General features: G+C 53.8%; 53 protein-coding genes, 3 tRNA genes and 1 pseudogene (2 of these 57 only partly in view). 28 read left to right on the top strand and 29 right to left on the bottom strand.

Going from position 1 to position 57,671, the window contains the following annotated elements:
- On the bottom strand, positions 1–1,184 hold the 5' portion of the coding sequence (locus GFR01_RS06225) for a DUF6311 domain-containing protein (protein ID WP_099181739.1). Its footprint begins 406 nt before the window's first position; 1,184 of the gene's 1,590 nt are visible here — the first part of the coding sequence; its start codon is at positions 1,182–1,184; the stop codon falls past the left edge of the window.
- A gap of 264 nt (positions 1,185–1,448) precedes the next feature.
- Between GFR01_RS06225 and infA the strand changes: the two genes are divergently transcribed.
- The 5 genes from infA to GFR01_RS06200 all read left to right on the top strand — a co-directional run bounded on the left by infA (position 1,449) and on the right by GFR01_RS06200 (position 3,681).
- Positions 1,449–1,667, top strand: coding sequence for a translation initiation factor IF-1 (gene infA, locus GFR01_RS06220; RefSeq protein WP_007282896.1), 219 nt, complete (start codon positions 1,449–1,451; stop codon positions 1,665–1,667).
- Positions 1,668–1,680: 13 nt separating this feature from the next.
- Entirely contained in the window at positions 1,681–2,328 is a 648-nt protein-coding gene (locus GFR01_RS06215) for a Maf family protein (protein WP_099181738.1), read from the top strand.
- Positions 2,325–3,371 carry a ribonuclease E/G gene (locus GFR01_RS06210; protein ID WP_099181737.1) on the top strand — a complete coding sequence of 349 codons (1,047 nt, stop codon included), beginning with the start codon at positions 2,325–2,327 and terminating at the stop codon, positions 3,369–3,371. The genes GFR01_RS06215 and GFR01_RS06210 overlap by 4 nt, the downstream gene beginning before the upstream one ends.
- Positions 3,368–3,544, top strand: a complete 177-nt coding sequence (locus tag GFR01_RS06205; RefSeq protein WP_063905047.1) for a DNA gyrase inhibitor YacG — start codon at positions 3,368–3,370, stop codon at positions 3,542–3,544. Before GFR01_RS06210 ends, GFR01_RS06205 begins: the two co-directional genes overlap by 4 nt.
- Positions 3,545–3,605: 61 nt before the next feature.
- Positions 3,606–3,681: transfer RNA gene (locus GFR01_RS06200), tRNA-Phe, on the top strand.
- A gap of 40 nt (positions 3,682–3,721) precedes the next feature.
- Here GFR01_RS06200 and GFR01_RS06195 read toward each other — a convergent pair.
- From GFR01_RS06195 to GFR01_RS06185, 3 genes are read right to left on the bottom strand one after another with little or no spacing between them, the layout of a single operon-like run.
- Positions 3,722–5,176 carry a glycoside hydrolase family 32 protein gene (locus GFR01_RS06195; protein ID WP_167384223.1) on the bottom strand — a complete coding sequence of 485 codons (1,455 nt, stop codon included), beginning with the start codon at positions 5,174–5,176 and terminating at the stop codon, positions 3,722–3,724.
- Positions 5,177–5,198: 22 nt separating this feature from the next.
- The gene (locus GFR01_RS06190; RefSeq protein WP_063905130.1) at positions 5,199–5,669 is read right to left on the bottom strand and encodes an MgtC/SapB family protein; all 471 of its coding nucleotides are present in this window, start codon (positions 5,667–5,669) and stop codon (positions 5,199–5,201) included.
- A gap of 41 nt (positions 5,670–5,710) precedes the next feature.
- Positions 5,711–7,657, bottom strand: a complete 1,947-nt coding sequence (locus tag GFR01_RS06185) for a glycoside hydrolase family 32 protein (RefSeq protein WP_099181735.1) — start codon at positions 7,655–7,657, stop codon at positions 5,711–5,713.
- Positions 7,658–7,757: 100 nt separating this feature from the next.
- On the opposite strand from GFR01_RS06185, the gene GFR01_RS06180 reads away from it, so the two are divergent.
- From GFR01_RS06180 to GFR01_RS06160, 5 genes are all read left to right on the top strand, one after another.
- Positions 7,758–8,753, top strand: a complete 996-nt coding sequence (locus GFR01_RS06180) for a bile acid:sodium symporter family protein (RefSeq protein ID WP_063905044.1) — start codon at positions 7,758–7,760, stop codon at positions 8,751–8,753.
- A gap of 135 nt (positions 8,754–8,888) precedes the next feature.
- On the top strand, positions 8,889–9,635 hold the full coding sequence (locus tag GFR01_RS06175) for a sulfotransferase family 2 domain-containing protein (protein ID WP_099181734.1): 747 nt from the start codon (positions 8,889–8,891) through the stop codon (positions 9,633–9,635).
- 216 nt (positions 9,636–9,851) lie between these two features.
- Complete coding sequence (locus GFR01_RS06170; protein WP_099181733.1) at positions 9,852–12,341, top strand: TonB-dependent receptor; 2,490 nt, start codon at positions 9,852–9,854, stop codon at positions 12,339–12,341.
- 155 nt (positions 12,342–12,496) lie between these two features.
- On the top strand, positions 12,497–13,006 hold the full coding sequence (locus GFR01_RS06165) for a DUF892 family protein (RefSeq protein ID WP_099181732.1): 510 nt from the start codon (positions 12,497–12,499) through the stop codon (positions 13,004–13,006).
- Positions 13,007–13,291: 285 nt separating this feature from the next.
- A complete protein-coding gene (locus tag GFR01_RS06160) occupies positions 13,292–14,158 on the top strand; it encodes a helix-turn-helix domain-containing protein (RefSeq protein ID WP_099181731.1) in 867 nt (288 codons plus the stop codon).
- Between the two features lie 12 nt (positions 14,159–14,170).
- On the opposite strand, the gene rfaE1 is transcribed toward GFR01_RS06160, so the two are convergent.
- From rfaE1 to flgE, 5 genes are all read right to left on the bottom strand, one after another.
- Positions 14,171–15,613, bottom strand: coding sequence for a D-glycero-beta-D-manno-heptose-7-phosphate kinase (gene rfaE1, locus GFR01_RS06155; RefSeq protein ID WP_099181730.1), 1,443 nt, complete (start codon positions 15,611–15,613; stop codon positions 14,171–14,173).
- A gap of 123 nt (positions 15,614–15,736) precedes the next feature.
- The gene (gene htpG, locus GFR01_RS06150; RefSeq protein WP_099181729.1) at positions 15,737–17,602 is read right to left on the bottom strand and encodes a molecular chaperone HtpG; all 1,866 of its coding nucleotides are present in this window, start codon (positions 17,600–17,602) and stop codon (positions 15,737–15,739) included.
- A 67-nt stretch (positions 17,603–17,669) separates the two neighbouring features.
- On the bottom strand, positions 17,670–18,737 hold the full coding sequence (locus GFR01_RS06145) for a flagellin (RefSeq protein ID WP_099181728.1): 1,068 nt from the start codon (positions 18,735–18,737) through the stop codon (positions 17,670–17,672).
- A gap of 2 nt (positions 18,738–18,739) precedes the next feature.
- A complete protein-coding gene (flgK, locus tag GFR01_RS06140) occupies positions 18,740–20,263 on the bottom strand; it encodes a flagellar hook-associated protein FlgK (RefSeq protein ID WP_099181727.1) in 1,524 nt (507 codons plus the stop codon).
- A 25-nt stretch (positions 20,264–20,288) separates the two neighbouring features.
- Positions 20,289–21,548, bottom strand: coding sequence for a flagellar hook protein FlgE (flgE, locus tag GFR01_RS06135; RefSeq protein ID WP_063905036.1), 1,260 nt, complete (start codon positions 21,546–21,548; stop codon positions 20,289–20,291).
- A gap of 300 nt (positions 21,549–21,848) precedes the next feature.
- On the opposite strand from flgE, the gene GFR01_RS06130 reads away from it, so the two are divergent.
- Positions 21,849–23,147 (top strand): MATE family efflux transporter, encoded by a 1,299-nt coding sequence (locus tag GFR01_RS06130; RefSeq protein ID WP_240284920.1) that lies wholly within the window; start codon positions 21,849–21,851, stop codon positions 23,145–23,147.
- Between the two features lie 39 nt (positions 23,148–23,186).
- Here the strand turns inward: GFR01_RS06130 and GFR01_RS06125 are convergent, their stop codons facing one another.
- The 3 genes from GFR01_RS06125 to GFR01_RS06115 all read right to left on the bottom strand — a co-directional run bounded on the left by GFR01_RS06125 (position 23,187) and on the right by GFR01_RS06115 (position 27,782).
- Complete coding sequence (locus GFR01_RS06125; RefSeq protein WP_099181725.1) at positions 23,187–24,233, bottom strand: aldo/keto reductase; 1,047 nt, start codon at positions 24,231–24,233, stop codon at positions 23,187–23,189.
- 81 nt (positions 24,234–24,314) lie between these two features.
- Positions 24,315–25,775, bottom strand: coding sequence for a hypothetical protein (locus GFR01_RS06120; RefSeq protein ID WP_099181724.1), 1,461 nt, complete (start codon positions 25,773–25,775; stop codon positions 24,315–24,317).
- Positions 25,776–25,874: 99 nt separating this feature from the next.
- Entirely contained in the window at positions 25,875–27,782 is a 1,908-nt protein-coding gene (locus GFR01_RS06115; RefSeq protein WP_099181723.1) for a S9 family peptidase, read from the bottom strand.
- A 150-nt stretch (positions 27,783–27,932) separates the two neighbouring features.
- Between GFR01_RS06115 and GFR01_RS06110 the strand changes: the two genes are divergently transcribed.
- Positions 27,933–28,535, top strand: a complete 603-nt coding sequence (locus GFR01_RS06110) for a DedA family protein (protein ID WP_174694691.1) — start codon at positions 27,933–27,935, stop codon at positions 28,533–28,535.
- Positions 28,535–29,506, top strand: coding sequence for an SDR family oxidoreductase (locus GFR01_RS06105; protein ID WP_099181721.1), 972 nt, complete (start codon positions 28,535–28,537; stop codon positions 29,504–29,506). Before GFR01_RS06110 ends, GFR01_RS06105 begins: the two co-directional genes overlap by 1 nt.
- A gap of 16 nt (positions 29,507–29,522) precedes the next feature.
- Here the strand turns inward: GFR01_RS06105 and galE are convergent, their stop codons facing one another.
- From galE to hemE, 5 genes are all read right to left on the bottom strand, one after another.
- Positions 29,523–30,509 carry a UDP-glucose 4-epimerase GalE gene (gene galE, locus GFR01_RS06100; RefSeq protein WP_063905129.1) on the bottom strand — a complete coding sequence of 329 codons (987 nt, stop codon included), beginning with the start codon at positions 30,507–30,509 and terminating at the stop codon, positions 29,523–29,525.
- 124 nt (positions 30,510–30,633) lie between these two features.
- Positions 30,634–32,154, bottom strand: a complete 1,521-nt coding sequence (locus GFR01_RS06095; RefSeq protein ID WP_099181720.1) for a glycosyltransferase family 2 protein — start codon at positions 32,152–32,154, stop codon at positions 30,634–30,636.
- A 156-nt stretch (positions 32,155–32,310) separates the two neighbouring features.
- The gene (gene hemJ, locus GFR01_RS06090) at positions 32,311–32,757 is read right to left on the bottom strand and encodes a protoporphyrinogen oxidase HemJ (RefSeq protein WP_099181719.1); all 447 of its coding nucleotides are present in this window, start codon (positions 32,755–32,757) and stop codon (positions 32,311–32,313) included.
- Positions 32,754–33,458: an HAD family hydrolase gene (locus tag GFR01_RS06085; protein WP_063905027.1), complete on the bottom strand. Its 705-nt coding sequence runs from the start codon at positions 33,456–33,458 to the stop codon at positions 32,754–32,756. The genes hemJ and GFR01_RS06085 overlap by 4 nt, the downstream gene beginning before the upstream one ends.
- Positions 33,455–34,504, bottom strand: coding sequence for a uroporphyrinogen decarboxylase (hemE, locus tag GFR01_RS06080; RefSeq protein ID WP_167384222.1), 1,050 nt, complete (start codon positions 34,502–34,504; stop codon positions 33,455–33,457). Before hemE ends, GFR01_RS06085 begins: the two co-directional genes overlap by 4 nt.
- A 354-nt stretch (positions 34,505–34,858) precedes the next feature.
- Here hemE and GFR01_RS06075 point away from each other — a divergent pair, with 354 nt between their 5' ends.
- The 7 genes and pseudogenes from GFR01_RS06075 (at position 34,859) to GFR01_RS06050 (ending at position 41,027) form a co-directional block, all read left to right on the top strand.
- Positions 34,859–35,470, top strand: a complete 612-nt coding sequence (locus GFR01_RS06075; RefSeq protein ID WP_099181717.1) for a Maf family protein — start codon at positions 34,859–34,861, stop codon at positions 35,468–35,470.
- An 89-nt stretch (positions 35,471–35,559) separates the two neighbouring features.
- Positions 35,560–35,635: transfer RNA gene (locus GFR01_RS06070), tRNA-Ala, on the top strand.
- Positions 35,636–36,031: 396 nt separating this feature from the next.
- Complete coding sequence (locus tag GFR01_RS06065; RefSeq protein ID WP_063905024.1) at positions 36,032–36,514, top strand: RNA polymerase sigma factor; 483 nt, start codon at positions 36,032–36,034, stop codon at positions 36,512–36,514.
- Positions 36,515–36,519: 5 nt separating this feature from the next.
- Positions 36,520–36,645, top strand: a pseudogene (locus GFR01_RS16110) (FecR/PupR family sigma factor regulator); the annotation flags it as partial.
- A 453-nt stretch (positions 36,646–37,098) separates the two neighbouring features.
- Positions 37,099–37,422, top strand: a complete 324-nt coding sequence (locus tag GFR01_RS15930; protein ID WP_244902187.1) for a FecR family protein — start codon at positions 37,099–37,101, stop codon at positions 37,420–37,422.
- A gap of 91 nt (positions 37,423–37,513) precedes the next feature.
- Positions 37,514–40,051: a TonB-dependent receptor domain-containing protein gene (locus GFR01_RS06055; protein ID WP_099181715.1), complete on the top strand. Its 2,538-nt coding sequence runs from the start codon at positions 37,514–37,516 to the stop codon at positions 40,049–40,051.
- A gap of 37 nt (positions 40,052–40,088) precedes the next feature.
- The gene (locus GFR01_RS06050) at positions 40,089–41,027 is read left to right on the top strand and encodes a metallophosphoesterase family protein (protein ID WP_099181714.1); all 939 of its coding nucleotides are present in this window, start codon (positions 40,089–40,091) and stop codon (positions 41,025–41,027) included.
- Between the two features lie 51 nt (positions 41,028–41,078).
- Here the strand turns inward: GFR01_RS06050 and GFR01_RS06045 are convergent, their stop codons facing one another.
- Positions 41,079–41,567, bottom strand: a complete 489-nt coding sequence (locus GFR01_RS06045) for a YbaK/EbsC family protein (RefSeq protein ID WP_099181713.1) — start codon at positions 41,565–41,567, stop codon at positions 41,079–41,081.
- 98 nt (positions 41,568–41,665) lie between these two features.
- On the opposite strand from GFR01_RS06045, the gene GFR01_RS06040 reads away from it, so the two are divergent.
- The 4 genes from GFR01_RS06040 to GFR01_RS06025 are packed head-to-tail and all read left to right on the top strand — an operon-like array spanning position 41,666 to position 44,424.
- Complete coding sequence (locus tag GFR01_RS06040; RefSeq protein ID WP_174694672.1) at positions 41,666–42,082, top strand: lytic transglycosylase domain-containing protein; 417 nt, start codon at positions 41,666–41,668, stop codon at positions 42,080–42,082.
- Positions 42,083–42,139: 57 nt separating this feature from the next.
- Positions 42,140–42,994 carry a metal ABC transporter solute-binding protein, Zn/Mn family gene (locus GFR01_RS06035; protein ID WP_099181712.1) on the top strand — a complete coding sequence of 285 codons (855 nt, stop codon included), beginning with the start codon at positions 42,140–42,142 and terminating at the stop codon, positions 42,992–42,994.
- The gene (locus GFR01_RS06030) at positions 42,978–43,637 is read left to right on the top strand and encodes a metal ABC transporter ATP-binding protein (protein ID WP_099181711.1); all 660 of its coding nucleotides are present in this window, start codon (positions 42,978–42,980) and stop codon (positions 43,635–43,637) included. The genes GFR01_RS06035 and GFR01_RS06030 overlap by 17 nt, the downstream gene beginning before the upstream one ends.
- Positions 43,630–44,424 (top strand): metal ABC transporter permease, encoded by a 795-nt coding sequence (locus GFR01_RS06025; protein ID WP_099182115.1) that lies wholly within the window; start codon positions 43,630–43,632, stop codon positions 44,422–44,424. Before GFR01_RS06030 ends, GFR01_RS06025 begins: the two co-directional genes overlap by 8 nt.
- Here GFR01_RS06025 and GFR01_RS16105 read toward each other — a convergent pair.
- Entirely contained in the window at positions 44,421–44,555 is a 135-nt protein-coding gene (locus tag GFR01_RS16105; protein ID WP_264780555.1) for a hypothetical protein, read from the bottom strand. The two genes, GFR01_RS06025 and GFR01_RS16105, sit on opposite strands and share 4 nt — an antisense overlap.
- 134 nt (positions 44,556–44,689) lie before the next feature.
- Here GFR01_RS16105 and GFR01_RS06015 point away from each other — a divergent pair, with 134 nt between their 5' ends.
- Positions 44,690–46,177: a sugar porter family MFS transporter gene (locus GFR01_RS06015; protein WP_174694671.1), complete on the top strand. Its 1,488-nt coding sequence runs from the start codon at positions 44,690–44,692 to the stop codon at positions 46,175–46,177.
- 32 nt (positions 46,178–46,209) lie between these two features.
- Positions 46,210–46,650 carry an HIT family protein gene (locus GFR01_RS06010; RefSeq protein WP_099181710.1) on the top strand — a complete coding sequence of 147 codons (441 nt, stop codon included), beginning with the start codon at positions 46,210–46,212 and terminating at the stop codon, positions 46,648–46,650.
- Here the strand turns inward: GFR01_RS06010 and GFR01_RS06005 are convergent.
- The 5 genes from GFR01_RS06005 to rfbB form a co-directional block, all read right to left on the bottom strand.
- Entirely contained in the window at positions 46,647–47,648 is a 1,002-nt protein-coding gene (locus GFR01_RS06005) for a glycosyltransferase (RefSeq protein WP_099182113.1), read from the bottom strand. The two genes, GFR01_RS06010 and GFR01_RS06005, sit on opposite strands and share 4 nt — an antisense overlap.
- 73 nt (positions 47,649–47,721) lie before the next feature.
- Positions 47,722–48,612 (bottom strand): dTDP-4-dehydrorhamnose reductase, encoded by an 891-nt coding sequence (gene rfbD / locus GFR01_RS06000; RefSeq protein WP_167384221.1) that lies wholly within the window; start codon positions 48,610–48,612, stop codon positions 47,722–47,724.
- 8 nt (positions 48,613–48,620) lie between these two features.
- Complete coding sequence (gene rfbC, locus GFR01_RS05995; RefSeq protein ID WP_063904979.1) at positions 48,621–49,184, bottom strand: dTDP-4-dehydrorhamnose 3,5-epimerase; 564 nt, start codon at positions 49,182–49,184, stop codon at positions 48,621–48,623.
- Between the two features lie 96 nt (positions 49,185–49,280).
- Positions 49,281–50,153, bottom strand: coding sequence for a glucose-1-phosphate thymidylyltransferase RfbA (rfbA, locus tag GFR01_RS05990; RefSeq protein WP_174694690.1), 873 nt, complete (start codon positions 50,151–50,153; stop codon positions 49,281–49,283).
- Between the two features lie 20 nt (positions 50,154–50,173).
- Positions 50,174–51,229 (bottom strand): dTDP-glucose 4,6-dehydratase, encoded by a 1,056-nt coding sequence (rfbB, locus tag GFR01_RS05985; protein WP_016738479.1) that lies wholly within the window; start codon positions 51,227–51,229, stop codon positions 50,174–50,176.
- A gap of 190 nt (positions 51,230–51,419) precedes the next feature.
- Between rfbB and GFR01_RS05980 the strand changes: the two genes are divergently transcribed.
- Both GFR01_RS05980 and GFR01_RS05975 read left to right on the top strand, forming a co-directional pair.
- Positions 51,420–53,468: a hypothetical protein gene (locus GFR01_RS05980; RefSeq protein WP_099181708.1), complete on the top strand. Its 2,049-nt coding sequence runs from the start codon at positions 51,420–51,422 to the stop codon at positions 53,466–53,468.
- The gene (locus tag GFR01_RS05975; protein ID WP_099181707.1) at positions 53,465–54,154 is read left to right on the top strand and encodes a histidine phosphatase family protein; all 690 of its coding nucleotides are present in this window, start codon (positions 53,465–53,467) and stop codon (positions 54,152–54,154) included. Before GFR01_RS05980 ends, GFR01_RS05975 begins: the two co-directional genes overlap by 4 nt.
- A gap of 184 nt (positions 54,155–54,338) precedes the next feature.
- Here GFR01_RS05975 and GFR01_RS05970 read toward each other — a convergent pair.
- The 5 genes from GFR01_RS05970 to mnmG form a co-directional block, all read right to left on the bottom strand.
- Positions 54,339–54,414, bottom strand: a tRNA-Lys gene (locus GFR01_RS05970).
- A 109-nt stretch (positions 54,415–54,523) separates the two neighbouring features.
- Positions 54,524–55,402: a ParB/RepB/Spo0J family partition protein gene (locus tag GFR01_RS05965; RefSeq protein ID WP_099181706.1), complete on the bottom strand. Its 879-nt coding sequence runs from the start codon at positions 55,400–55,402 to the stop codon at positions 54,524–54,526.
- A gap of 6 nt (positions 55,403–55,408) precedes the next feature.
- A complete protein-coding gene (locus tag GFR01_RS05960; protein ID WP_063904991.1) occupies positions 55,409–56,209 on the bottom strand; it encodes a ParA family protein in 801 nt (266 codons plus the stop codon).
- Positions 56,199–56,780 (bottom strand): 16S rRNA (guanine(527)-N(7))-methyltransferase RsmG, encoded by a 582-nt coding sequence (gene rsmG, locus GFR01_RS05955; RefSeq protein WP_099181705.1) that lies wholly within the window; start codon positions 56,778–56,780, stop codon positions 56,199–56,201. Before rsmG ends, GFR01_RS05960 begins: the two co-directional genes overlap by 11 nt.
- Positions 56,777–57,671, bottom strand: partial view of a tRNA uridine-5-carboxymethylaminomethyl(34) synthesis enzyme MnmG gene (gene mnmG / locus GFR01_RS05950; protein ID WP_099181704.1) — the 3' end only. 962 nt of this gene lie beyond the right edge of the window; 895 of the gene's 1,857 nt are visible here — the last part of the coding sequence; the start codon falls outside the window, past its right edge — the gene reads right to left on this strand; the stop codon is at positions 56,777–56,779. The genes rsmG and mnmG overlap by 4 nt, the downstream gene beginning before the upstream one ends.

Here is a 57,671-nt window from a genome sequence, read left to right as displayed (position 1 = left end):
AACATTCCGTTTCCTACGGGCCATGAGAGAGAACGGGATGAACGGATTCCCGCAATCAACAAGCCATAACCGACTGGCCAGAAACACCGCCCACTTGCTCGTAAAACATCCGAGAAAGGGGGCGACAGGGAGATATGCCAAAGCCTGTAGGCTCCCGCATATCCTGTATTGGAGGCTGCGTAGAGTATCAGAAGGCCCAGAAAGATAGACATCCCGGCATGGCGTCGTGCAGCATTCAGCAGTGCGCGTCTGCAAAACACCATATCGCAAGCCAGAAGAACCAGAAGCCCGGTTCCCAAGTAGGCATACCCTTCAAAGGACTGCGTCTGCACACCGTAATGCAGCTCAGGAAAATGGCCCAACAGATCCGAGTGCATCGGCCAGATCGGTGACAGCAGGTTCATGGAAAACAACCCATATCCCCCAGCACCCTGTGCATAACGGAAATATCCCAGCGCTCCACTGACAGTCAGGACCATTGCCACACCTGCTGCACATGAACAGGCAATACCGCGCCATTCCTTCTGCCGCCCACACAGAAGCGTCAAAGAAGCGGACGCAATGATCCCAAAAGAAAGCAGCATCAGGATAGGATGGATCAGCAGACAGACCACAAGAAAAGGTGGCGTCAGAATTAAAGCCCACGTCCTGATCCGTACGAGCGAGAAATAAAGCGCAAAAGCCAACAGAAGCAGGAACTGCCCCATCAGGCTGAGGTGAATGATGCGACCCAGGAAAAATGGCATGCAAAGGGCAAGAAGCGCCCCGGAAATCAAAGCTGGAAAACGACGCTCTCCGGCGGAGGCAAGGGCCAGAACAGCTGATATGGGCTGCATAATAAAACAGAATACCAACCAGAGCCTATAAGGTACAAAGCCCGCAGGAAGCAGAGATACAAAAGGTTTGAACAACAAAAGCAGCAACGGGGTGCTGTCTGTCATGGCAACACTGGCCCCATTGGGAGCAAAAAGAAATCGGGTATCCAGCAACGGCCAGCGCCAGGCATCGCTAAGGAAGTAACGCTGCCCGGCAACAGCCTGTATTCCGTCCTGAAACACGGGAAAGCGGCTGAGACTATCCAATGAAACCAGATGAATGCCTTCTGCGCCCCCCAGAACAAGAGCGACCATAACAGCCCAAACCAGTGAAGGCGCCTTGATTACCTTGTCACGAAACGTTTTCATGCTTTCCTTTGCGAGATGGAGCCGCTCTGCAGATGATTGTCCTGCTCTAGCTTTCTTCACAAGAGACCACCCGCCTGAGAAACAGCGACAAACAACATATCAGAGAAGAGTGACAGGATCTTTTCAGCCAAAAATACCAGAAAATCCGCGTCAAGCTTGACGTTTGGCCCGACAGTCCGCACATAGCGGAACTGGATTTTCAGGCTTCCATCGAAGCCGCTGCCCTGCGCAGACCTCTACCTCGTCTCTGTACCAAGGATTCTCATGTCAAAAGAAGACCTCATCGAGTTCACCGGCACCGTCATGGAACTGCTGCCGAACGCCATGTTCCGCGTCACGCTCGACAATGAGCACACCATTCTCGCTCATACGAGCGGCAAGATGCGCAAGAACCGTATTCGTGTTCTGGCGGGTGACCGCGTGAACGTTGAAATGACGCCATACGATCTCTCCAAGGGCCGGATCACCTTCCGCTTCAAGTAAGAGACTGCGGCGCATGGCCCCCTTCCAGCCTTCGCTGTCGGACTCTGACAGTCTGAAGCGCCCGGCGCTTGTCCTGGCCTCGGCCTCTCCCCGCCGTCTCGCCCTTCTGGGCCAGATCGGCATCGTGCCAGATGACGTCGTCAGCACGGACGTGGATGAAGAACCCCGCCCAGGTGAACTGCCCCGTGCGCTGGCGCAGCGTCTGGCCCGCGCGAAGGCAGACCATGCAGCATCGCAGCGTCAGGATGCTGCTCTCATCATCGGGGCTGATACCGTTGTGGCTGTAGGACGGCGGATTCTTCCCAAGGCGGAAGACGAAAAGACAGCCCGCGCCTGTCTCCGCCTCCTGTCTGGCCGGAACCACAAGGTTCTGACGGCTGTTGCCCTTCGCCCGACCGCGGGTTGGGTGGACGGCGTGGCCAACGAGCGTCTGGTGGAAACGTCCGTTACGTTCCATCGCCTGACAGACACTCAGATTGATGCCCTGATCGCTAATGGTGACTGGCAAGGCAAAGCTGGCGGTTACGCCATTCAGGGTGCCGCTGCTGCGCATATCCGGCAGATTGGCGGAAGCTACTCCGCCGTGGTCGGGCTTCCGCTGTTTGAGACGGCACAGCTTCTCCGCGGGCAGCCCCGTCGTCAGGGTGGGTGGATCACGTGATTGAAATCCGCGCCGCCTGTTCCCCGGGCGAGGTACGGATTGCTGTCACGGATCAGGATACACTTCTCGATGTCGGCCTCTGGCGCCCGGGGCGTCCCGATGGCCTCGACGACTGGCATATCGCACGCGTTCAGACTGTAGCGTCGGCGCTGGGCGGGGCCTTCGTCACGCTCCATGACGGGGAAAGCGGCTTTCTTTCCTGCCGCGATACGCTGGTGCAGGGACAATCTGTCTCGGTCCGTGTCAGCCGCTCTGCGCAAAACGGGAAAGGCCTGCGTTTTCGCAAGGCAGAAGCGCCTCCTCAAGACAGCGACAATACGCCACGGCTCATCGCCCGAGGCCCTACCCCTCTGGAAGAGCTGGCGGACCGGTATCCTGATGCGCCGCTCCACATTGATGACCCCGGCATCGCAGCGCGACTATCTGCGCGACTGCACCCAAGACTCCAACGATGCCACCAGGCCTTTGACAGCACCCTGGAAAGCGAGTTCGAGGAACTGGGTTCTGAAACGGCTGACCTGGGCCTGTTGACCGCCAGCTTTTTCCCCACACCAGCGCTGATTGCGATTGATCTCGATAGTAACGCCAACCCGGATTTCAAAGGGAATGTCGCCAGCTTCCCTGCACTGAGCCAGCAGATTCAGCTCAGAAATCTCTCCGGCACGCTGCTTATCGACCCCGCAGGCGTCAAAACGCGCAAAAGACCTGCGCTGGTCAGCTTCCTGCGAGACGCCATGGCGCTGGACCCGCTCAAGCCGCAGGCTCTGGGCGCAACACCGTCGGGCCTGTTGGAAGTCACCCGTCCACGCAAACGTCCGCCCTTGCATGAACTGCTGTCCTCCCCACATGGCAGGGCGCTGGCAGCGTTACGCACCATTTTGCGGGAAGAGCGGAAAGGCCGCGTGCTGACAGCATCCATCCCCCTCATCCGGGCGCTGGAAAGTGACCCGGATGCCCTGAACGATTTCATATCCCGCCGCGCCGCGCCCTTAGAGCTGGCCCTGAACCCGAACGCGGCGCCTGAAAGCTGGAGCCTGTCATGAGTGCAACCTGCCCCATCTGTCACCGCCCCACGGAAGCCGCCTTCCGGCCATTCTGTTCGCGCCACTGCGCGGACGTGGATCTGGGCCGCTGGTTCAACGGCAACTACCGCGTTCCTTCCTTCAGACAGGACAATGAAGAAGAGCTGGACGATAATCCTGAATCGAAGGGTTGATCCCGAACGAATCATGAGCTACACCCCGTTTCCGCAGCGGGTGTTTCACCTTAAGCCCGGTGCCCAAGTAGCTCAGTTGGTAGAGCATGCGACTGAAAATCGCAGTGTCACTGGTTCGATCCCGGTCTTGGGCACCATTTATCCCCTAAAATTCGACGAAACGCCTCTTCAGACGTCTTACCGTCTGGTTCGCATCACGAAATCCGTCACGCGGATTTCCCCTGTGCCTACTCTCAGGCCAAGACCTGTTTCCTGCGCAGCGGGAAAAGCCAGCATCGTGAAGGCCAGACGGCCGTCTCCAAGAAATACCTCAATGCCAAACGGCTCCACGATTACGGTGATCTGTAGTCTGTCTCCATAATCCACGCGTCCCCAGCGTTCCGCACGCCAGAGATCCGCCCCCTCCTTCGGCGTATAGCCCAGCGCGGAACGGCGCACCGTGGCGCTATTCCCTGCCCCGGACAGGAACAGTTGAGCATGGTGCGATCCATGTTCCATCAGGCTCAGGAAAATGTCGTAAGGCCAATGCTCGCCAACGCGATGGAGCGTGAAATCCAGCCGATAGACGTTCTCAGAAGGCTGAAGTGGCAGATGATAAGAGGCCCCATCTTTCAACTGCTGGTCTGGCCCGTTGAGAACACGCGCATACTGGCGTTCCTGTCCTGAAACAGGATGGCTTACCAGCCGGGAGTAGCCCCCCTCATTCCGTAGGGTCAGGGTTCGGACAGTCGTCAGATTTCCGTAATAGCCGTGTTTTGGCAGATCCTTGGCATAGCCCCAGTTGTTCATCCACCCCATCGCATAACGATGGCTCTTCCGATCTGGGGACAACGGATCTTCCCATGCCGTCGCGGCATAGAAATCCGGGCCGCTATCCAGCCAGGAATAGCCCTGTCTGTCAGGAACAAAGGCTTTTCCATCGAACGTTCCAACGGCATACAGCGTGCCGGTCGTCATACCGCCTTTGAAGCCATTACCCCCGAACATCAGAACCCAGCGACTGCCAGTCGTCTTTCCACCCGCATCCTGAATATTGAGTTCAAACAGGTTAGGACATTCCAGAACACCATAATCAGGAATGGGAGGCGTAGAGCCTGTGTATTCCCAGACTTTCAGGTCAGAGGAGGCGTAGAATCCGAATTTCTCCGGCTCGGCCAATACCATCACCCACTTGTGGGACGGTGCGTGCCAGAAGACGCAGGGATCCCTGAACGCCTTGTCTTTCAGATCGTGCCGGGCCGCATAAGGGTTCTGCATGACAATGCTATGAAAACTGTAACGGTGCCCTCGGTCTGTCGAATACCATAAGGCCGTTGTCTGCATATGATGCGGGGCCGCAGGCATGGTCATCAGGGCGATCCATGCACCTTTTCCAAACCCGGCCGTATTCCCCTCATCAATGACGACAGAGCCGGTCCAGGGATCACCATTTTCCGTTGTGTATTTCGGAATGGCTACATGCTGCGCCGTCCAGATCACCAGATCCGGCGAGGTCATGAGGAACCATTCGGTACCGTTCTTTGAGGCTGCCGGATTGGGCGAGAACTGGGAATTATAGAGAAAATACAGGCACCACAGGCCGCTCTCCCGGTCATAGACGGCACGCTGCGGATCATTCAGCCAATTCGGCATCAAGGATATTCCGTTCTCTGATTTATTCCCGGTCCACAGGTTCAATCTGCGGCGGCAGGCGGCCATCAATCCATTTGACCAGCACACGCAAAACCGTATTCGCGCCAAGAATGAAGACAGTCAGCAACGCTGCCTCTGCTATCATGTCGCAGCCCGTGCAGGCTCCGATCGCTGCCGAGCACCAAAGCGTGGCTGCCGTATTCAGACCGCGGACATTCTGGCCATCCTTCATGATGACCCCTGCCCCCAGAAACCCGACCCCGGACACGACATAGGCAATCACGCGGATGGCGGACACATCCCCGCCAATCCGCTCTGCCAGATCAACGAACGCCGCGGCTCCGATCGCCACAAGAGCGTTCGTCCGCAGACCTGCGGTGCGCTGTCGGAACTGCCGCTCCGCGCCAATCATTGCTCCAAAAACGAAGGCTGCGAGATAGCTCCCGAACGTATCCAGAAAGGAATGAGCATCAAATGTATGCGTGAAATGCACTGATCTTTTTCCCTCTACGTTCAGGACGCAATCACCGCCCTTCACATCGCCGTAGGACGATCCATGGTCTTGCGGAGCGGGTACAGGCTGAGATTTTCTACCGTTGCGCCCGCATTGGTCGCCTGAAGGCTCAACGTATCCAGCGGACTTGATGGGAACACAAGCGCCGTCCCAACAGACAAACCATCATTAACGAAGATTTCCAGCGCACAGGCATCCAGAACAATCTTCATGGAAAACCGTCGGCTGTTTGCAGTCAGAGGTGTAGAAAACCGCTCGGTGAAAAAGGGCTGCGAAAAGCCATGAAGATCGCCACGGTCCAGCCAGAGCTGCGCCGAAAAGGCATCAAACCCTATTGAAAGGGACTCTCCCTGCCCGTTTGAAAAAACAATCAGAAAGCGCCCGGCGCGCCCCTTGTTGCCATCAGGCTGCGGGTTTTTCCGTTCATCCACCGTGACGGTCAGGGACAGTTCGATCGCCTGCCCGGTTGGAATGGACACCTGAACGCCGCTCTGCGCTCCGATACGCCCTACCTTGAACGGGATCGGCTCACCCCGAAGCTGCTCCAGTCCTTTGGGGCGCTGTACAAGGCGAAGCCAGTTCATGTCATCCCGGCGCAGGGAGAGCGTGCGAGGAACGGTCATGAGACCGCGCCAGCTCCGGTTCGGGACTTCTTCACAATATTGCCAGTTTCCGAACCAGGCAAAATATAGAGCCTCGCTGGCAGGCAGGTTCTCGTAGACCTGCATCGCATAGCTGTCCTTGGCGAAATCGGTCAGGCCAATGACAGTATTTTCTGGAATGAAGCGCTCGCCGTCAAAGTCTCCCACAAAATACTGGGTGACACTTCCCCCCTGTGGGGCGCCCGGGTTGACCGACACGAACAGCACCCAGCGGGTGGACTTCCCTTCCTCTTCTACTGGCAGTTCAATCAGGTTAGGGCATTCGTAATCCACACCGAACAGGCCGGCAGGCCCAAAATCGCTAAGATGCATCCAGTGCTTCAGGTCGATCGACCCATAAAACGCGACTTTATGGGCCCGCGACTTCACGACGACCATCACCCATTTGCCACTCGGCTCATGCCAGAACACCTTCGGGTCCCGGAAAGAGTTCAGGCCGATATCGAGAACGGGGTTATGCTCGTAATCAATGAAGCGTTTTCCGCCGTCCGGGCTCCAGGCCAGATACTGCGTCTGCTTCTGAGGCGTTGCGCGCGTGTAGAGTGCTACAAGACCACCAGCCATCGGCGGCAACGTGGGCGTAGGCGGCGTGACCGGCGGCAGGTCATTGGTTGTCGGCGGATCGAAGACATGCCCGAAAGGTGCACTGTTACTCGGCCCCAACGCGTCCATATTTTCTGGAGACAGCGGAACGTCGGACGACGTCTTGCCCAAACTGGGTTTCAAGGCGTCAATAGCAGCCTGGGTTGCGGTAACAGGGCCTTGCGCATGCGTTTCTGACGGCCCACCAGCCTTCTGGGCAGGAAAGAGACCGGACACATTGTCCCGATCCAGCACAACACAGCCCGAGTAGGCTTCCCCTGCGGCAGTCTGATCAATTGCGATCGGCTGATCCTGCCAGCTATAAAGATCCGTACTCGTCGCATGGCCCCAGTGCACCTGACCCGCATACGGTGCGAAGGGGTCATACTGGTAATAGAGATGATAGGTCTGGCCATCGAAAATCAAACCGTTCGGGTCATTCATGAACCCGGTTGGTGGCGAGAAATGAATGGTGGGCCGATACAGATAGTCGCTCTGCGTCCTGACGACGGGCTGGCTCGCCACGCCAGGATGATTTCCCGGCTCCTGATGCGAATTGCTTGGCTCATCGTGATGAGACGTCATTGCTGACACGGGCGTCTCCTCGGCCGCACGAGCGACGCGGGCAGCCCCCACTGAGGCCCCAGCTGCCAGAATTGAAGCCAGAGCACTGCGTCGGCCCAGTGAAGGCCTGTCGTTCTGATCCGTCATATCTGGCAGCATACAGGACCGCAGCACATGCGGAACCCTCTCACGAAAATGTCCACCTTCAATACACGAGGGCAGATTGCATGTTCATTGCGAATACAGACATATGTGTTCCATGAAGCGCTTTGACCCTTTCCTCATGGCTCTGATCTGCGCGATCATCCTAGCCTCTGTTCTGCCCTGCCGCGGGCAGATGCAGCATCTTCTCCAGCAGGTCGTGACCGTCCTGATCACCCTGATGTTCTTCTTTCAGGGTGCCAAGCTCCAGCGTCATGCGATTATTGAGAGCGTGCGAGACTGGCGACTTCAGGGGACAGTGCTTCTCTGCACCTTTGCGCTGTTTCCCGTTCTGGGCATCGGGCTGCACCTGCTGTTCAAAAGCATTTTTCCGGATGCTCTTTTTGGAGAGGATCTTTGGTCCGGTATTCTCTTTCTCTGCTGCCTGCCTTCCACAGTCCAATCCTCTATTGCACTCACATCCATCGCGCGCGGCAATGTCCCGGCGGCGATCTGTGCAGCCACTGTTTCGAACATTGCCGGTATCGCACTGACCCCTCTCCTGACTGGTCTCGTTCTCGGGCATGTCGGTGCCGGACACTCACCGCTGGAGAGTGTTCTGGATGTTGCCAAGGAGCTGCTGCTTCCTTTTCTTTTGGGTCAGATCCTGCAGACATGGGTTGGGCCGATCGTTCGGCGGCACAAATTCCTGATCTCCTTCACCGATCGCGGCTCTATTGTTGTCGTCGTTTACACGGCCTTCAGCTCTGCCGTGGTTGAAGGAATCTGGCACCGTGTTTCGCTGGCCCATCTGCTTGAAGTTGCTCTTCTGGACAGCTTTCTGCTCGCGCTTGTTCTGTTTCTTTCACACGCCACGGGCAAGGGTATGAAACAGTCTGTTGAGAGCAGCATTACCTTGCAGTTCTGTGGTTCAAAAAAGTCTCTGGCCTCTGGCGTGCCAATGGCCAGTGTCATTTTCCCGGCAGGATCTGTGGGAATTATCGTGCTTCCCCTCATGATTTATCATCAGATTCAACTTTTTACCTGTACGCTGCTCGCAAGACATTATGCACGACGCCCTGCAATAGAAGAGAATGCCTCTTCTCATTCCTGATATTCTGTTTTTGGAAAATTGGTAACTTTATAACAGGATTGTCAAAAACGTTTCTTTTCGTCACGAGGCGGTCTTTGACTGCCTTGGACGCGTCCCTCAGTGTCCCCCCAGTTTCAGAACTGGGGCCTTCACAGAATGCTATCAAATTCCTCGCTGATCGAGATGCCTGTCTCAGAAAAGAAAGGCTCTCGGTCTGCACCGGATGGCTTTCCCCAGTCTCTTCTCTGCCAGCTCTTTCGTGTCAAACAGTTCAATGACATTCACGAACGCGCCGCAGAACTCCGGCTCCACCTTCCGCTCGGAAAAAAACGCCTGAACCGTATCGAGCGCATTCGGAAAGCCGGAGCACTCTTTATTCATGTTCCCAAAAACGGCGGCACGTCTGTCTGCAATCAGCTTTATGGATGTTCCATGATGCATCAGACACTCCGGTATTACCAACACGTCACGCCAGATCTCTGTCGAGACTTGCCAAGCTTCGCCATCTGGCGCGACCCGGTGGAACGCTTTGTTTCCGCCTGGGCCTTCGCCAGAAAGGGCGGCACATCAACCGTTAAAATTCACCCATCCGTCAACGACCTCTACAAATCGTTCCACACACTCGATGATGCCATTTCGCATGTGGAAAGCCAGTCATCTCCATATGCTGTAGATCACGTCTTTCGTCCCCAATCCTGGTATGTGTGTCGGAAGGACGGAACCCTCGCTGTTGATACTCTTTTCCCGATGGAGAAAATCTCACAGCTGCCTGATCTGGTTCCTGCCATGGCCGGACAAACCATCCCGCACCTGAACCAGAATCCACATCCTCAGGACGTCACAGCCGAACAGATCCGCAGAATCCGCAGACTGTATGAGCAGGACGAGGCGTTACGCCCCTGACAAGCAAAAAATCGAAATATTCCGGTATTTCTCTGAACTGTCACAAAACGTACGCGTATCGCCCTATAAATGGCCGTTCTCAGCCGGGTTTGTGGCGAAATTACCATATACCCGATGTGTCGTAATGTGACTTGCATCATCTAATTGATACCGTTTGTAAACCATGGTTTTCCTCTGCCGAACCAACTTGTCTGGCCGAGAAAGACCCAACAGACGATGCGCCTTACACGCCTCCTCTCGACCTCTGCGCTGATCGCATTCGGTACGATGCCAGCGCTTGCAGCTCCCGCTTCAGATGTTTCTGATACGAAACATCATAAAGCCAAGCCGAAGACGGAAATTGCTGCTCCATCCATGATGGGCAACACGGCTCCAACAGACGTGCATGAAGAGCATGTTGCCGTGAGCGGTCACCATGCGTTCGACGGTGTAACCCGTCGTGCTGTCGGTGGTGGCCTGATGGAGAAGCAGGACAGCGCCAAGTCTGTCTCGGCCGTATCCCGCGACTTCATCGAGAAGCAGGTTCCGGGCGCTGATCCGATGCAGCTGATTTCGCTGCTTCCGGGTGCAAACGTGTCGTCCGGTGACCCAGCCGGTCTGACAGGCAGCTCCATGAGCATGCGTGGTCTGGATCAGTCCCAGATCGGCTTCACGCTTGAAGGCTTCCCGATCAACGACATCGGAAACTTCGCGGTCTACTCCCAGGAAATCGTGGACTCAGAAAACCTGCGGACGGTTCGCGTGGCCCAGGGGTCAGCTGACCTCGACAGCCCGCATATCAGTTCAACGGGCGGTGTGGTCGACATGTACATGATCGATCCTCAGATGAAAGCAGGCGGCCGCCTCGGCGTCAGCTATGGTTCCTACGATTACACCCGTGGCTTTCTGCGCCTCGACACAGGCAAGATTGGCAACACCAATCTGCGCGCCTATTTCTCTGGCTCCTATGCCACGGAAGGCGTGAATAACAGCGATGCGACTAACCGCAAGCTGCACGCAGAAACCAAGATCGTGAACGACTGGGGCGACGGCAACCGCGTCTCTCTCGCGATCGTTGGCAACCGTCTCTACAACTATCTGACACCTAATGTGAGCGAAGCGTCCTGGGACGCCTATGGCCGAGGCGTGAAGGATCGTTATGTTGCGCCCGGCAAGAATGCTGCCGGTCAGAACATTTCCAACACGGTCTGGAATTCCACTTATAACCCCAGCGCTTCTGATGGGGGCACATCCTACTACAAGCTGCACCAGAACCCGTTCACCAATATCTATGCCAGCGCTCCGTCGACCTTCAAGCTGACAGACCACCTGACCATGACGGAAACACCGTATTTCTGGTACGGCGATGGCAGCGGTGGTGGTGCATACGTCACGGACATGACGAAACTGTCTTATGGCGCACAGACCATGACAGGCAGCCTGAACGGCCAGACCAGCAAGTCGCGCGTCCTGTATAACCCTTCCATCACCAAGACCTATCGTCCGGGTGCCGTCACTAAGTTGACACTGACAACCGGAAACAACCGTCTGATGGTTGGTTACTGGTTCGAATACGCCAAGCAGGCTCAGCAGGGCCCGTACACAGGCGTGGGTGCCGACGGAAATCCGTGGGATCTCTGGGGCAGCGCAGCAAATGTCGTCTTGGCAAACGGCCAAACCTACCAGTACCGCAACACACTGACCCAGACGCGCGTCCATACCATGTTCATTGGTGACACTCTGTCCCTGCTGAACAACAAGCTGACAATCGACGCCGGCTTCAAATACGCTATCGTTCTTCGTAGCGGCACCAATATGCTGCCGGATACACTGACGGGACGTAATATTAGCCAGACATACAAAGAGCCTCTGCCAACGGTTGCGATCCGATACCAGATCAACCCGGAAAACCAGATCTTTGTCTCTGGCGCGACCAACTTCCGTATGCCGACCAACTACGCACTGTATGACGCAGGAACTTACAGAAATGGCTACTATTCAACACAGGCGAACCTGAACCAAAAGCCGGAAATTTCGATTTCTGAAGAAGTAGGTTACCGTTACACCGGCAAGACCTTCATGGGGTCGATCACCTACTTCCATTACGACTTCACAAACCGCCTGATGTCTTCCAGCCAGTGCTTGAATGATCTTTGCACGATCTATGGCTCTACCAATATCAATGCCGGCGGTCAGACGACAAACGGTGTCGATGCAGAATTCGGTACCCGTCCGATTTTCCGTTATTTCCGCCCATATGTGTCATTTGAATATGTTGATGCCCGCCTTGGCAGCAATCTGCAGGCAGGAAGCGGCACTGGAATTGACTATCTTCGTACCAAGGGCAAGTTCGCTCCAGAAACACCGAAGTTTCAGGTCGGCTTCAACCTTGACTACGACGACGGTCACCTCTTTGGGGGGTATAACCTGAAGTATGTGTCGCGCCAGTACTCCACGTTCATGAACGACCAGTCCATTCCGGGTTACGTCCTGATGAACGCGAACATTGGCTACCGCTTCGGTAACCTTGGCTTCCTTCAGGCGCCTAACGTCCGCATCAACTTCTCCAACCTGACGGACAGAGCCTATCTGGGTTTCGTGAAGGGCATCCAGACCAACGCAACAGAACAGACCGGTATCTACGGCAAAAAGGTCAGTGGTTCTACGCCGACTTACGCCATTGCTGCTCCGTTCGCAGCAATCGCAAGCGTCAGCGCTGGCTTCTAACCCTATAGAAAACAGCCAGTCTCGATCCCCATGTCAGTTCTCTGGCATGGGGATTTTTTATAAGGCACCCACAACTCGCCACCCACCGTTGACAGATCCCTTCTCCTGCACGGATATAGGGCGAAACCCCGTCGTCACGACGTTAGAGGACTCCCATGGCCAGCAGAACTAAGTCCGCAGAGCAAACCGCACTAGATGTCTATCTTGAGCGACTGCTGGACCATCTGGCAATTGAAACCAAGACCATTGAAACTGTGCTTTCCGAGCTTCCCGGCTGCGCGCGCTATGAAAACCTTAGCGTCCAGATGAAGCAGGATCTCACCATGCGGCGCGCCCATGCGGATGAAATCAGAATGCTGCTTGGCCGCCATGGTCACCCTGCTCCAGCAGCTCATGAAACAGTGTCTTCAATTCTGAACACAGTTTCCAGCCTGCTTCACAGTGGAGAAGAGAACAGTCTTCTCAAAAGCATTCTTACAGATATCAGTTATCGCTCCTACCAGATCGCCTCTTTGGATATTCTCATTCTCCTGGCTAACCGTCTGGGCTTCACAAGCGACCTCTCGACACTTGACCGCCTGCGTACCGAAGAAAATACTTCAATAGGCCTTATTCAAAAAAATCTTCCCAACATTCTTACAGAATATCTATCGAATATGAGGTGATATTTTAGGTATACCTTATTTAGGTAATAATTCTTTAATTAAGATTATGATTAAAATAAAAAAAATTTTGAATTTTGACGGATTAATTTAACCATATATTCAAGAAATTTTGTCTATTATTCAAAAATATTTTAATGTTGAGATTCTTGTTTCTTTTCAGCGAGAAAGGCCTCAGATGCCTTATCGTGAAACAACAAGGGCCGCCGGCCTGCATTTATCTGGCGTACGAGTTCATTTATAGAGGATCTCCCCTGTTACACCGGGAGCTTCCTTAGAGTTTTTGCCATGTCCAAAGATGGGCGTTCATCAGAGCAGCCCGCTCGCGTTATTCCGCTTGCTACTCTTCCCGTGCCTTCACGCGGCTTCGAGCCCGTTGTACAGCGGAGGTCATCTTCCTGGTTTCAGAATCCGGAGGTATTTGCGAGATGCTTTGCAGGAGAAAGAATAATTTTCCTTCTCACTCAGCAGGATGGCGGAATTCTCTATCTAAATGCTGCGCAACTTGCCCTCCCTCCTGAGGATGGGGGCACCCTGTTTTCACTACGTGAGCATCCGCAAAGCGATACGCTAGTGCTCTCTGTCCGGAAAGAGGCTCTTCTTGCTCAGCTTCCAGTCTTGTCTGGCTTACCTCCTGTCGCATTCTCAACTCGATCTGGTCCTGGGCGCTTTCTGTTTGTGACCTGTGACCTGATTGTGCAGGATGCGCTGTCTCCCTCCTCTTCTCAGACTCAAGCACGTCTTCTCAAACATCTGACGGATCTGCTCCTGACCACCCTCTTAGACGCCTTGGATTTAGATCTCTCAGCGGCTGGTCGTCGGCGATACCGGCAGAAGCATATCCGCACCTATATCGAAACGCGTTTGCATGAACCTGATCTCACTCCCCAGGTCATTGCCGCGGCCTACGGCATTTCAGCCCGAGCACTGTATCTTTTATTCGACGGAGAGCCGGGTGCCGTCGCCGGATGGATTCTGAACCGACGCCTTGAACGCATCTACAAGGATCTTCAGTCTTCAGAACTAATCTCACTGAATATTGCCGAGATTGCGCTCAAGCACGGCTTCAGAAACGCCGCACATTTCTCACGGCGTTTTCGCCAGAAATTTGGTGTCTCTCCCAGAGACGTTCGACCAAAAAGACTGATCGGTTAAAGTCACGCGTCGTCAATCATAACTCTTCTTGTGGATGCCCTGAACCAGACGTGTCGTTGATTGGCCTCCAACAAGATCAACCAGTGCAACACGCCCTCCACACGATTTTACGAAATCACCGCCTACGACCTGGTCTTCGGTGTAGTCTGAACCCTTGACCAGAACATCTGGTTTAATTGCACGAATGGCCTCCAAAGGCGTCTCTTCATCAAACAGGATAACAAGATCCACCGCTCGCAACGCTCCAATCACTGTGGCCCGTGCATCCTCTTTCTGAATGGGTCGACTTGGCCCTTTCAGAGCAGAAACCGAACGATCCGTATTCAAGGCAACAATCAGTTTGTCCCCTTCCCGCGCAGCAGCCTGTAAAAGAGAAATATGGCCGGGATGGACGAGATCAAAGCATCCGTTTGTAAAGACCACACGCGCACCATGACGGCGCCAGTTTTCAGCAATACGCGCAGCATCCTCTAGGGCAACAAGCGCTCCGTTTTCCGGAATCTCTTCCCCCAGTTCTCGGGAAAGTTCTTCCTTCGACACAGTGGCTGTCCCGAGCTTTCCGACCGAAATGGAGGCCGCCGCTGTTGCTATGACCACGGCTGTTTCAAGATCCTGTCCGGCGGAAAGAACAGACGCAACGGTCGCAACAACTGTGTCGCCCGCTCCCGACACGTCGAAGACCTCTGATTTCCGTGCAGCCACATGATTATACGTGCCATTACGCCGCCACAGCGTCATGCCATCCTCTGAACGGGTAATCAGAACATCTCCGCCAAACTGGCTCGATAATGTCTTTGCAACATTCAGAACTTCTTCGTCTGTCCGTGCCGAAAGACCCGTGGCCTGTTCTGCTTCAAGTCTGTTAGGTGTCACCAGAGTAGCGCCAGCATACGCTTCTAACGTGCGCCGCTTGGGATCAACAAGAACCGGAATCCCCTTCGCTCGCCCCACCGCAATAACAGCCTTCAGAACCGCATCATCCAGAACGCCTTTCGCATAGTCCGAGCAAACAACGACGTCCGTATCTTCAGTGGCTTTTTCAGCAGCCTGAATCAGGCGCTGGCGGACATCTTCATTCAGAGGAACGATTTTTTCCACGTCGATGCGAACAATCTGCTGAAGACCACTAACAACCCGCGTTTTTGTAATCGTTGTCCAATCAGGTGACGAAACAATTCCTTCCTGATTGACCAACGGCCATTCACACAAAGCCTCTTTAAGTTGCTCGGCAGCCTGGTCATGGCCCACCAGTCCAACCAGCCGTACTTCGACCCCCAACGCAGCCGCGTTGACTGCCACATTCGCAGCCCCGCCCGGCACACGTCTAATTCCGTCATTCAGCAAAACCGGGACAGGTGCCTCTGGAGAAATTCGACTGACATTACCCGAGACATACTGATCCAGGAGGAGATCCCCAATGACCGTAATGCGCCCAAAGCGAAAATCATCAATCAAGGCCTGTCTCTCCAAAGCATGGAATGGTTAAGCCCAGCAGTCTCACAGGGCCTTACAAAAGAAAAGAGCGGAGGATTACTCCCCCGCTCCTATTCAGTCTCTCGATACAGCCACACAAGGCTGTCAGGCGCTTGCCGAACCTGCAAGGAGCCCCGCCAGAAGGCGTGCAAAGCCGGTTGGATCAGGAAGAGGCTCACCTTCCTGAACACGCGCAAGATCCAGCAACACACGGGCAAGATCCTTGATGCTCTCGCCCTTGGAAACACGCTCGGAGAGCGCCTTGATCAGAGGATGCCGCGGATTGATTTCCAGGATAGGCGGCGCTTCTGGAAGAGCCTGGCCGGACCGACGCATCAGACGCTGCATGGCCAGATCCGGCCCTCCCTCCGACGTGATGACAACAGCACTATCGGTCAGGCGCACAGTCCCACGCACATCTTTGACGGCGTCGCCCAGCGCATCCTTCAGGGCTGGTACCAGCTTTTCCAGATCGGCCGGTTCGACTGTCTCATCAGTATCTGTCGGGAATTTTTCCAGATCACCGTGTGAATACACGACAGACCGCAGTATCTTGTCGTTGTACGAATGGAGACGCTCCGGCCAGAATCCATCCACTGGATCCGACAGAAGAAGAACCTCAAGTCCCCGCGCCCGGAAACCTTCAAGCTGGGCAGATGCCTTCAACGCATCAAGATTATCTCCTGTCAGGAAGTAAATCACCTCCTGGCCGTCCTTCATGCGCGAGATATAATCATCAAGCGTAGTCAGATCATCACTATGGGTTGTGTGGAAACGGGCAAAACCTGCAATTTCCTGACGGTGCTCGCTATCTTCCCAGAGGCCTTCCTTGATAACCGCGCCGAAATTCTCCCAGAACGCATTGAAGCCATCGTCTGCTTCTTTGGCGCGATTCTTGATTTCCGTCAGAACACGCTTGGTAACAGCTTTACGAATACGGGCCAGAACAGGCGTTGCCTGAAGCATCTCACGAGAGACATTCAGCGGCAGGTCTTCCGTGTCTACGACACCCTGGACAAAGCGCATCCAGTTAGGGAGAAGATCGGCCTCGTCCGTAATAAACATGCGACGAACATGGAGGTGGATCCGGCTTTCCCGGGACTGCTCCATGAAATCAAATGGTCGCGCACTTGGCAGAAACAGAAGGGCCGTAAATTCCGTCGTGCCTTCCGCATGCCAATGCATGGTCGCATACGGCTCATCAAATGCACGAGCAATATGACGATAGAATTCCGTATACTGCTCAGGCGTTATTTCAGACTTCTGCTTACGCCATAGAGCGGTGCCTTCATTGGCAGCCTTATCTTCCGTCGTTCCGTCTTCCTTGGCTTCACGCAGAGTAATTGGCCAGGAGATATGGTCCGCCCATTTACGGATAATCGATCGCAGACGCCAGCTATCCAGAAACTCATCCGCATCGTCCTTCATATGAAGGACGATATCTGTCCCCGGTGTAGAACGGGTTGAAGGCATCAGAGTAAAAGACCCCTTTCCGTCCGAAGACCACGTCCAGGCCTCATCAGAACCAGCCTTCCGGGATGTGACATCCACACTGTCAGCAACCATGAATGCAGCATAAAATCCTACGCCGAACTGCCCGATCAGACTTGGCCGGTCTTCTGCTTTTGCAGAACTCAGCTTTTCGCCAAAAGCACGTGTCCCGGACCGTGCAATCGTACCAAGGTTCTGAGCCAGTTCATCGTGCGTCATACCAACGCCATCATCAGAAATGATCAGCTCTTTCTTGTCTTTCTCCGGCGCGATGCGGATACCCGCATTTTCCGGCAAAGCAAGAGATGCATCCGTCAGTGCTTCAAAGCGCCGCTTGTCGGTCGCATCTGCAGCATTTGCGACGAGCTCGCGAAGGAATATCTCACGATCCGAATAGAGAGCATGAACAACGAGGTCGAGCAGACGCCCAACTTCGGCACTGAATTCATGCTTTTCGGCCTGACCCTGGGTTGCATTCATGGTTACAAATCTCCTTTCAGGAAAGTAACTTGGATATGCGACGTCAGGCCGACTTTTTCAACGCTTCTTAAAGATAACTTGCAAGGGTCATACCCTTCATGTCTGCAATGATGGAGTAAGATGCCTGCAACTGGTTACTGGTATCGTTGAGCTGAACCGATACCTGCGCAAGATCAGCATCTTTCGTTGTCCCTAACTGAGTCGTTAGAGCGGACTTCATCTGCTCCAACATCGCGCTCTGACTGGTCAGGCTGTTCTGCTGCACGCCAAGCACTCCGCTCATGTCAGACAGACCATCTATCGCAGCTGTATTCGTATCCTGAAGGCCCTGGATAAGCTGCGTATAGTCTGCGTCTCCAGGATCAGCTGACCCAAGAGACGCCACAACCATCAGGTTGCGCATCAAATCCCGAATGGGAGAGCCCGTGGAACTATCAGAAGATGCGGTCCCTTGGGTAGCCACAATGCCTGCCGTCGCAGTCTCGTTCTTTCCAGTTACGATCTGCAAATTCTGTGCAGCCGCTGTTGTTGGGTCTGTGGAAAGCGATGCTGAAAATGGCTGATTATCGGAGCTGTTGCCTGCCAGCGTAAGGGTAGATGAAAGAACAGAGGATGCTCCGTCTGTTCCCATCTGGTTCACCGCCTCGGAAATCGATGATGCCAGATCAGAGTTTCCTGGATCACCATTCACCGGTGCTTTGGAAGACTGCAAGCCAGAGAAGATATAACTATCTCCCTGCTGTGTATTCAACAGATTGCCTAAAGACGTAAGAGCTGTTTTGGCCTGTTGGGCGGCTGTGCCTATCGTGCTTGAGGAAACGCTCCCCGCAAGGGTGGATAATGTTTCATTCAGATTACTGGCAATCGTCGAAATCTGGCTCAAAACAGATTGGGTCGTGGTTAATCTGTTTTGTGCAGTCGTGATATTACTGCTCCATGCGGTAACCTGCGTGATGGCAGGCTGAAGAGCCAGCGCCTGTGTACGTGCGGTTCCGAGACCTGCGTAGCTATCCGATATCACACCAGTGGAAGCTTGCGTCTGCAGACTACTGTTCTTCTGCGACAGGGATGTCAGATTCAGCGTCTGCTGGAGAGAGACACCACTATATCCGAAAGACGTAACCGTTCCTGTCATTTTCAGCTCCCAACCGCATTCAGAAGGGCCGTAAACATAGTCTGCACCGACGAAATGACTTTCGCGTTTGCTGAGTAAGCATTCTGCAAGGTGACGATATTTGCCATCTCGGTATCTACCGAAACACTTGATGTCCCGGAGAGGCTTGAAGACAGACTACTCTGTGTCGTCTGGGCAAGAGACAGATTACTACTGGCCGTGTTGGCCGTTGCGGCCTGATTTGCGGTCATAGACGTCGCAAGCGCGATGAGGCTTTGCGAGCCACTATAGCCCGTAGACAACTGGCCCGTCATACCAAGCCCAGTAGTCGGCGCTGCTGTCTGGCTACTTCCGTCTGACTGCGTCGTACCAAATGCATAAGACAGAACGTTCTGAATGACGCTTGTTCCGGCCGTCTCTCCCGAGACAAGAAGTGATGGATCATCCTCATAGGCCTGCGAAACCTGGATGTCCTGTGCAAAACCAACGCTTCCCGACGGAGTAATCTCAGTTTGAGACGCACCTGGGACACTTCCATCCGAGCTCGTGAACAGTGTCATACCCTGTGCACTAAAACGGCTGGCTGCTGTATAGGCCAAGGAGTCAAGCTGGGCCTGCATTGTTGGAAGAGTTGTATCACGAAGAGTGATATTCGCGCCTAGCGTTCCACCCGTCAGGTGCCCGGTAATGTCTTTCCCGTTTAGAGTAATTGCTGGAATGGAATTGACGTCTGACGTTCCAGGATAGCTCATACTGGTCGAAATCTGCGCTGATGCTGTCGTCAGGGGCCATGTGCTGGAAACGGCGTCTGTCGCTCCCGCTGTCGTATTATGCGTCGGCAGTGTCAGCCCGTCTGATGTCGTGATGGACATGTCGCCATTGGCTGACACTTTCCAGGACACACTTAAATCACTGGATAGCGAAGATAACGCTGTAAACCGCTGATTTTCCAGATCGGCTGTATCAAGTCCCTGACTTTTCAACGTCATGATCTTCGTTGAAAGATTTCCAATCGTCGTCAGATTGGTGTTGATATCTGACACAGACGAAACAACGCCGTCCTGCGCATTCTGACGCTGTGTCTGCGTCGCTTCCGCGAGGGAATTGAGCGACTGGGCAAAGGTGCTAGCCGCAGCAAGAACAGTGCTTTGGGCTGTCGAGCTGGACGACGTTGCCGTCAGGGATGTCAGGGCTGACTGAAGATTACCCAGCTGGTCTGAAAGGGTGCCGCTACTGCCTGAATCCGCGGAAGTAGAACCTTGAAGAGCCGTGATGGCTGAAAGGGAATTACTGGTCGTTGTGTATTCTGCGACGTCCGCATTCTGTGAATAGAGAGCTGCCTGAATATTCGTATTCGATGCCAGGGTGGTAGTGGCCCGGCGGACACCACCGCCTGTTCCGTCATTTACAACAGACTGAACATTGGCGACTTCTTTGATATATCCGCCTGTAGATGCGTTGGCGACATTCTGGGACGCCGTAGACATTCCATACTGAACGGCCTGAAGGCCAGAAACGGCAATCGAAAGAGAGTCAGTCAGTCCCATGATGCGGAATTCCCTTTACCTAGCCTTACTGGATCATCGCCAGAGTGGTCTGAAGAAGCTGGTTTGCCGTGGTCACGATCTTCGTGTTGGCACCATAGGCCTGCTGGGCCACGATCAGCTTGGTCAGATCACTCGTCAGGTCCGTCGTTGAACTTTCGACAGAGCTGGTGCTGAGTGTGCCTGCTCCATTCGTATTCACTGCGTTGACGACTGGTGCTCCTGAGGATGCCGTTGCGGTGTAAGCCTGCCCGTTCTGAGCAGAGAGACCGTTCGGGTCGGCGAATGTCGTCAGCGGAATCTTGGCCAGAAGCTGAGACAGGCCATTATCGAACGTCGCCATGACCGAACCGTCTGTCTGCATGGAAAGACCGGTAAATGTCCCGCTCGTTACACTATCCGTCGTCATGGTCGGATTAGTGCTGTAACTGCTACCGTCTGTCGCGAGACTGACCCCTGATGTGCTGCCAATCGTTCCGAGGCTGACCGTCATGTCCTGTGGCGATCCCGTATAAGAGAACGTCGCAGCAGACCCGGTTGACTGGGCAGCTCCGTTTACGGACGCCAAAGATCCATCGCTGTTGAATGTGACAGTGGCAGAGTTGCTGGCATCAGCAGAGTTACTCACCGTCCATGTCAGCGGGTCTGTGCTGGATTGCGTCCAGTTCAGACTGACTGTCTGTGCATTTCCCTGACTGTCATAAGCAGTTGCCGTTGATGTGTTGCTCTGACCGGTTCCCGTTGTGCTGCCGATGGCAGCAGAGAGCGACATCGTTGTGCTTTTCGTAGGCTGGAACGCAACCGAATCCGGAATCTGGATGGGTGCCAGTGTGCTGCTCAGTGCTCCCTCCGAGCCAACCTGATAGCCTTCAAGATAATATCCGGACGTATTGACCAGATACCCTTGGTTGTTTTCCGAAAAATCGCCGTTCCGGGTATAGTACTGCTGGCTGTTAAATGTTGGAGCCGTACTTGACCCTGTGCTGCCAGTAGGCTGCACGACATTGAAAAACCCATTTCCAGAGATCGCCAGAGACAGCGTGTTGGTTGAGGACACAACCATGCCCTGCGTGTCCGTATGTTGACGGGTCGTCGCAGCGACACTGTCGCTCAGTGCCTGACCATCAGTCGCCAGATCATTGCTCGTCACATAATCCGCAAAGCTTGTCGTGGTGGCTTTGTACCCGTTCGTCTGGCTGTTTGCGATGTTGTTGGAAAGATCGCTGAACGCATGAGACTGGGCGTTAAGGCCACTGACAGCCGTGTTGAGAGAATTGATGATCGACATGGCGGACTCCGACAGAACTGGGCTTCGGGCCACATGCCCGAGTAGTGTCTGGCCCGACAGTTCCACAGGAAGCGTTAATGAAACCCTTACGAGACTGATTTTTCGCTTACGGGCAGCGCCCTTTCCTTTGCGGGTCCGCCTTTAAAAACAGCCCTAAACAAAGAGCAGGGGACCACTGGCCCTTTGACTAGGAACAAGGCAATATAAGGCGACATGCCAGTGCCATCAGATGACCCTTCGAAGCCCAGAATCCCTGACGATTCTCCCGTAAAGCCTGCAAGATTCGTGCAGGGCAGCATCATGCGCCACGTCATCACCATGGCAGGCACAGGGGCTATCGGGCTGATGGCCGTTTTTGCGGTCGATCTTCTCAATTATTTCTATATCTCGCATCTGCACGATCCCGCCCTTACAGCGGCAATCGCATTCGCGACATCCCTGAGTTACGTGCAGATCTCGGTTTCAATTGGCATGACCATTGGGCTTGGTGCCTGCATTGGGCGACTGATTGGTGCCCGACAGCATGCCGAAGCCCGACGACTGGCCTCCGCCTTTATTGCGGTCATGGTCGCCATCGCGGCAGTGCTCGGAATTCTGACGGCAGTTTTTGCAACGCCCCTTCTTCAGCTTCTTGGCGCACAGGGTGCCGCTCTTCAGAACGCCGCTACGTTCCTTCATGTCGTTTCTCCTGCCTTGCCGCTTGTCTGTCTGGGAATGGCACTTTCCGCGCTTCTTAGGGCCGTGGGGGATGCGAAGCGCTCGATGCGCATTACTCTCACCGGCGCGCTGGTTTCTGCCATTCTCGATCCGCTGATGATCTTTGTCCTGCACCTTGGGCTGGAAGGGGCAGCGATCAGCACCATCCTGTCTCGGTGCGCTATCACGGCCAGTGGTTTCCTGAACCTTCGGGGGCACGCCATGCTTGAATGGCCAAAGCGCGATGCTTTTGCCCCAGCCCTGAGGAAGATCGGCGGGATTGCCGTTCCCGCAATTGCCACCAATCTTGCCACCCCGACGGGGGCACTGTTCGTCACCCATGCGATGGCGCAGTTCGGTCTCAATGCTGTTTCTGGCCAAGCCACAATCGACAGGATTGTTCCAGTGGCTTTTGCCCTCGTCTTTGCGCTGACAGGGTCTGTGGGGCCGATCATGGCGCAGAACCTTGGCGCAAGACAGTTTGACCGGGTTCGAGAGGCTTTGATGGCAGCCCTCAAACTGACGGCCCTGTGCGTCGGAACGACCTGGTTCATCCTTGCCGCCGGGCACAACATCATCCTTCACATGTTCAACGTACAGGGCATTGGCGCAGATGTCGTTCGACTGTTCTGCTGCTGGCTGGTACTGAGCTACATGTTCGTCGGGCTGCTATTTGTCGCAAATACAGCTTTCAACAATCTTGGTCATCCGTTTTACTCAACAGGATTCAACTGGGGGCGAGCGACCCTCGGCACAATTCCGTTTGTGTGGCTGGGGTCAGGCTATGGCCCGATCGGTATTCTGGTTGGGCAGTCCCTCGGCGTCGTGATTTTCGGAACACTGGCTGTTCTGACAGCATTCCGCGTCATTGGACGACTGGGACATACCCCTTCGACTACTTGAAGATGTGGACGCCAAACCAGCCCCCACACCTGTCAATAATCAGGGTGCCGGATTGGAATGCACCTGATGGATCGCGTTAATCTTCGCCTCAAGTTCTGGCGTTATATCGAGATCAACCGACCCAAGAATGGTCTTCAACTGGTCGGTGCTCGTCGCACCAATAATATTGGATGTTACGAACGGGCGTGAGGTCACAAAAGCAACGGCCAACTGGACAGGATCCAGCCCCTCTGCATGTGCAAGGGCATGATAGGCCTCGATGGCGACATCAACGCCGGGCTTTTCATAACGCTGCCCACGATTGAACAGCGTTGTGCGTGCGCCAGCCGGACGTGCGCCCTTCAGATATTTCCCTGTCAAATACCCTTGGGCAAGAGGGGAATATGCCAGAAGTCCCACGCTTTCCCGAAGGCACATTTCTGCAAGCCCGATCTCAAAAGTACGATTGATCAGGTTGTAGGCATTCTGAATGGACGCGACACGCGGAAGACCGGTCTTTGAAGCCGCCAGGAATTGTGAAACGCCCCAGGCCGTCTCATTGGAAAGGCCGACATGTCGGATTTTTCCCTCCGTTACGAGATCTGCCAGAGCACCCAGCGTATCCTCAACAGGAACTTCATCTGCGTCTGGAAGATCCCGGAATGTCGTTCCGCCCTCTCCAAACAAACCCACTTTCCGGTCTGGCCAATGAAGCTGGTAGAGATCCAGATAATCTGTTCCCAGCCGGCGAAGTGACCCCTCAATGGCATAGCGGATCTGAGCAGGGGTCAGCCGAGCCTCTTCCCCACCAGGCCGAAACCAGGGTGAGGAACTGCGGCCCACGACCTTGCTTGCGATGACAAGTTTGTCTCGCCCTCCGCGGGCTTTCAGCCAGCTTCCAACGATAGTTTCAGTTGCGCCATAGGTTTCAGCACGTGGTGGAATAGAATAGAGCTCGGCGGTATCGATGAAATTAATACCGTTCTCAAGAGCCATATCGAGCTGGGCATGACCTTCGGCTTCAGTGTTCTGCTGCCCAAAAGTCATCGTACCAAGGCAGATTTCACTGACTTTAATGCCAGTGCGTCCAAGTTCACGGTGTTTCATGTAGCAACCTGATTAAGATGTTTGGAAGGGAGAAGCCTGTTGTTACCATATTTGGGCAGTCGCCTCAGCTTGGCAAAATAATCACTTCAACCTGTGCCGCCACCTTTGCCAGAAGGATGGAGAATTTTGATCTGGTGAAAAAGAACTTTCAGAAAGGTTTTCTTTTTCCTGAGAAGGTGTCGACACATCCGGAATGTCCTGAAATTTTTCTGGAACCGAGCGTGCTATAGAGGGGAGGAGCGTAAAGCACTCCCAGTCCGAAAGATTAAGGGCATTTAGTGTAATGCGATGGTCTGGATGGCTACACATATAGCCTGCTTCTGTGCGCACGGCATAATATCTATACGCCTCATCATCCTGCCGAGCAGGCATAATTCGAATGAGATGATCATCATCCAGAGCACGCGTGAATTTTATTTTTCCTTCTCGGAATGAAAAATATGTTTCCACCATGTTAATATTTACTGCCAAAACCAAGTCAGCATTTATCCTTACCGCATATACATCCAATCCCTCTCGGTCCGTTATAATAACGTTCCTTCCGCAGAATGTTTTTTCTCTGGCGTTGTAACATAAAACATATCCATGCTGAGAAAGCACCAAGAACCGTTCTTCAGACACAGACGTCTTTTTGTCTTTTTCAATATCTCCAAATACCGCAATTTCTGTGGCGGTTTCATAAAGTTTTGTAGCTTCTTCAGCGCGGTTGGAGATGAGGAGATTATAAAGGACGTGCCCCATCAAAGCTTCGTTTTGAAAAATTTTCTGCTTTCGTTGTAAGCGCATTACACTGCAAGACATTAACGTCTTCGCCACAAGGCCGGCATGTCTGTCGGAAGCGCGAGTTAATCGTGCATTCAAGTTATTTTCATTAAATCGTCTTGATTTTGCAATCGCAGCATAGACATCCTGATTGCTGCCATGTGCCAGAGCAGCAATTATTTCCCCGAATAGATTACTTCCAGAAAGAGAATGAGCAACGACATGACCTGAATAGTAAGTATTTACAATATTAATTTCCGGTATTTTCTCCGAAAGAAGCTGTGACTGTTCCCAGTCTCCTTCATCCAAAGGATCATACGCGACAAATAATCTCCCCTGAACCTGGTCTTTTCGTATACCCATTCCTTTCATGTTTTCACGGAAATTATGTGTTAAATAATATTCGTGCACAGGGCATTCTTCTGGATCCAAAGACCACTTTGGTGCCATGGAAAAAACCGTGTCAGCGTTTAGAATTTTTGACCACGAGAGCGCTGCATACGCACCCATCGAAATGCCAATTATCACGGTATTAGAAAATTTTTCCGTAATATTCAGAATATGCTTCTGAACCTCCAACGTATCAGGAGAAATATACCAATGATCAACTTTAGCTGTAACGCCAACGCACGTGATACCCAGTTTCCGAACAACAGGGGCACCAAAAAATGTTTTTGTCGCATTCTTGGTTTCGTGAGCACCCTCAAATGTTACTAGAACATAATCTGTATTACCCTGATGATAATGAACAACAAGTTCATCGCCCTCGAATATGATCATTACCACTCCAGATAAGGTATCTTCAGAAATTCATTCCAAAGAATACCTCATCTGATAAAATTGTAAAAAGATATCATATTAAGAAAACAACGGTATCTTTTAACTTGGAGTTTTACCAAAGACTCTCTGGTAAAACCCTAGCTCCCTTACCAGGGCATCCTCTACAACCTCACGATCACGGAACCCATGACCCTCTTCTGGATAAACATGTAACTCTGAATGTTCGAGTTTTGTGCTCATCGCTTCAGCCTGTGACAAGGGCACAACCTTATCCGCCCCCCCGTGTAGGAACAGGACCGGAACATTGATCTTTTCAGCGTGGGTTATAGGAGAACGTTCAAGGTACACCGCTTCATCCTCCGGGTAGGGTCCGATCAAGCCATCCAGATAACGTGCCTCAAACTTATGCGTCTCTTCAGCAAGCGCCCGCAGGTCTGTCACGCCATAAAGGGAGGTCCCCGCAGCAAATAGATTTGAGTGAGCCAATGCCGCCAGAACTGTCAGACCTCCGGCACTACTGCCCCGAATGACGCATCTGCTTGGATCAACCAGATTACGCTCGATAAGGGCACGCACGCCAGCCAGGCAGTCCTCTACATCTACAACGCCCCATTGCAGATCCAAGGCCTCGCGGTATTGACGCCCAAATCCTGTTGAACCTCGGTAATTGACATCCAGTACGGCGAAACCGCGCGATGTCCACCACTGAACTTTAAATGCAAAAGCCGGATTGGCCCGTCCAGTAGGACCGCCATGTGCCATAACCACCAAGGGTGGTTTTTCCCCCTTTGCAAGACAAGACGAACCACTTGCCGGCCTATAAAAAAGCGCATGCGCTTCCGCGCCATCTGCAGTCCGGAATGAGAGTGGCTCAGGTTTGGAAAGATCGTCCTCTTGGACACTTTCAGGAAAAGTGACACTTGACCGAAAACGCTCGTAGCGTCCGTGCATATCTCCTATTGCAAGAGCTGAAGGGGCATCTTCCGGCGTATCAATCCAGGCAAAATTCCCATTTGTCAGTCTTTCGGGGACATTGACAGGAGCACCCATCGGAACATCCTGCCACTGACCATTCGCGAAATGCAGAACACAGTTCAGACCCTGCCGGATGCCCAGAGCAAGAAGCTCTCCATTTGAGAGAGGCAAAAGGGTTCTCTGACCAAAGACCCAATGAGGAAGACCAATTTCTGCATTCACAAAAGGCAGGAAACAGCCCGTCCACCCCCTCTCATCACGAGTGAACTGGATAGGCGACCAGCTTCCGGGAAGATCAGATGTTGCATAAAGTGTTCCGTCCTGAGCCCATCTCGGCTCGATGATGCTGCATTTCTCATCTCCAGTCAGATCCGTCGCTGGCCCTAACTGCAGGGTGTCTCGATCCAGTGGCGCTACACTCAGTGTCGTCGCGGTCCAGGGCATTTCTGGATTCTGCCATGAAAACCACGCCAGAAAAGCGCCATCGGGAGAGGGGCGAGGGGCGGCATAAAAATCTGCTCCTTCTGCAAGCACCGTCTCCTTACCCTTTGGATCAACATAAACGAGTGTAGCAACAGGCACTCCGCCTGCATGGGTTTCTCGGACACAAAAGACACCGTCTCCTGCAGGATCCCACGTCAAATCCGCATAGCGCTGCTCCGGCACACGCTGCCCATCCAGCACACGCGAACTGCTCTCTCCGTTACTGACCCAGAGATCGCCTGTTTTCCGGTCACTGAAGATCACCTCCGGATCCTCCCCGTTCATACGAACGTCCCACGCGCCGCCGCCATACTCATGAACGCGGGTTCCAACAGTTCGGTCAGCAGGCGTCAGATCCATCAACGTGCCGTCAGGTCTCCGCCCCACAATGACGGCGCGCCCCTGTTCCTCCGGGCGGGTCTCCACCCAGAAGATCCAATCGCCTGCAGTTTTCAGTTCAGCGAAGGAAAGGGTCCGTCCCGCCACAAGATCTGGCCCAACCCAGGAAGGCCAGTTTCCAGCGACAGGGGAGTGGCAAAGCTCAGTCATTTTTCATCCTGTGTCTGATGTCCTAGTATCGTAACCGGCGGCTTTGTCTTCCGCCATATTCTCTACGGGATCACGACACTGTTTCACCTCACGCAACTTCTCGATCATCTGCTTCAGCAATATGGCTATGGCGTCATCGGCGTGACGGTCATGCTGGAAAGCATGGGTTTGCCGCTTCCCGCAGAGAGCATCATCATTGCAGCATCCCTCTATGCCGGTAGCACGCACCGCCTTCATATCGAGTGGATCGCGCTGGCAGCCGTCACCGGTGCCATCATGGGGGATAATTTCGGATATCTGCTGGGTCACCATTTTGGCTACAGCATCCTGAAAAAGCACGGCAAGAAAGTTGGCCTGACTGAAGAACGCCTCATGCTGGGGCGATATCTCTTTCGCAAGCATGGCGGAATCGTTGTTTTCCTTGGGCGCTTTGTCGCCATCCTCCGCGTTTTTGTAGCCCTGCTGGCTGGAGCAAACCGAATGCCGTGGCATTCGTTTCTTTTCTTCAATGCCTTGGGTGGTCTGTTCTGGGCCGGCGGTTATGCCTTCGTCACTTACGAGTTGGGAAAGCAGATTGAAAAAATTACAGGGCCAGCCGGAATCGCCCTCGCGGCCGTCGGGATCTGCTGTTTGGTTGGGGCCTTTCTTTTTCTCAAGAAGAACGAAAAACGCCTGACTGACGAAGCCATGAAGCAGGCTGAAGAAGACGAAAAGCGCTCCATCTCAGGGGCGAACGACAAAGGAAAACACTGATGACCCGCTCTCCTCACGCCGCCTGGTCTCTCGATACTCTAGAGCGCCTGGATGGACGGACCGCACTCATTACCGGCTCAACAGGTGGGCTCGGGTTCGAAGTAGCGTGCGGGCTGGCACAGCAGGGAGCATTCATTATTCTGAGCGGTCGCAACCTTGAAAAAGGTCGCGCGGCCCTTAACCGTCTGTATGAGCGCGTGCCGAGCGTGCAGGGACGCTTTGAGGTTCTGGACCTCGCATCTCTTGCTTCAGTCGCTAAATTTGCAACAGCTCTGCGGGAAAAGGGGCAACCAATCCACATGCTTGCCAACAACGCTGGCATCATGGGGCCAGCCTCCCGGCTAACCACAAAAGATGGCTTCGAACTCCAATTCGGCACCAACCATCTGGGTCATTTCGCTCTGACAGGTCGGTTGTTGCCTCTCCTTGCGGCAGGCAATGCTACCGTCATGACAGTGGCATCCTTGGCGGCCCTGAAAGGAGAACTGCCATTCGGGGATTTGAACGCCCGCCACCGCTACAATCCTATGGCTCGTTACAGACAAAGCAAACTGTCCAATTTGCTCTTCGCACTTGAGCTTAACCGTCGGGCCCACAAAGCGCCCTGGCCGATTCACTCCCGGGCTGCTCACCCTGGATGGGCTGCCAGCAATATCGTCGCCAATAATGGTGCGCTCGATACAGCAGGTAATCCAGTCGGTCGTTGGGGACGCCGGATTGCCCGAAGCTTCGCTGGGCCTGTCTTTCATGCGTTGGGACAGCCCGTAGAAGAGGGTGCATGGCCCCTTCTCTACGCCCTGGCATCCCCCGAAGCACGGGATGGAGCGTATTATGGGCCACAGGGGAAAGGAGAGCGCACCGGCATCCCAGGTGAAGCGGTCTTGCCTGAACTGGCCCAAGATCACCAACTGGCCGCGCGTCTCTGGTCAGTATCGGAAGAAATGACGGGCGTAAGGTATGGTCTCCTTTGAGACCATACTCCGGCTTTCAGTCCCCATAGCCATTGGGATGCGCTTTACGCCAGCGAAAAGCGCTTTCAACGATCTGATCCAACTTTTCGAATTTGGGGGCCCATCCAGTTTCACGCTGAATGGTTGTTGAGTCTGCAATGAGGACTGCGGGGTCACCTTGTCTACGTGGAGCAGCCTTCCAAGGCACTTTGCACCCGCTGACACGCTCGACACTTTGAATGATTTCAAAATTAGAGTATCCGCGACCATTCCCGATGTTATAGGCCACACTTCGCGTTTCGATCTGTTCAAGCGCACAAATATGGGCCTCTGCAACATCTGCTACATGAACATAATCTCTGATGCAGGATCCATCTCGGGTGGGATAATCTGTTCCGAATATTTTAAGAGCAGGCCGTCGCCCAAGAGCGGCATCAATTGCCAAAGGAACAAGATGCGTTTCAGGGCGATGATCTTCTCCGGCTCGGCCCGCAACATCTGAGCCGGCAGCGTTGAAATACCGCAGACAGGCACTTTTTAGGCCGTAGGCTGAATCTGCCCACTGCAATATTCGCTCAATGAGAAATTTGCTCTCTCCATACGGCGATCCAGGCTGGATTTCTGCCGTTTCCCCTATTGGATCAGGGCGTTCTGGGCCACCAAACAAGGCCGCAGTAGAAGAAAAGCCAAATTTTCTGACACCCGCTTCAGAACAGGCCTGCACGATGTTCAGACCTGTCAGATAATTCTGCCTCAGATAATGAAAAGGTGCCTGCATGCTATCGCCAACCAGAGAGATAGCTGCAAAGTGCAGAACTGCATCCCACCTTCCCTGACTGACAACATTTTTCGTAGCTTGATAGTCGATTAGATCTACATGATGGAAGGTAACGCCTTCAGGAACAGCGGCACGATGCCCAGTGCTGAGGTTATCCAAAACACAAACTTCATGCCCCTGATCCAGAAGAGCAAGCACTACATGACTACCGACAAATCCTGCGCCGCCGGTAACAAGATAACGCATTCCAAGTGTAACCTTCATAATATTTTCTGAAGTAAAAAGACTTACTTTTCAGAAAAGATAATTCGAAAGGTACTTCATCATTACTCGTAAAATTTGAGAATGATGTCATACCTTTCCTGTTCATTCAGACAAATGTCCAGAGAAGGCCTGGAACACGCTGAACAACTTGTTCACGCACGGACGCTGGGATGGACGCCAGAACTCTAAGAAATTCTTCTGCTCTCGGCGCTACAGGAGCATCAACAAGCCACATCAGAATTTCATCAATCGTAGTATTATTTCCCGGGATAAAAGGAAGCGGTGCTAGATTCTCTGGGTAGTAAATATCATCCACTTTCTCTAGAGAAAACATCTCCCATTCTCCCGCTTCGCGACGCTCTGCTGCAACTTGCTCGACACCTTGCGGTTGTCCGGCATCCGGGTTGGGAATAAAGACAATGTGTAAATTGGTCGTCGGGTTATAGGCAGCAAACCGATTACCGTCGAACGCTCGCAAATTATACACTAATTCTGAAGACAAGCGGTTATCATACTGCAGCGGGAGAGAGCGACGATTACCTATTTCACCATCTTCGATATAGAAAAAGGTAATTACATGAGGGGTTTTTTCGTGAATTGCTCCATACACAGAAAGCATATCATAACGTTGAGCATTTTCCGGGGTTGAATGAACAACTCTATTTTCCTGACGAAGAAAATAAAGAGTTGTCCCAAAGTATGATCTCAACTGATAAACATCTGGTTTTTTTTCCAAATTCGCAGTTCCGAATTTGCTTACATCAATTTTATCCCACGTATTTCTTAAGGTCATGATCGCACGGTCAATCATAACTCTGTAAATATCATGAAGTAAACGATGAACCTTTGGCATCAAACGCAGGGGTTCTAGATCTCCCACAGCATTTTGGTCAAAGTGCTGCCAGTACACGACAGAGTCACTCAGATCTGCATTCAGGCGCCTTTTAATACGCTGGATGTAGTGCTCCATGCTCCGGCAAATATAATGCATGACAAATGCATCATTCCAGTCAATTTCCTGATTTGCATCCTGCCCGTTGACCGGCCGCCCATCAGGTCGGACATACCGGTCTACCGGGATGTCATACCAGTGTGGATTGTGATAAGTGTTACCCAGTTTCTCTGGACGGACAAAGCTCTTGATGAGACGATTGTCCCCCAGTTCAGGGGTCGAATGCTGGGTAAACGCTTCGACTGTAGTTACCTTTGGGCGAACTACACGGCCGGAGCTTCCATAAATCCGCCATGACAGCGCTACGGCGTCAGCGTGTTCGAATTTTGAGAAGAACTCCGGGAGACTATCCTGATGTTTTAGATAGACATATTCATCGCCGTCGAGAAAACCAATCCAGTCATACTGACCCTTTGCCATTTCGGCAGCGGCCATGAAGCTGTTTCGCTGCCTCAGATAGAAATCCGGCTCTGCCAAAGGATCGGTCCGCATTGCTCTGATATCGCAAACTGCAGCCGCGGACTGGATAATCGCCCATGTCCCATCCGATGAATGATCGTCAAAGATGAAAAAGGTTTTGACACCAAGGGCTCTATGCCAGGCAATCCATCCAGCAATGTCAGAAAACTCATTTTTCACAAAGAGCACTATTGCTACGGTTGGAAAAGCCGTCATTTGCCTAGATCCACTTCAAAATGACCAACACGGTATAAGTTCGCTTATGGTAACACCTAAGCGAGAAAAACCATATCACTCAGCCCGCATTAACCCAAACCGGGCCACAAAAAGTAAAACTTCTAGTTTTCCAGAGTATAATATAAAATTTCGAAATCAAGGCCTGACAACAATCATTATAACGATAATAATCATTAAAATTGTTGGGACTTCATTAGATATTCTGTAGAATTTTTCTGAATGATTATTTTTATCTTCAAGGAATAATTTTCTCCACTTACTGCACGCACCATGAAATCCCATAAGACCTACTACGCACAGCAGTTTTATCCACCACCAGGCACTGTTCCAGTCTACTAATCCCGGTACGGATGCCATCAAGCCTCCGGCAAGGACGGTGACAATCATGGCGGGCGTCATGATTTGCCGAAGAAGTTTACGCTCCATGATCTTGAAACGTTCGCTTTCGGCTGTACCGGGAATTGTCTGCGTATGGTACACATACAGACGAGGCAAATAGAACGTTCCGGCCATCCACGCGGTAAACGCCATGATATGCAGCGACAGAAACCAGGTCAGATGGGTGGCAACAAAATCCATCATGCCTGTTTCTGCCTCTCCAGCGCCTGCTGGAGCACTGGCACCAACTGAGACAGGTGGTTGATCCTCACAAAACCGGGAGCAGGCCAGAATGAGGGGTTAGGAAGATTTTCCGAACGAAGTAACACACAGCTCATTCCAGCCCGGCGAGCAGCCTCTGCGCCTGTATCACTATCCTCAATCACGACACAGTTTTCTGGCAGAACACCTTCTGTCTTCGCGGCGTACAGATAGACTTCCGGAGAAGGTTTGGGCTCGTTCATATCATTAGCTGAATGAACGCGGTTTTCCGGGAAAAAATGTGTCATTCCTGTACGTTCAAATTTAGCATCCATCTCTGTCACAGACGAGTTGGAACCAACACGAAACGGCATTCCCAAAGCCCGGATTCCATGTAGCATTTCCGGCGCCCCCTCTACAGGTTCTGCCATTTTTTTCATAAGGCGTACAAGATTATCCCGCATTTCGAGTGCCGTATTTTCTGGAAGTGAGCGCCCCAGTTCGCCCTCCAGTTCTTCAACAACCTGTGGCAATGCCTTACCTGCAAAACGATCGTGCGCGTCTTCGTCTGAGAGATCCAATCCGAGGGAACGGGCGAACTCAGCGGTCGCCCGGCAGGACGCCCGCTCGCTGTCCACCAGCACACCATCACAATCAAAAATGACCAGTTTCAACTGACCATCTGCATCCAGCGCTGTCGTCATACGGCCCTCACGGCTTCCACCAGAGCTCCAACATTTTCAGGAGGCGTGTGCTGCATGACTCCGTGTCCCAGATTGAATACATGAGGTCGACCCTTCAGAGCATCCCGGATGGCCTGTGCTTCACGTACCATGGTGTCTCCGCCGGAAAAAAGCACCATTGGATCCAAATTACCCTGCAGAGTGATGTCTGGTACCAGCTCTGCAATCTGGGCGGGATCTGCCACCGTATCCAGAGCCAGCGTATTCACGCCTGTCTTTTCTGCATATTCCCGAACCATGATTCCTCCCAAACGCGGGAAGCCGATAATTGGCGTCCCGGGATGCTTCTCCCGGATATGACGCACGATCTGTCGGGTTGGTTCGATAACATAGCGCCTAAAAGCCGACGGAGGCAGAATTCCCGCCCAGGAATCAAACAGCATTACGGCTTCTGCGCCTGCCTCGATCTGCCCACAGAGCATGTCTGCGGTACTGACTGTAAGAGTTTCAATCAGCCGATCAAAAAGAGCAGGTTCGGTCTGCATCATCCGCCGGGTCGTCGCGAAATCGCGCGATCCACCGCCCTCGACCATGTAGCACGCCACCGTGAAAGGGCTGCCAGCAAAACCTAGCAAAGTCGTGACATCGGGAAGGGATTTACTCAGTCGGGACAAGGTCTCCCGAACGGGAGCAGTGGCGTCCAGTACGCGTCTCGGGTCCAGCCGGTCCAGGTCCGCCGCAGACCGAATCGCTCCGAGAACTGGTCCTCGACCTTCAATGAATTCAAGAGATTGGCCCATCGCCCAAGGCAGAATCAGAATGTCGGAAAACAGGATGGCCCCATCCATTCCGTAGCGGCGAATGGGCTGAATCGTCAGTTCTTCCGCCATGTCGGGTGTCATGCAGCGGGTGAGAAAATCAGCTTTGTCCCGCATGGCTCGGAATTCGGGAAGATACCGGCCAGCCTGTCGCATAAGCCAGACTGGCGGTGGCCAGACAGCTTCACCTTTGAGCGCTCTGAGCAGCGGTTTGGGGGACGGGGAGAGGGGTGCGTTTTCCGAATTCATGCCGCTCACTAACCATGAAAGAAAAAAGAAAGAAATCCTGGAGGATAGGATGATCCCTGTGGATACTGGGGTACCCGGCTTTCTAAAAATGTACCCCGTCTTACTCACACTGTGTACAACTCCGAAAACCGCAGCGATGCAAGGGGCTCAGGATTCTATCCCGTTTTACTCACAGACCCCCTGTGTACAACCCCCAGTTTCGAAGGGTGTACCCAACAATCCACGGTACTCGGTACCTCATTCGGGGACTCCGAGTACTGTCCCCATGTACCCCAGTACTGACACAATCTTTTCACCGGGTCATACGCAGTACTCGCACAGACACATGCCGTCGATAGTTTGGAGTCGCATCTTATGACCACACTGAGTACTTCATTGATTCTCGCGAGCGGATCGTTTGCCCGGCGAGTACTTCTGGAGGAAAGCGGTCTGACGATTCAACTTCGTCCTGTCGATATAGATGAGGAAAGTCTGAGACAGACGTGTGAGGCAGAGGGAAAATCATTGGGTGAGACTGCGTTGACACTGGCAGAAGCCAAAGCAGTCAGGTCGGCGGCATCGGGAAAAGAAACGGATCTGATTATCGCGGCAGACCAAATCCTTGATCTCGATGGGGAGGCCTTTGCAAAGCCAAAGACTCTGGAAGAGGCCCGAAACCATCTCAAAAGACTTAGGGGGCGCACGCACCGTCTTCAGACGGCGGTGGTGCTTTATCGTGGGACCCGAAAGATCTGGGGTAATCTGGCTGTCCCGGAACTGACCATGCGACTGTTTTCGGATATGTTTCTGGAGGCCTATCTCGAGCGCGAAGGAGAGACACTTCTTGGATGTGTAGGAGCTTATCGGCTGGAAGGACCTGGAGTTCAGCTGTTCTCGAGCATTTGCGGCGATCATGATGCTGTTCTCGGGTTACAACGCCTTCCTCTTCTGGAGGCCTTGAGAGTAGAGAATGCACTTCTGACCTAAAAAGTGCTTTTTTGGCTTGTCAGCAGAAAAACATCCTTATATACCGCCCACATCCGGCTTCGCCCCAACGAAGCCGTAGATGAAACAGTGGGGCCATAGCTCAGTTGGGAGAGCGCTTGAATGGCATTCAAGAGGTCGTCGGTTCGATCCCGATTGGCTCCACCAGTTTCCTTAATTTTTTCCTGAAATAATTAACTGCACGTTCAGTGCAAGATACCGCAGCCATTCGCTTCAATAGCGCAGATGGTCATTCGGATCGTTTTGTCCTAACATTTTAGGGCAAGTGTTTCGGGTACAAACTTTCAGGCTTCCAGCCTTATTCAAAAAACAATGCATAGGTCTGCACTCTATTTCACGAAAGCAGATCCTCATCACGATAGAACGATTTGGTGTTCATCGATGATATGGCGATCTGTGAAGGTTTTAAGAAACAGAACGAATTCCGTTCAAAAATACACTCTGTTGCATTAGCAGGCAGGCTATTGATCCACAAACGGAAGAGATACCTGTGTTTTTCATATTCAGGGACTGCTCCTTCGATTTTTCTCTTCGTGAAACACGATGACTGAATGGGTTAAATCCCAGTCATGCTGGTCGCTCCTTTCAATAAGGATTCAGCGACGGACAGGGCGCAGGGATTCGGAGGATCTGCTTCAGTCCGCTTTTCTCAAGCTGCTGGAGCTCAAACCGTCCAATATCCGGAATGTGGAGGCTTATCTTGTCAGAACGGCTCAGAATACGGCCCATGATACAGGCCGCCGAGAGCGGAATGGCCCGCTGTCTTTCATTGAAGACGAGGATATAAAAGAATTTCCGTGTAATGGTCCCACGCCTGTTGAAACGGTTATGTCGCGTCAGCGTCTGGACATACTGGAAGAAGCCATAAGAGATCTTGATGTCCGAACCCGGGAAATATTTCTGCTTCACCGGGTTGAAGATCTTTCTTATGCCCAGATTGCAAAACGCTTCGGTTGCTCAGTTAGCAATGTAGAAAAACATATCAGCAAGGCTCTGGCTTTCCTGACCAAAAGACTTCTGGATTAAGGTTTATGTCCTCCCTTCACGATACGGCAGCCGAGTGGTTCGCACGTCTTCATGCTCCAGACTGCTCGGATCAGGAACGTCAGAATTTTAAGATCTGGTATCATAAAAGCTCTGCCCAGGCTCAGGCCTATGACCTTGTTTCTACGATATGGCAGGCCTCTGGAGCTTCAAGGGTGTCTTCAGGGCAATCAGCATCTGACGTTATTCCCTCTAATTTAAGCCGCCGAAAAATTATTACTGGTGCCGTTGCTCTGGCCGTTGGTTCCCTTGCGGTTCTCCCGAACCCGGCAGAGGCGACAATACGCGTGACCGGGACAGGTCAGCAGAAGAAATTCACGATTTCACGCGCACTGACTATTTTGCTTGATAGTGACAGTTCTGTCGCTGCCAGAGAACAGAACAACATCCTGGATCTATTATACGGGCAGGCTGAAATCACTTCCCGTCTTATGGGAAATCGAAACACAGTAGAGATAGATCAGTGGAAGATTTCGTTATCGTCCGGAAATTTTAATTTTTCTAAATCTTCGCTGAAAAGTTCAATAACAGTGCTGAAAGGGAGAGCAGCTCTCGCACATCCCGCCATGGGCGGAGTCCAGGCTCTCGTGGAAGGAGAGCGGGCGACGATTTTGCCAGATAATCGTCTGCTCATTGATCGTCCGTCCCTGGATGATATTTTAGCCTGGCGGAGCGGCCGACTGTCCTTCCGGAATACGCCCTTAAGTGAAGCCGCCGATGAAATGAACCGGTATGCACGGCGCAAACTGGAGATTTCAGCATCCGCTGCGAACCTGCGCATCTCCGGTTTCTATCATTTCGGGCAGAACGAGACCTTTGCGCGCCTGCTGGAAAATTTCCTGCCTGTTCGCGCGACATTTGGTCAGACCATCGAGATCGTTAAGCTTTAATGACAACGATCATTTTCCACTGAGGGCACGCGCATCCCATTCGTCAACGAAGCAGACACCTATTGCGGCTTTATGCTTCGGAGACCCGCTCATGTTTCGCCTCAGAACATCCTTCCGGCATGCCATGCTGGCCGCGACTTTTTTCGCAAGCCTTCCGGAACAATCTTTTTCAGCCACTCTTCCTGCGCTGGATCTCCACCTTGGTTCACAGTCACTTGCAGCCTCTCTGGCTGAACTTTCCCGGATTAGTCATCAGGATATTCTCTTCTCAGAAACTGCAATGGGCTCTCGAACAGCGCCTGCACTGAACGGAAAATATACGTTTGATGAGGCCCTACAGCGCCTGACGCAGAATAGTGGATTGATTGTATCCCGCGATGCCAGTAGCGGCGCGATCACTGTTAAATCTGGCGGTTCTTTTCCCAGAAAAGTGCCACGTCCTGCGGTTGAAAAAGCCAGTCCCGTAAGGGAAGAGGCCATGGTTGTTCTGGGGGCAGGGCAGTCCAGACAGGTTCAGACTCTCTCCCGCACTGAACTTCATAAGGCGGCTCCAGGCACATCCCCTTTGGCCACACTGTCAGAACTTCCCGGCGTGAACTTTCAGTCGTCAGATCCCCTTGGTGCTTATGAATGGGCACAGCAGATTACCATTCGCGGGTTTTTCACCGACCAGCTTGGCTACACACTGGACGGGATTCCACTTGGAAATATGCAGTACCGTAACAATAATGGTCTGGCCATTGGGCGTGCACTGGAGACAGAAAACAATGGGCCTGTAACCCTTGCTCAGGGAACAGGTGGGCTTGGAACGGCCTCAACCAGCAATCTCGGTGGCACAATCCAGTTTTCATCTATTGATCCAACAGATCATTATGGACTGGATGTTTCCGGAACAGTTGGAAGCTCAAATACGTGGCGTGGCTTTGTTCGCCTTAACAGCGGAATTCTACCAGGTGGCGGCAAGTTCTATGCCAGTTACGATTATCAGTATGCGGATAAGTGGAAAGGGTGGGGACAGCAGAAGCAGCAGCAGCTTAATTTCAAATATATCCAGCCTTTGGGCGACGCTGTAAAAGCCACAACGTATCTCGATTTTGATGACCGGCGAGAAGATGATTATCTGGATCTCTCAACCAGTCTGATCAAGAAATTCGGCTATAATCACGACGATATCAGCAACAATTACAAGCTTGCGGAACAGATCGCCCGTGCTTATCAGGCGGGGGAAACGCTACCTTCTCCGTACACATCTCCGGACGACACTTATTACCGCGGTGGTGGCGTGCGGCAGGATATGGTGGGTTATGAAAAGTTCGATTATCACCTGATTCCGCATCTGACCGGATCTACCACAGTTTACGGTCATTACGATCGCGGGCCGGGAACATGGTCTGATCCGTATGACCCAACACCTGCCAATCTGGGTGGATCACCTCTATCCGTTTCAACAACGGAATATCGTATGCAGCGCGAAGGCGTGCTGACCAGCCTTGCGTATCAGCGGTGGCATCACAAGATCGAAGCTGGATTCTGGTTTGAAAACAATCTTTTCAGTCAGGCCGCAAAACTTTATCCACTTCAGGAAGGTGTAACGCCTTCAAATTTCCAGCGCTTCTACGAGAACCCATTTGCGGTGCAATGGCAGTACACATTCCGCACGCATGTTTATCAGTTTCACTTGGAAGACAGCTGGTCAATTACGCCGAAACTGCGCATTAATGCTGGCTTCAAGTCGCTGGTCTCGAATAGTTCTGTAGCGACAGCGCAAAGTTCCAATCCCATCAACGCCTCGATTTCAGCCTCCAACGGGTTCCTTCCTCAGGTTGGTGTTCTGTATCGTTTCAACAAGCATCATGAAGTTTTCGCTGATTTTTCGCGGAATATGTCGGCCTTTACGGCATCTGCTTCAACCGGCCCGTTTTCGACAACGCAGGCAGGCTTTGCCTATATTCATAACAAGCTGAAACCGGAAACAACCAATACGGAAGAGCTTGGTTATCGCTTTCATAATGACAGCGTGCAGGCTTCTCTGACGGGGTATTACGTTGATTTTGAAAACAGGCTTCTTGCGTCATCCCTGAGTTCGGTAATTGTTGGGAATCAGAACGTTCTGGAAAATGTCGGAAGTGTAACGTCCCGTGGTGTTGAAGCTGCAGCGACCTGGCGCTTTTTCCGGAACTGGTCTCTCTACGGTGCGTGGTCCTATAACGATGCGCATTACAACGATAATATCGTGAATTCAGACGGATCCATTTTGCGGATTGCAGGCAAGCAGGTTGTTGCCGCACCGCGCAATATTGGAAATTTCAAGCTGGCTTATGATGACGGGACGATCTGGGGTCAGTTTGGTGGGCAGTATATGAGCCGTCGTTTTTACACTTATCTGAATGACTCTCCGCTTCCGGGACGTGTTCTGTTTAATCTGTCCGCCGGATATCGTTTTAATCGTCCGGGAATTCTCAAAGGGCTGGAAGCTCAGGTCAACGTCGTGAACCTGTTCGACAAGGGATATATCTCAAGCATTGGAACCACAGGTTTCAAGAATAGTGACCCGGGTGGGACTTACCAGACTCTCCAGACGGGTGCGCCACGGCAGGTGTTTTTCACCCTGAGCAAACACTTCTTCTGATCTGTTTTCTGCACATCATTTCCGAAAGGAAAGTCTCATGTCATCACTTTCACGTCGCGGTATTCTGGGCGCAGGTGGCGCGCTTCTGTCCTCTACTTTGATCAAGGGTGTTTCAGCACAAACTCTGTCTGCGACCACACAGGAACCGTTTTCGTTCCTGTTCATAACGGACACTCACCTTCAGCCTGAACTGGATGCCATGAAGGGCTGCAAGATGGCATTTCGTGCGGCATCACGGGAAAAGGCGGATTTCGTTTTGCAGGGAGGAGACCATATTTATGATGCAATGGAAGTCTCGCTTCCTCGCGCTCATAAGCTCCTTGATCTGTATGACATGACCGAGCAGGAACTTGGCAAGAAGGTTTACCATACAGTCGGTAACCATGACTGTTTCGGCGTGTATACCAAAAGTGGTGCTTCAACGCAGAATGCTGAATTTGGTAAGAATTTTTTCCGGAAAGCGTTTGGTGAAACCTATTATGCTTTTGAGCATAAAGGCGTTCACTTCATCGTTCTGGACTCTGTAACCATCACGCCGGATCGTGACTACGAAGGGCGTTTTGATGCACGTCAGGTCAACTGGCTGAAGTCTTATCTTCAGACGGTGCCGGCCGGAGCGCCCATCATTATCTCCACACATATTCCCATGGTGACAGCGTTTTATACCTACGCTGATGAGAGCCCGTCACTTTTTAAACATCAGGCTCTCAGCACCGTTAATACGCGCGAAATTCTGGCTCTGCTTGCAGGGCATAATGTGTTGGCTGTTTTTCAAGGGCATACCCATGTTCTTGAGCAGGTCGAACATAACGGTATTCAGTTCATTACAGGTGGTGCTGTCAGCGGAAACTGGTGGCATGGATTACATCTCGGCACGCCAGAGGGCTACATGATCGTCCATGTAGAAAATAATACCGTTCGGACTGAATACAAAACCTACGGGTTTCACACAGTGAGTCCGGAAAACACCTACTGAAAGACAGTCGAGTTTGGACAGACCTTCAACAGGATGAAGGTCTGTCCGAAATTATGAGCCTATCGGGCGCACCAGATCAGCAATCATGCCATTTGTGGCCAGCAAAGCATCCTGGGGGGCAAGCTCAAGAAGCAGGCCACGGTCGCCCCCATTAATGACAACCGGCGGTCCATCCATCCCGCTTTGCTCAAATGCGGTGGGCACAGCGCTGCGCTGACCGAACGGGCTGACCCCTCCGATCTTGTAACCTGTTCGTTGCTCCGCATCCGGTCGGGACAGCATCTTGGCTTTTCGTCCTCCGAAAGCCGTCGCCACCCGTACGAAGTCCAGTTCCCGGTCCGCGGGGAGAACAACGCAGGCGGGGCGCCCGTCTATCTGCACCATCAGGGTTTTCAGAACATGATCGGGTGCCAGGCCGAGAGCGGCTGCTGCGGCCACGCCCAGCTTGCCGGCTGACGGATCATACTCGTAGATGCGGCGTTGGTAGGAGATGCCCAGCGCATCCAGTGTCAGTGTTGCGGAAGTGTCCAGGTCACTCATTCCAGAAGGTCTCGTTCTTTGACGTCTCCCTTCAGGATGGCACCTTGGGTAAGGGGATGCTAGGGTCGGGGCTCCTGCAAGAGAGAGAACTGGATTTCATGGCTGCTGCTTTTCTGGCCTGCATGCTGGCATCCGCTATGCATTACCGCCTTCCTCCCCGTGTCCTGCCGGCTATTCAGCGGGTTGAAGGGGGTGTGATGGGAAAGGTTAGCCAGAATACGGATGGATCTGTTGATATTGGTCTCATGCAGATCAATTCGCGATGGGTCCTGCCGATTGCGTCCATGACCCATCAAACTCCAGCGCAGGTCGCGACCCGGCTTGCTCTGGAACCCTGCTTCAATGTTGCGGCTGCTGCCATGATCTTACGCACGGCGCTGGACAACGAGCACGGCAATCTGCTGCGGGCGATCGGCGATTATCATTCCCGAACGCTTCCTCTGAATATGGCCTATCAGCGCAAGGTTATTGCGGCAGCCACCGAACTTTATCTCAGACAACCTTCCCGAGGATAGCCAGAAGGAAAATGTTATCTTATAACGTCCGTCCTTCTTACGCCGCCGGGGAAACTCATGCATCGTTTCCGAACCCTGTGTCTGGTCGGTTCGCTGCTGACTGCACCTGTCGCTTCTGCCGCCCCGATGCCTGTGGTTTGTGTTGAATCTGTCTGGTGCAACATCGCTGCCCAGATTGGTGGACCTGAAATCACCACGCAGGCCCTGATCTCAACGCCCGGCATCGACCCTCATGAACTGACCCCGACCCCCTCGATGGCACGCCAGACAGCGCGTGCGGCGCTGGTTGTGCTCAATGGCGCGACTTATGATGACTGGGCGCTGCCTTTCGTATCGGCTTCTGCGCCCCGTATCATTGCAGCGCAGGAAGCTGGTTGGACAGTGGGAGACAATCCTCATCTGTTTCTTGATCCTGTTGCCGTTCGCAAGGTTGCGACGGCCATGGCGCGTGTTTTCGTCAAGCAGGGACTGGATCATGAGGCGGTCCAGCAACGTCTGAAGGCTTTCCTGGAACAGATTGACGGTCTGGAAGCGCGCAGCGGCAAGCTGCGACAGACTTATGATGGAACGGCTATCGCAGCGATGGAGCCGGTTGGGGCTGACCTGATCCAGCATATGGGTTTGCATATTGTGGATGCAGGATTTGCCCTGGCTGTCATGCACCACACGGAGCCTTCTCCGAGGGATGTTGCGGTGCTTGAGACGGCGCTGGATGAGAAGACCGTCAAACTGCTGATTGTAAATCCGGCTGTGAGATCGCCCCAGATTGACCGGATGGTGGACAAGGCCCGGAGCAGTGGTATGCCGCTCGTCATGGTTGGGGAAACGCTGCCCCCGGGACTATCGTGGCAGGAGTGGGTGTCTTCAATTATCGAGTCCGTTCAGAAGGCCCTTGATGGCGCATCCAGATAACCTTTCCCTTGACCAGGTCACACTCTGCGCAGGCGCCAAGACCATTCTGGATAACGTCACCCTGACAGTCCCCATGACCGGCGTGACGCTTTTGGCAGGCCGGAACGGTTCCGGAAAATCGACTTTTCTGAAGGCTTGCCTTGGCCTTGTGCGCCTCCAGAGTGGTGTTCTTCTTCTCAAGGGCCAGCCGCCTGAACTTGCCTGCAGACAGATCGGCTACATGCCTCAGGGCCTCAGTGACACGGCTTTGATGATTCCGGCGATCAGTCATGTCATGGCAGCGATGAAAGGTGCACGCTGGGGAATACCTCTGCCGTCTCGTGCCCGGCGAGAGGATGCTGAACGACTGCTGGCTCTGACGGGCGCGCTATCTTTTGCCCGCCGGCCTCTTGGCCTTCTGTCTGGAGGGGAACGTCAGCGCGTCTGTCTTGCGCAGGCTCTGACAGACAATCCGAAGATGCTACTTCTGGACGAACCTCTGGCGGCTCTGGACCATGAAGCACAGCATCAGATTGTGTCTTTGCTGGATACTCTGACGCGGGACCTTGGAATTTCCATCCTCCTGACCTCTCACGAGACAGAGGCTCTGGGCGGGAAGATGTCGCGTATTCTGAAGCTGAAGAATGGCAGTCTGCATGTTTGAATTCGAATTCATGCGACATGCTTTTCTGGGATGCACCATCGTTTCTGTGCTGGCGGGAACGGTGGGGTGGTTTCTGATCCTGCGGCGTCAGGCCTTTGCTGCCCATGCTCTGTCTCATATTGGCTTTAGTGGTGCTGCAGGGGCGGTCTGGCTCGGTGTTTCTCCCCTTTATGGGATGATCGCTTTCAGTCTTTTGGCTGGCTTGGCGATGGGCAATGAAACAAAGGGGGCAGGGGCTCTTTCACCCCAACGTGACAGCATGATTGGCCTCGTTCTTGCTGCCAGTCTCGGTCTGGGAACATGGTTCCTGCACGAAGCGAATGGCGCCTCAAGCATGGCGACAACGCTTCTGTTTGGAGATGTGCTGGGTATTGATACGCCAACACTCCTCGCACTGAGCACCGTCACAGTGCTCTGTCTGGCTGGGCTGGCTTTTCTGGGGCGACCGCTTTTGTTCGCAAGCCTGATGCCGGACGTGGCGCAGGCGCGTGGAGTTCCGGTGCGTCTTACGTCACTCGGATTTATGGCGATAGCGGCCTTGGCTTGTTCCGCCTGTGCAGAAGTCTCGGGCGCGCTTCTGGCCTTCAGCCTCATGATCGGCCCGGCGGCAACGGCTCTCCGGTTAGGTTTGAGGCCCGTTGCAGGGCTCGCCACTGCGGTGTCTCTGGCCCTGTTTCTGTCCTGGGGAGGTCTTGCTCTGTCCTGGGTGACAGACGTGCCCGTGCCATTCTGGATCGGGCTTGGAGCCGCCGCCTGTTATGGAATGGCGTGCATGGTCAGGCGTTAATTGCCTGTCATTGTCACCAGACGAAGGTGAACCAGCCCGATAAAGGCGATCAGGCAGAGATGAAGGATAATCAGAGCCCTGCCGGTAATGACGGGTGCATCGCGGGTTGTATCCGGAGTTTCAGTCGACATTGTGGGCCTCCATAGGTTCTCTGTTCATAACCAACTTCACACCGTATCGCCAGACTATAGGGAAAACGCGGTTTTTTATGAAAAAATAGAACGGGCGCGAAAAACCTGACAGATTGCTCTATGTTAATATCGCTATGTCAAATGATACGAAAACATCTCGACCTGTTCGTGAACAGATAGACCTCTCCAAAATCGAGGTCTCGCCGAATGCGAAACTGATCCTGATGCTGGCCGCTATGGTCGCCGCAATCTGCGGTGGGCTTTACGGTTATGATACAGGCATCATTTCGGGAACGCTTCCTCTTATTGGTGATGACTTCCATCTGAACTCCACCATGAAGGAAAGCGTCGCCTCCGCTATTCTTCTGGGCGCAGTGTTTGGTGCTTTCGTGGCAGGCGCCCTCTCCGAGAAATTTGGTCGACGCACAACAACCTGCATTGTCAGTGGTGTGTTTGTTCTCGGTGCAACGGCTTGTGCATTTTCCCCAGATGTCTGGAATCTGATTGCGGCCCGTTTCGTGCTTGGACTTGCCGTCGGTGGATCTACACAGGTGGTTCCGATGTATATTTCGGAACTGGCACCTCAGGAACGCCGTGGCAGCCTGGTGACAATGTTCAATGTTGCCATTGGTCTGGGTATTCTGATTGCTAATATCATTGGCCTGACGCAGCGGACGAACTGGGGTTGGCGCCCGATGGTGGGGATTGCCGCCATTCCCGCAGCCATCGTTTTCGTGTCCATGTTCTTCATGCCGAAAAGCCCTCGCTGGTCGGCTGAAAATGAAGGCATGAAGAACGCCATTCTTCATCTCAGCCGTATTCGGACGACCAAGCGGGCAGTCCGCAAAGAAGTGGAAGCGATCCGCGAGAACGCAACGGATATCGATCCGAAGAACCGTGGCTGGCGTGGCCTCTTCCAGCCCTGGGTTCGTCCCGCACTGGTTGCAGCGCTTGGTGTCGCATTCTTTACCCAGTGCGGCGGCCTGGAGATGATGATCTATTATGCGCCGACGTTCCTGAACGATGCCGGATTTGGTGCATCTTCGGCACTATGGGCGTCGCTGGGTGTGGCGATCGTTTATTGCATCATGACCTTTCTGGGCTGCCTGTTCGTGGACCGGATCGGCCGTCGTCGTCTCATGCTGATCATGGGGCCGGGTGCTGCCCTGTCTCTGGTTGGTCTGGGCATCATGTTCATGAGCCATCCGGCTCCAGGGAGCATTGGATCTTATCTGATCGTGGCCTTTCTGCTGCTGTTCATGATGTTCAACTCTGGTGGTATTCAGGTCTGCGGTTGGCTTCTGGGTGCGGAAATGTTCCCGCTTTCCATGCGTGGGCAGGCAACATCCCTGCACGCAGCGACGCTATGGGGAGCAGATCTGCTTGTGACCAGTACGGCGCTGACAATGGCCGAGGGCATTGGCCTGACATGGACGATGTGGTTCTACGCCCTGGTCAACCTGGCCTCCGTGATCTTTGTGTTCTTCTTTGTTCCGGAGACTTCCGGTGCTTCCCTTGAAGACATTGAAGACGCGCTGCTGGAAAATCGTTTCCGTCCGACGCGGGAGAACAAGCGCATTGTCCCGGAAGAGGATGAAGAGGACGCTCGGTCTGCAGCATGATACGGTTCCTCCTTTCTTGAGGAGGACCGGATATGAACGTTATCGCTCAACGGGTTATTGCTGCACGAAGCGGCAATAACCCGTTTGTCATTGGACGTATGAAATCTGGCTGGCTTGTGCTTGGGGAGACCCAGCCTCTTCCGGGGTATTGCCAGCTTCTCGCAGATCCCATCGTTTCCTCCCTCAATGATTTGCACGGAGAGGCGAGGGCCCAGTACCTTCTGGATATGGCTGCGGTTGGGGATGCCCTTCTGGCGGTGACCGGGGCATCTCGTATCAATTATGAGACATGGTGTAATCTTGCGCCCTCGCTTCACACCCATATCGTGCCGCGCTACGCGAGCGAGGAGGACGACAAACGCACCAAGGCTGCCAGTATAGCCTATGATTATGCTGCTGCCAGACCGTTTGACCCGGAGCAGGACAAGACCTTCATGGAGGCAATGAAGCGGGAGTTAGGCTTAGGCCATTAGTGGCAACGCGTGGCCAGCAGATACCAGAGGCGAAAAACGGTAGTTTCACCAAAGGTCTGTCTCTGAAGCTCTGGCCGTTTCCAGAGGAGCCTGAAACGTTCTTTAAACGTCCGGGCCTGAGACAGATCTTCAAGAAGCGCTTTGGATTCCGGCGTCAGCATGTCTGGATAGCTCAGAAGACGTTGCACGTTTGATTCGAAGATCGTCATGAAAGCGCCAGGCCCGCGTTTTAAGGCGCCAAGGCCGCGCTGGATTCTGGAATGCTTCGCACCGACCGTATTGCAGGAGTGCTGCCGGTAATAACTCACGCAGCGATCATCAAAGAAAATTTCTCCGCCGGCTGCCATAGTCAGCAAATACGCCCACCAGTCATGCAAGGTGTTGGCGGGCGGAGTGGTTCCCTGCATCAAATGGCAGGCGGCTGCGTTAATGACAGCTGTATGGCCTGTTGCAATATTCTGGGTCAGAGCCGCTGCAAAACACGGCTGTCGATGTAACCGTTCGGACTTGCTGAAGACGTTCAGCGTGCTATCCGTCAGATACTGACGGGCGCAATAAATTGCCGGGATCTGGGCAGGTTGAGTCCGAAGCCACTCTACAGCCCATTCCAGTTTTTTGGGGTGCCAGACGTCGTCCTGATCAGCGAACGCAACGAACGGCGTTTCTGGAATGGAATCCAGCAGATGCAGGTACGATGCTCCGACACCGTTCGAGCCGGGAAGGGACGTGATCTCGACGCAGCGTCCATGCCCACGGTGTGCAGCAAAGGAGAGCATAATGACGCGTGAAGCATCTGTTGACCCGTCATCGCGCCAGTAAAGAACCCAGTCTGTGTGAGACTGGGCTAAAATGCTGTCGAGCTGTGCGTTCAGGTAAGTTTCGCCATTGTAAAGCGATAACAGAATAGCAACGCGCGTTGTTCTGTCCGCACCTTGACTTGCTCCTCCCCGGATCATCTGCGGGTTCCAGCGGCGGGTGCCGGATTGAGGAGAAGACATGACATCCTTATGAAAACGAACAGAAACAAAACGCGGAATACAGACCATTCCTTATCAGAATGGCCTGTAAAACTTACGAAGCCGTAAAGAGACGATGCACCGTACGGGCTACACTCTCACGCCATTCAGGCAATTTAACGCCAAAAATGCGATGAAGTTTTGAACAGTCCAGCCGGGAATCCTGCGGACGCTTGGCTGGCGTAGGCCAGTCTTCTGTACGGATTGCCGTAACCGTGGGCATGGCCTGCCCATGTTTTTCGGCTTCTTCAAGGGCAGCGACTGCCAGGCCGTGCCAGGTCGTCTCGCCGGTTCCGCTGGCGTGGTAGATGCCAGCGTATTCTGGCTTCCACCCGTCTTTTTCCACCAGAGCCAGAATGGCGAGGATGGCTTCCGCCAGATCGTCGGAACTGGTCGGGTTGCCGCTCTGATCTCCAACGACCTTGAGAGCCGGGTTCTTTGCCCCAGCGTTGATCATGGTCTTGATGAAGTTCTTGCCGTGCGCCGAATAGACCCAGGACGTTCTGAGAACGATGCTCTTTGGGTTGGCTGCCAGAACGGCCTGTTCACCGTCAGCCTTGGTGCTGCCATAGACCGTCTCAGGGCTGGTCGGGTCTTCTTCGGTGTAGGGCGTGCCCTTGTCACCGGAAAAGACATAGTCCGTCGAAACATGCACAAACGGAATGCCTGCCTTGGCACAGGCTTCAGCAAGCGCCTTCGGACCCGAGTTATTGGCGCGTTCTGCACCGTCTTTCTCGGTTTCAGCCAGATCGACAGCCGTCCAGGCAGCGGCATTCACCACAGCAGCCGGGTGATATTTTTCAATCGCGGCTGCGATCGTTTCAGGCTTGTCGAAATCGAACTCCGGTCGACCCACACGAATGATGCGGTCACCGCCGAGAGTGGCGAGGGATGTCGCAAGCTGGCCATTGCCGCCCGTGACGAGGATGGAACCTGTGCTGGACATGGCTTTACTCACTTTTCGTACTGGAACCAGCCTTTGGCTTCCGAGAAGTGCGGCGCGATTTTGTCCTTGTCGGACAGAACGGCTTCTTCTTCGGAAATGGGCCAGTCAATGTTCAGTTCCGGAGAGTTCCAGATGACTGCACGTTCGGAGACCTTGCTGTAAAGAGACGTGCATTTGTACTGGACTTCGGTGTTCTCTTCGAGCGTCACAAAACCATGCAGGAAGCCGGGCGGAACCCATAACTGGGACCAGTTTTCAGCAGAGAGCTCAGCAGCAACCCACTTGCCATAGGTTGGTGAGCCCGTGCGGGCATCTACGGCCACATCCCAGATGGCACCACGCGTTACGCGAACGAGTTTGCCTTGTTCGTAGGGGGCCAACTGGCAATGCAGCCCGCGGACGACGCCTTTTTCAACAGAGAGGCTCTGATTGTCCTGAACGAAAGGCAGGTTGATGCCGGCCTCCGTCATACGATCAAAATTATAGGTTTCGGAAAAGAAGCCGCGATTATCGCTGAAACGAGGAGGCGTAACGAGAATGACTTCCGGAATGGCTAGCCGTTCGACCTTCATGACGGTTTCCTTCAGAAAATGAGATCTGGAAATAAAGGCAGACTGTGCCTCAGCAGAAAAAACGCTGCCTGACCTGGTCAGGCAGCGCAGGGAAGATCAGGCGCCGTGATCTGCCAGTTCAAGCAGAAGACGACCCAGTTCTGTCTTGCCCATTTTCTTGGCATGGTCGCGAAGCTGATCGGCGGTAATGAACTTGTTGCGGAAAGCGACTTCAGCCGGAGAACCTACCAGCATGCCCTGACGGGACTGGATGGTCTGAACGAAGCTGCCAGCCTGCATCAGGCTGTCAGGCATACCAGCATCAAGCCACGCGCAGCCGCGGCTCAGACGATCAACCTGAAGCGTGCCTTCTTCAAGATACATGCGGTTGAGGTCTGTGATCTCCAGTTCGCCACGGGCGCTGGGCTTTACCTTCTTGGCGAAATCCACAACACGGTGATCATAGAAGTACAGGCCCGTGATGGCCCAGTTTGATTCAGGATTTTCCGGCTTTTCGACGACTTCAAGCGCTTTGCCACTCTGGTCGAATGAGACCACACCATAGCGCTCTGGGTCGCGGACCTGATATGCGAAGACAGTTGCACCTTCCGGACGGTTTGCAGCCGCACGTAGCAGCACACCCAGATGATCGGCGAAGATCAGATTGTCACCCAGGGCAAGCGCACAGGGGGATTCGTCAAGCCAGTCTTCCGCAATCAGAAATGCCTGAGCCAGACCATCCGGGGAAGGCTGAATGCGATACTCGAATGTTACGCCAAACTGGGAACCATCGCCCAGAAGGCGCTGGAACTGAGGCATGTCATGCGGCGTGGTGATGATCATGATGTCCCGGATTCCCGCCAGCATCAGCGTGGAAAGGGGGTAGTAGATCATTGGCTTGTCGTAGACCGGCAGGAGCTGCTTGGAGGAAGCGAGCGTCATGGGATACAGGCGCGTGCCCGAACCGCCAGCCAGGATAATGCCCTTCATGGGCTTCGTGTCGATCGTGCTCATGCGCGTGTTCCCAGTCGCTGTCCCGTATAACGCTTGGAGCGGATTCCTTCCCACCAGTCACGGTTGTCGAGATACCACTGAACCGTCTTGCGGATGCCGGTTTCGAAGTCGTTCTTGGCTTTCCAGTCCAGCTCTTTTTCAGCATGGGACGGGTCGATTTCATAACGGAAATCATGGCCGGGGCGGTCCGTCACGTAACGGATCAGACGCTCACGCGGGCCTTCCGGGTCTGGCAGAAGTTCATCCAGAACGGCACAGATTTTCTTGACGACTTCAAGGTTGGTGCGCGGCTGACGGGCACCGATAGCATAGGTCTCGCCCGGCTTTCCAATTTCCACAGCGCGGACCAGAGCTTCGGCATGGTCTTCGACGAAGAGCCAGTCGCGGATATTTTCGCCCTTGCCGTAAACAGGCAGTTCACGCCCTTCGATGGCGTTGATGGTGACAAGGGGAATCAGCTTTTCAGGGAAATGCCAGACACCATAGTTGTTAGTGGTGTTGGTAACGAATGTTGGCAGACCGTAAGTGTGATACCAGGCCCGGACCAGATGATCGGACGATGCCTTGGAGGCTGAATACGGGCTGCGCGGATCGTAAGGCGTTGTTTCGGTGAACGGCGGATCATTCGGCTCAAGATGGCCAAAGACTTCGTCCGTGGAAATGTGGTGGAACCGGAATGCGGCTTTCTCTTCGTTTCCGAGGCCGTTCCAGTATTTGCGCGCAGCTTCCAGAAGGGAATAGGTTCCCACGACATTGGTCTGGATAAAGACGCCGGGTCCGTCGATCGAGCGGTCCACATGGCTCTCAGCAGCCAGATGCATGACGGCATCCGGGCGATATTCCTCGAACAGGCGCTGCATTTCTACGCCGTTCACAATGTTTGCCCGTGCGTGAGAATAACGCGGATCGGAAGCGACCTCGGCTACGGTATCTTCTGAGGCTGCATAGGTCATGCAGTCTACGTTCAGCACACTGTGTTCGGTGTTTCTGATAATATGACGCACCACGGCCGAACCAATGAAGCCGCAACCGCCTGTCAACAATATCCGCATTTCAACTCCTTAACATCACGGTAGGAGCTTCAGCCCCGCCACAGGAAAGTATCTTACAGTGTTGTACAAGAGGCGCAAACATGGCTGTCGGTAATACTAATGAAACTATTTCTACATCCATAAGGTCTCGCCCCACATCGCTGAATGAGCTACCCAGACACTCCTGTTAGGCACGCAGGAGAACAAAGGTATGCTGGCTGATACATTAACCCGCTCGCTCGTTGATGTGCTGGAACGTCCAGACCTTCGGGTCGTTGCGGCGGGTCTCATGCCAGAGCTGGATATTTCCCTGAAGCAGCCATTTCAGCTCGGAGAAAACCTGCCTGAACATCCTGCCTCTCCTGTTGGGCAGGTATGCCTGAAGCTGGGGGAACCCTGTCTTCGCAATCCAGCACTCGCCCCAACATTTCTGCGGCAGGCTGTTGAACTTTTCAGGCTGCTCCATGGTGGCGCAGACGCTCGTCTCGCCAGTTTTGCTGCCGCGCGTGTTGCCGCACTGTTTCATGGTCTCGACACGAATGCGGCCTGCCCGCTTCCGACCGAACTTGCCGTCTGTGCAGGGGATGTGCCGGATAGCCAGACATTGCTGCATATCTGGGAGAGCTTGAAGCTGCTGTTTCCAAAGGCACCCGTGTTTACGGCGGAAGATGCACAGAGGTTGCAGCCTATTCTTGTGCGTCTGTGGCCTGTCATGGCACCTGCAGAAACATTAATGAGCAGCGGCGGGGACTCCAGACTGGCCGTTGATCCGGAAACAGGGCTGAACCGTTATTCCTGTTCGCACCGTCCCCGTCCCTGGGCTGTCACTTTTGGTTCTTCAACTGCTTCTTCTCTGTCAGAACGTGGGTTTGGAGGGGCAGAGGCGGCACGATGTGCGATGATGAACGCCCTTCTTTCACAGCAGGACCCGGATCTTGTTCAGGAAACAATGGTCAAGAATGCGCGGTCTGGCATTGGGCGACACTATGATCTGCCCGAAGACGCGGTATTGCTGTCTGCCTCCGGGACCGACTGTGAACTGGCAGTCCTGGCTCTCGTAGCCGCAGGCACCGAGCGTCCTGTCAGTTCCATTTTGCTTGCCCCGGACGAGACCGGAAGTGGTGTGCCACTGGCTGCCTGTGGTCGTCATTTCGCCACTGACAGCGCGTGCGCGACCTTAGTGGGAAAAGGGGAACTGATTGAGGGGTTCTCCGCCGATACCCGTCTCATCGGTGTGACTATCAGGCATCCGGATGGATCTTCCCGGGCAATCGAAGACATTAATGCCGAATGCCTTGAACTCGCGCGGCGTGAAGTAAAAGCCGGTCGGCATGTTTTAATGCACCGTCTGGACCAGTCCAAAACTGGCTTGGCTGCTCCGGACATGGAAACCATTGAAATCCTGCGAAGCGAGCTTGGAGAGCATTTTAGTGTTGTGGTGGATGCCTGCCAGGCTCGCCTTAGCCCAGCACGTGTTTTCGAGTGGGTACAGAGTGGTCTGATGGTCATGGTGACGGGCTCTAAATTTTTCACAGGGCCACCGTTCTGTGGAGCAATCCTTTTGCCGGAAACGCTGCGAAATCGCCTTCCATCATTGTCTCTTCCAATTGGTCTTAAAGACTATGCAAATCGGGATGAATGGCCGGAAGGATCAGATAAAAACGCATTGAATACTGGGCATAATATTGGTCTCGCTCTGCGATGGCATGCTGCGCTTGCAGAGATGGACGCCCTGTTTGTTTTACCGGATGACACGATCCGTCATCGGCTGGATTATTTCATGACCCAGGCTATCGAGATGGTGGAACGATGTCCTTCGCTGACCATGCTTCCTATGGGACAACCTGTGGATGATGGCCGCTGGGACGCAGTTCCGACAATCCTGTCTTTTTTGGTCAATGATCCCCTCGCGCCCGAACATCCGCTTGAGCTGGAAAATGCCCGGAAGTTGCACCGCTGGCTGAATGCAGATCTCTCACCATGGGTGAGGGAAGGGGAGCCAGCTCTGCTCTGTGTTCTGGGACAGCCCGTTCCGGTTCCACACCCGCTTCTGGACGGCCCGGCTGGTGCTTTGCGCTTATGCGCTGGTGCGCGACTGGTTTCAGGGGAGCCCTCTCATGCGGGGCTGGACGAACCACAGAGGTTACAGCGGGAATGTGCGGATGCCCGCAGGGTACTGGCTAAACTGGAACTGATCCTGAAACATTGGAACGTTCTGCTGGACGTCAATCCTGTTCCTCGTTACGCGCCTTTCTCATGACACAGACAGATCACGCAGTCCCGCACGGACACTTCCTCGACACTCCTGAGCTTCCTCGGGGCATTACGCGCTTCTGGCTCGTGCGACATGCTGTCGTGGAGGCCAGTGCGCGCAAGACAATGTATGGGGCCATGGATGTTCCTCTCTGCAAGGAAGCCATGGCCTCTCAGCAGGGTGGTTATGCTGCTCTGGCGCGTCGTCTTCCCGCAGATGCTGTCTGGTATAGTTCTCCCCTGCAAAGAGCGTGGGACACGGCTGCGCAGATTCGTTGTGCGGGAGAATTTCAGTGCCCTGATGTGACGCTGGATGCGCGGTTTATCGAACAGTCGATCGGGGACTGGCATGGAACACCGCATGACCAGTTTCTGTCGCTTTTGAGCCTGCCGCCAAACCCGTTCTGGTCGCTGTCCGCAAGCGAGCTTCCGCCGGGCGGTGAGAGCATGCTGGATGTCTGTGCGCGCGTCTCTCACGGTTTGGAAGACCTTGCTAACACGCATCCTGGTCAGGATATGGTGATGGTCAGCCATGGGGGCGCTATTCGTGCAGCACTCTCCCACGCCCTGGCTATTCACCCGGATATTGCGCTCAGGTTTACGATCCAAAACCTCTCCATTTCTATTATTGAACGGATTAATGGGCTCTGGCGCGTGGTTGCTGTGAACGAACTTCCGGATTTTCGAGGCTGAGATTTTCAGCAGGAAATACAGAGTCTGAAATTAGAGAGATAGGATTCTCCTGTTTGTGGAGAATCCAGAGGGGAGTCCGGATTGAGTCCGCAGACCACGGTTGTATCAGCGAATAAAAGAAGTCTCTCTTCTTTGAAGAAAGACAGGCATCTGATTTTTCAAGGATAAGACCGGAAACGGAGCTTGGTGGGCACACAAGGGCTCGAACCTTGGACCCGCTGATTAAGAGTCAGCTGCTCTACCAACTGAGCTATGTGCCCGTCGCTCCGTTTCCGGTGAGGCGCGTTATAGAGGGAAGGGTGGCTGCTATGCAAGAGGGATTCGCAGAAAAAAACGAATAAATCTGAAAAACCTCCTAAAAACAGTTTCTTACGAGTGGTTTAGAAGGCGCATGAGGCTTTCGAACTGTTCAAGAGAGCGATAATCAATCTTGAGGGAGCCGCCTTTTTTTCCGTCGTAGGAAATCCGGACTTTCAGCCCCAGACGAAGAGCAAGATCTTCTTCAATCTGAACGATTTCTGCGTCGCGACGACTTTTGGATGCTGGCTTCTTTTCTGATTTTTCTGCAGCAAGAGCTTCCGTCTGACGGACGTTCAGGCCCTTTTCCAGAACAATTTTGGCAGCGGCCACTGGGTCAGGGTGACCCAGAAGGGCGCGTGCGTGACCAGCCGTTAACTCGCCCTGGCGGACGTGAGCACGCACCTCAGCCGGAAGGTTTAGCAAACGCATGGTATTGGTGATGTGCGGGCGGGATTTGCCCACAGCGCCCGCCAGTTCTTCCTGTGTCAGCGTATAATCGTTGATGAGACGCTGTAGTCCCTCGGCTTCTTCGATCGGGTTCAGGTCTGCGCGCTGAAGGTTTTCGACCAGTGCCGCAGCCATGGCATCCGTATCATCGAGCTGGCGTACATGGACAGGCACACTGTGCAGGCCCGCAAGCTGAGACGCACGCCACCGGCGCTCACCGGCGATGATCTGATAGCGTTCCGGGTTGGCAGGGTCAGGCCGGACCAGCAAGGGCTGAAGGATACCTCGGGAGCGAATGGAGTTGGCCAGTTCTTCCAGTCGTTCAGGGTTCATGTCCTGACGCGGCTGAAAGGGGCTTGGCTCCAGCACATCGACGGGTAGGGAAGTATGCTGCTGCACCGGAGCATTCGCGCGCGTTGTGCGGGCAAGCTGGGGGGCCTGATCGCCCAAAAGGGCTGCAAGTCCACGACCGAGGCGCGGGGAAGTGTCCTTTTTGGCCATCGCAGCTTACGCCTTTGTCCTGTTCTCTGTTCGCTTCAGAAGTTCGTCCGCCAGTGCCACATAGGCGACTGCGCCTGTGGAACGTGCATCATAATTCAGCACAGGGCTGCCATGGCTCTGGGCTTCGGAAATACGGATATTTCTCGGGATCAGCGTTTCGAGAACCTGTTCGCCGAAGAAACCCCGTGCATCCTGTGCGACGAGTTCTGAAAGGTTGTTTCGTCGATCATACATCGTCAGCACAATGCCTTCGAGATGCAGATCTGCATTGAAGGCACGCCGCACACGGTCAATGGTGCGAACAAGCTGGCTGATCCCTTCAAGTGCGAAGAATTCACACTGAAGAGGAACCAGAACACTGTCGGCCGCGACCAGTGCGTTCAGGGTCAGAAGACCAAGGCTCGGCGGGCAATCGATCAGGATGGTGTCGTAGTCGCCTTCGAGGGCACGTAGAGCATCACGCAAACGATATTCCCGACGTTCATCCCCGATCATCTCCAGTTCGGCGCCGGCCAGTTCGTTATTGGCGGTGATGATCGAAAGATTCTCGAATTCGGTTGGCTGAGCAAGGGCGTGTGGCTCTGCTTCCTGCATCAGGGCAGCATAGGTACCAACATTCCGCTGATCATACTCGATGCCCAACCCGGTCGAGGCATTACCCTGAGGGTCCAGATCAACGAGCAGAACGCGCTGTTTCCGTGCCAGCGCGGCAGCCAGGTTGATTGTGGTCGTGGTTTTGCCAACACCGCCCTTCTGGTTGGTGACGGCAATGATGCGGGTGGTGGGGGATACGGAATTAGACGACACGCTTGAAATCACTGACCTTGATGATGGCTCCGCCGGGGTCGGTGCGGCTGGGAAGAATGGTGGATGTCATGTGCCAGTCGCGGCTTGCCTCGGTCAACTCATCCTGCGCCTTTATGCCCTTGAGAAACAGACAAAATCCGTTTTCTTTCAGCAGAGGGCGCGCCCATCCCAGCAGTTTGACCAGCGGGGCCAGTGCGCGGGCGGTAATGATGTCGGCTTCTGGTGGGGTTGCCGCTTCAATCCGCTTGGGAAGGATGGTGACATTGGCTTCGCAGATGCGCCCGGCTTCTCGCAGGAAGGCGCATTTTCGTTGGTCTGACTCAATGAGTGTAACCGGGTTGCCTGTTGCGATTGCCAGAATGAGACCCGGAAAGCCGCCGCCTGAACCGAGGTCCGTAATGGTGGCACCCTCAGGGATCAGATCCGCGAGTTGCAGGCTGTCTTGAATATGGCGGGGCCAGAGTTGACCCAGATCTTTCGGGCTGACCAGATTGATCTTCGCATTCCACTGCACGAGCAGGTCTGCGAAGCGCTCCAGTCTGGCCTGCGTTTCACGTGAAACGGTGGTCATGACAGGGTCCTTACATGGGCCAGCAGGGCGACCAGCGCGGCGGGTGTTACGCCTCGCACACGCTGCGCTGCGGCAAAGCTGGTCGGACGGGCCTGAGTAAAACGCTCGCGCATTTCGCTGCTCAGGCCGCCAATGGCGTTGTAGTTCAGATTGTCCGGCAGTGCGATGGCACTTTCAGAGGCAAGCTGTTTGATCTCACGGTCCTGCCTGTGCAGATAGCCGCCATAGCGTGCTTCCGTTTCCACATGACGGCGGATGCGAAGCGGTAACTCTGCGAACCAGGGCGCCAGATCCAGCACCTTTGAATGATCGCCATTGCTGGCCAGCACGTCCAGAACGCTCCGCCGCCGCCCGTCCAAGGAGACCTCAAATCCGACTTCTCTGAGTGTCTGGGGCAGGAATGTCGTCGAAGCAGCCTGAGCCATGGCCGCATCAATCTGGGTCTTCATGTCTGTAAAAGCACTGGCACGCTCGGCCAACACGCACCCGGCCATCATGCCCTTGGGTGTCAGGCGCAGGTCTGCGTTATCGGCGCGTAGTATCAGACGATACTCGGCGCGCGACGTGAACATGCGATAAGGTTCGCTGATGCCGTGCAGCGTCAGATCGTCGATCATGACGCCCAGATAAGCATCGCTCCGATCCAGAATGAGCGGATCGTTTCCAGCCGTCGCGCGGGCGGCATTCAGGCCCGCAAGGAGACCCTGCGCGCCTGCTTCTTCATAACCTGTTGTGCCGTTGATCTGACCCGCCAGATAGAGGCCCGGCAGGCTGCGCAACTGAAGCGATGGTAGAAGTTCACGGGGATCAACGTAGTCGTATTCTACAGCATATCCTGCCGTCACGATCCGGGCCTTTTCCAGGCCAGGCATGGAGGCGATCATGAGTGCC

The organism is Gluconobacter frateurii (assembly GCF_002723955.1).
In the GTDB taxonomy this organism is placed as follows: domain Bacteria; phylum Pseudomonadota; class Alphaproteobacteria; order Acetobacterales; family Acetobacteraceae; genus Gluconobacter; species Gluconobacter frateurii.
This window is presented reverse-complemented; position numbering and strand designations above follow the sequence as displayed.

Coding starts and splice junctions, on each gene's coding strand:
- GFR01_RS06045 (WP_099181713.1), bottom strand. CDS start 41,567: ATGAGTGACCTGGACACTTCCGCAACACTGACACTGGATGCGCTGGGC.
- GFR01_RS06110 (WP_174694691.1), top strand. CDS start 27,933: ATGCTGGAAAGCATGGGTTTGCCGCTTCCCGCAGAGAGCATCATCATT.
- GFR01_RS05965 (WP_099181706.1), bottom strand. CDS start 55,402: ATGGCCAAAAAGGACACTTCCCCGCGCCTCGGTCGTGGACTTGCAGCC.
- GFR01_RS06160 (WP_099181731.1), top strand. CDS start 13,292: ATGTCCAAAGATGGGCGTTCATCAGAGCAGCCCGCTCGCGTTATTCCG.
- GFR01_RS06040 (WP_174694672.1), top strand. CDS start 41,666: ATGGCTGCTGCTTTTCTGGCCTGCATGCTGGCATCCGCTATGCATTAC.
- GFR01_RS06185 (WP_099181735.1), bottom strand. CDS start 7,657: ATGCTGCCAGATATGACGGATCAGAACGACAGGCCTTCACTGGGCCGA.
- hemE (WP_167384222.1), bottom strand. CDS start 34,504: ATGAATTCGGAAAACGCACCCCTCTCCCCGTCCCCCAAACCGCTGCTC.
- GFR01_RS06025 (WP_099182115.1), top strand. CDS start 43,630: ATGTTTGAATTCGAATTCATGCGACATGCTTTTCTGGGATGCACCATC.
- hemJ (WP_099181719.1), bottom strand. CDS start 32,757: ATGATGGATTTTGTTGCCACCCATCTGACCTGGTTTCTGTCGCTGCAT.
- GFR01_RS06120 (WP_099181724.1), bottom strand. CDS start 25,775: ATGATCATATTCGAGGGCGATGAACTTGTTGTTCATTATCATCAGGGT.
- rfbA (WP_174694690.1), bottom strand. CDS start 50,153: ATGAAGGGCATTATCCTGGCTGGCGGTTCGGGCACGCGCCTGTATCCC.
- GFR01_RS06175 (WP_099181734.1), top strand. CDS start 8,889: ATGCTATCAAATTCCTCGCTGATCGAGATGCCTGTCTCAGAAAAGAAA.
- GFR01_RS06055 (WP_099181715.1), top strand. CDS start 37,514: ATGTTTCGCCTCAGAACATCCTTCCGGCATGCCATGCTGGCCGCGACT.
- GFR01_RS06125 (WP_099181725.1), bottom strand. CDS start 24,233: ATGAAACACCGTGAACTTGGACGCACTGGCATTAAAGTCAGTGAAATC.
- GFR01_RS06105 (WP_099181721.1), top strand. CDS start 28,535: ATGACCCGCTCTCCTCACGCCGCCTGGTCTCTCGATACTCTAGAGCGC.
- GFR01_RS05980 (WP_099181708.1), top strand. CDS start 51,420: ATGCTGGCTGATACATTAACCCGCTCGCTCGTTGATGTGCTGGAACGT.
- GFR01_RS06030 (WP_099181711.1), top strand. CDS start 42,978: ATGGCGCATCCAGATAACCTTTCCCTTGACCAGGTCACACTCTGCGCA.
- rfbB (WP_016738479.1), bottom strand. CDS start 51,229: ATGCGGATATTGTTGACAGGCGGTTGCGGCTTCATTGGTTCGGCCGTG.
- GFR01_RS06065 (WP_063905024.1), top strand. CDS start 36,032: ATGACTGAATGGGTTAAATCCCAGTCATGCTGGTCGCTCCTTTCAATA.
- GFR01_RS06145 (WP_099181728.1), bottom strand. CDS start 18,737: ATGACAGGAACGGTTACGTCTTTCGGATATAGTGGTGTCTCTCTCCAG.
- GFR01_RS06170 (WP_099181733.1), top strand. CDS start 9,852: ATGCGCCTTACACGCCTCCTCTCGACCTCTGCGCTGATCGCATTCGGT.
- GFR01_RS06075 (WP_099181717.1), top strand. CDS start 34,859: ATGACCACACTGAGTACTTCATTGATTCTCGCGAGCGGATCGTTTGCC.
- GFR01_RS06035 (WP_099181712.1), top strand. CDS start 42,140: ATGCATCGTTTCCGAACCCTGTGTCTGGTCGGTTCGCTGCTGACTGCA.
- rsmG (WP_099181705.1), bottom strand. CDS start 56,780: ATGACCACCGTTTCACGTGAAACGCAGGCCAGACTGGAGCGCTTCGCA.
- GFR01_RS15930 (WP_244902187.1), top strand. CDS start 37,099: ATGGGCGGAGTCCAGGCTCTCGTGGAAGGAGAGCGGGCGACGATTTTG.
- GFR01_RS06095 (WP_099181720.1), bottom strand. CDS start 32,154: ATGACGGCTTTTCCAACCGTAGCAATAGTGCTCTTTGTGAAAAATGAG.
- GFR01_RS16105 (WP_264780555.1), bottom strand. CDS start 44,555: ATGTCGACTGAAACTCCGGATACAACCCGCGATGCACCCGTCATTACC.
- GFR01_RS06165 (WP_099181732.1), top strand. CDS start 12,497: ATGGCCAGCAGAACTAAGTCCGCAGAGCAAACCGCACTAGATGTCTAT.
- GFR01_RS06180 (WP_063905044.1), top strand. CDS start 7,758: ATGAAGCGCTTTGACCCTTTCCTCATGGCTCTGATCTGCGCGATCATC.
- galE (WP_063905129.1), bottom strand. CDS start 30,509: ATGCGTTATCTTGTTACCGGCGGCGCAGGATTTGTCGGTAGTCATGTA.
- htpG (WP_099181729.1), bottom strand. CDS start 17,602: ATGAATGCAACCCAGGGTCAGGCCGAAAAGCATGAATTCAGTGCCGAA.
- flgK (WP_099181727.1), bottom strand. CDS start 20,263: ATGGGACTGACTGACTCTCTTTCGATTGCCGTTTCTGGCCTTCAGGCC.
- GFR01_RS06215 (WP_099181738.1), top strand. CDS start 1,681: ATGGCCCCCTTCCAGCCTTCGCTGTCGGACTCTGACAGTCTGAAGCGC.
- GFR01_RS06050 (WP_099181714.1), top strand. CDS start 40,089: ATGTCATCACTTTCACGTCGCGGTATTCTGGGCGCAGGTGGCGCGCTT.
- GFR01_RS06005 (WP_099182113.1), bottom strand. CDS start 47,648: ATGTCTTCTCCTCAATCCGGCACCCGCCGCTGGAACCCGCAGATGATC.
- GFR01_RS06015 (WP_174694671.1), top strand. CDS start 44,690: ATGTCAAATGATACGAAAACATCTCGACCTGTTCGTGAACAGATAGAC.
- rfbD (WP_167384221.1), bottom strand. CDS start 48,612: ATGTCCAGCACAGGTTCCATCCTCGTCACGGGCGGCAATGGCCAGCTT.
- GFR01_RS06010 (WP_099181710.1), top strand. CDS start 46,210: ATGAACGTTATCGCTCAACGGGTTATTGCTGCACGAAGCGGCAATAAC.
- rfbC (WP_063904979.1), bottom strand. CDS start 49,184: ATGAAGGTCGAACGGCTAGCCATTCCGGAAGTCATTCTCGTTACGCCT.
- GFR01_RS06115 (WP_099181723.1), bottom strand. CDS start 27,782: ATGACTGAGCTTTGCCACTCCCCTGTCGCTGGAAACTGGCCTTCCTGG.
- GFR01_RS06195 (WP_167384223.1), bottom strand. CDS start 5,176: ATGCCGAATTGGCTGAATGATCCGCAGCGTGCCGTCTATGACCGGGAG.
- GFR01_RS05975 (WP_099181707.1), top strand. CDS start 53,465: ATGACACAGACAGATCACGCAGTCCCGCACGGACACTTCCTCGACACT.
- GFR01_RS06130 (WP_240284920.1), top strand. CDS start 21,849: ATGCGCCACGTCATCACCATGGCAGGCACAGGGGCTATCGGGCTGATG.
- flgE (WP_063905036.1), bottom strand. CDS start 21,548: ATGTCGATCATCAATTCTCTCAACACGGCTGTCAGTGGCCTTAACGCC.
- GFR01_RS06085 (WP_063905027.1), bottom strand. CDS start 33,458: ATGACGACAGCGCTGGATGCAGATGGTCAGTTGAAACTGGTCATTTTT.
- infA (WP_007282896.1), top strand. CDS start 1,449: ATGTCAAAAGAAGACCTCATCGAGTTCACCGGCACCGTCATGGAACTG.
- GFR01_RS06205 (WP_063905047.1), top strand. CDS start 3,368: ATGAGTGCAACCTGCCCCATCTGTCACCGCCCCACGGAAGCCGCCTTC.